Consider the following 57,671-nt stretch of genomic DNA (forward strand, 5'->3'; position numbering starts at 1 on the left):
CGACCTCTATTACGGCGGCGGTCATCAGCACATCTCGGTCGGCCCGAAGCTGATCGATCCGCCCGGCGAGTGCCGTTCCAATCACGAGGTGATGCAGGGGCTCGGCCGCCGGCTCAACGCCGTGCATCCCGGCTTCGACATGACGCCGCGCCAGCTGATCGATGCGACGCTGAAGAAGAGCGGGCACGGCACGATCGAGGCCCTGGAGGCCGACATCTGGCGCGACCTGCAACCTGATTTCCGCACCTCGCATTATCTTGACGGCTTTGCCCATGCCGACAAGAAGTTCCATTTCAAGGTCGATTGGGGCAAGGTGCCCGTCGGCACCGGCGGGCTGATGGGGGCGTGGGACAAGATGCCCTCGCTGCCCGACCACTGGACCATCATCGAGGAGGCGGACGCACAGCATCCGTTCCGGCTCGCGACGTCACCCTCGCGCAGCTTCCTGAACACCAGCTTCAACGAAACGCCGTCGTCGCAAGCCCGCGAGGGCGCGCCGACCGTGATGATTCATCCCGACGATGCGGCGACGCTCTTGATCGCCGATGGCGACGCGGTGACGCTCGGCAACATGCGCGGCGAGACCACATTGACCGCAAAACTGTTCGATGGCGTTCGCCGCGGCGTGCTGATCGCCGAGTCGATCCATCCGAACAAGTCCCATATCGGCGGGCGCGGCATCAACATGCTGACTGGGGCGGAGGCCGTCGCGCCGCTCGGGGGCGCCGCGTTCCACGACAACAAGGTCTGGATCCGGAAGGTATCGATGGCCGCATAAATCCTGCTTGCAGTCGGCGCCGATCCCGCCGCAAATGTCGGCTGACCACGGCACATTGGCCAAGAAAACAGGCAGGAAACATGACCGACAACAGCGTTCTTCTCGAGAAGCGCGGGCAGGCGTTCTGGATCACCATCAACCGCCCGGACAAGCGCAACGCGCTCAATGCCGGTGTGATCGCCGGCATCGCAAAGGGTTATCGCGAGGCGCATGACGACAAGGACGTCCGCGTCATCGTGCTGACGGGGGCGGGCGACAAGGCGTTCTGCGCCGGTGCCGATCTGCAGAACAGCGGCGCGGCCTTCTCGATGGATTTCTCGCGTCCCAATGTCGATTACGCCGATTTGTTGCGGCTGTCGCAGAATGCGACCAAGCCCGCGATCGCGCGGGTCGGTGGCGTCTGCATGGCCGGCGGCATGGGACTGTTGTGCATGACCGACATGGCGGTCGCCGGCGATGGCGTGATCTTCGGCCTGCCCGAGGTGAAGGTCGGCGTGTTTCCGATGCAGGTGCTGAGCCTGCTGCAGTCGATCGCGCCCGCCCGCCTCGTCAACGAATGGGCGCTGACCGGCGAGCCGTTCGACGCCGCGACGGCCAAGGCTGCGGGTCTTCTCAACTACGTCGTGCCGGCAGCCGAGCTCGATGCCAAGGTCGATTGGCTGATCGGCCGCATCGTCGACAAGTCGCCGACGGCGATCCGTCGCGGCAAATACGCGATGCGGGCGATCGCCTCGATGTCATTCGATGAAAGCATCGCCTACACCGAAAGCCAGATCGCGCTGCTCGCGATGACCGAGGACGCCAAGGAAGGCCTCAAGGCCTTCGGCGAGAAGCGCAAGCCGACATGGACCGGGCGTTAGGTGGAAACCTAAATCCTGGTCTTCCGCCCGGTATCTCGCGCCGGCGTGAATTATGAAAATCAAGCGTGTCGATTGCTCGAAACGATTGAAGAATGAGGAGCGAGCACGCCTTCTGACAAGAGGGTCGTCCTGGCTCGCTCCTCGCGGCGCTTCTTGGCGGCCACGATCAATTGCTTCCGCGTGCGTTTGGCGTAGGTGGGTAGTTGTAGTCTCGAGCGATGGCGGCCGGCGGCACGCAGTTCAGCGTCCGTAAGATCGCTGTCTGCGCCTTCGGTGAAGCCGCCGTGGCGAAAGGACGTAAATGAGAGCTCGTTCCGAAGTCCCGCTGCTATGATTATCTTTTTAACGACATGCCGAAGGTAGCGCAGATCCTTGCGCTCGGTGATCCACGGCAGAGGAGTAGGCGACCTGCGATGAGCATGATCGCGGCGAAACGCCAGTCCTGAAGCGACTGAGTCTTTGAGAGCATCAAGCTCCGCCATCAACTCGGGGAAGAGCAGCACACTGTTCTCATCGACCAAAGGCCACCAGGCTTCTTCGCCATTCTTGGGGTGCATAATCCTCACGCTGTTGGGGCGTTCTTTCGGTCGATAGTGCTCGATTTCGAAGACTCCGAATATATGTTCCTCGCGCTGCAGCCACTCCCAGGTCAGCAATGCAGCGGTTGCGATCGAGTGGTACCCCAGTCTCTTGGCGGCTTGCCTGAAGGCGACAAGCTCTTCCCAGGTCGCGGTAGGCGTCTCTCGCACGGCCTGACCAGGGGCCCGCGATTTTAAGCCCATCCGCGAGAATGGGTTGATGGCTGGCACTTTCGTTTCCTGGGCGCGCTGACCAACGAACCAGGCGCGCCTGCATGCGGTCATGGCAGCGTTTGCGAAACGCCGACGTTCGCGCTTGACGATGTTTCCATCCGCGTCCTTGTATTGAACGACGAGCAGATTTGCATAAACCGCATCGACAAATGCTTTGGAAAAATCAGCAATCTGTTTCGAGCCCGCGCGGCTACCGTCGTTCAATTCGTGGTTGGCGAATAGCGCCAGGCCTTGGTCGTATAAGCGTTGGGTCTTGAAATCGATTTCACGCCATCGGTGGTTGGCTTTGAAAACGCCAACAAGCCAATCAAAAGTGCCAGGCACGGGAGACGCCGGGACCATGTCGGTCAATCCGCCCGAACGCCAGCTGTCGAAGGCAGGTAGCAGAATATTCTTGGTTCTGTTGAGAGCGGTTGCATAGTCTTCTCCCAGTGCTTCAGCTGTGACAGGGCAGTCTTCATTGCGAGCCCACGTTGGCGGCTCGAAGAAATATCCGCGTCGACCATTCTTCAATGACTTTAGCCTGCAGTAGCGCGGAAGCTTCATTGCAGCGCGACCTTAACGTCTTGCCAGGGAGGCCAAATCCTCGCCTTCTGATCTGCCCAAATTGGTAGTTCTACGGAGCGCGGCAAAATCATCAATCGCGGCCCTTGACCAGACCGGTTGCCGCGCCCGCCCAATTCCACGATAGCCGATTGGAGGCGGCGCCTCGCCGCGGCCTACGGCTCGCGCGAGTTCATGGCTATTTGCGAAATCCAAATAGGCGGCGGCCATGTCGGCACGCATGAGTGCAGGCCAGGCGCCGATGAGTGGATAACGAGCAGGAAGAGCGGAGCGGGATGTCATGGGCGTTAGCTCGCGCGTCAATGCTGCAATGATCTCGGCGCCGAATTCAGTAGAATGGTGTCATCATCCCTGGATGAGGGTCCTTATTCGTGCAACGCCTCGGAAAGCACGAAACCGGATATTCAAAGTCAAATTCGCCGCTACCTTGTGGCTTTCTGGTTTGCTGCCCTCCAGTCACATGGATGCTCTCTCGGAGCACGAGAAGGCTGCGAGGAAAAGAGCCATCAACAATTGGTGCGGTAAACAACGCCGCTACTCCTCACGGAATATGTGAGAGGTATCGAACCCAAGGCAGACTTCATCGTTGCGGGAGGGACGGACTTTCTGCGTGTCGATCCGGAGTACGATCACGGGATCACGGGGGCGCTGCGCGTAGCCCGTCTCGGCGAAGCGTTTGGCCTCGATGTCGAAATACATGCATGTGGCCCAGCACACCGCCACCTGATGTCGGCGATGCGCAACAGCAACTATTATGAGCTCGCCCTCGTCGGACCGGAATGCCCCAACGTGATCGCTCCGGTCTTTACCTGCGGCTATAGCGATCAGCTCGATTGCGTGGGCCAGGACGGATGCGTGCCGGTACCGACCGGACCGGGCCTCGGCGTATCCTACGACTGGGATTTCATCAGGAAGAACGCCGTGGCGAACCGGGTGTTCGCATAAAAGAGTTGGTCGCTCAACCCGGCGATCGCTGTCGTGTAGTCGAAGTCCGGAGAGACGTGCGCGTTCTGACGCCTGGAACGCCACCGCTCGAGAGATGGAAGGAGGAAGACCGTGTCACACAAGCCGTCCGAATCGGCGCCACAAGCGTCTGTGACCAAAGGCGATCGTCGAACCGACTCATGCGGTGGAGGCGGGCAAGCGACGTTCGCCCCAAATCCGACGATGGCTGTCGAGGTGATCGCCTACAATCGAGCTTCTCGCGCGCTGCGGAAGGAATTTGACTTGCTGCAGTGTCGCGTCTACGCGGAACCGGAGCAGGACGCAGATCCAGCGCCTCTTCACGATCCGGCTCTCGATGCACTCTCGTTCTACATCTGCGCGGACGACGGCAGGGTCATCAGCTATGCGGCCGTGGTCAGCAAGACAATCCGGCATGGTGTGCACACATTCAGCATCACCGGCTTGAGCCACGTGATGACAGACCCCGCCTATCGGGGGCGACATCTGGGTTTGCGCACCGTTGCTGCAGCAACCCGATGTATTGAGCGAAGCAGTGCAGATATCGGCCTCTTCACATGCGATCCACCATTGGCGCAGTTCTACGAACGGGCGGGCGCCTGGCCCGTCGTTCCGGATGTCGTGTTGATTGGTAGCCGGGATGAGGAAGCACTCTCCAGCGCGACCTTGAAAAAAGTTGTCCTCATGCGGCTCCTTTCGACGAAGGCCCGCGGTCTAGGGTCGATTTTCACGAATGCGACCATCGATCTCGATCTACCCGTCGGTCAATTTCTATGAGGCTCCCGTGATTGAAGGATGAAGCAACCGTTTGCTGCTGTCTTTACTGGGCATGATGCAACTGGGCTGAAGCGGGTGTCCAACTCTCCCGGTTGCGGTATTCCGCGCTTGGGCTCATGGCTTTGGACGCATATCGAGCCCCGCGAAGCTGGCGCGCGCGGCGCCGTTGCAGGTTGCAGGCGGTGCCCACGCAATCCTGCAGGAACGGCGCTCGGCCGCGCGGCCCTTGTCGGTACGGGTCCACACTGCGCGCTCAACTCTGCGCCACATACGAGCCGCAAACCATGAGGCGGATAGAGCATTGGTTTCAGGAGTTCGTCGACGCCATCCAGATGGCCAATGGCGCGGCCGACTTCGAGCGTGTCGCGAGGCGGATCACGGAGCGGCTGGGCTTCGAATGGTTCGCCTATCTGCGCTTGACCGACAATGTACCGACGCTGATCTCCTCTTATCCGAAATCCTGGACCGGGCGGTATTTCGATCTTCGTTATCAGGATCTGGATCCGGTGGTGCGGCGGGCGCGCCGCGAGCATGATGTCTTTAACTGGGGAGGCGGGAGCCCGCAGGCAATGGGTACGCCCGAGCAGCGCCGGTTCTTCGATGAAGCCATGACGTTTGGCATCAACTCTGGCGTCACGGTGCCGATCAGAGGCGGCTTCGGACGAATGGCCGCATTTACGCTCGCAACCGGCGAATCGGCTGCCCAAAGCGAGCAATTGATTGCGGAAGTCCGGGACGTCATTCAGCTCGTCGGGCTCTATTTCGATACCCACGTGACGGCGAAGCTCACTGTTGGCGCCGAGGCACCGCTCATCAAGACGGTTTTGACGCTGCGCGAGCGGCAGTGTCTCGCATGGGCGTCGCGGGGAAAGACCGTCGCCGACATAGCGTTGCTGGTCGGGACGGCGCCGCGCACCGTGGTCTTCCATCTCGAAAACGCGCGCCGCAAACTTGACGCAGCATCGATCGCGCAATGCGTGGCGGAAGCGCTGCGCCGGGGCCTGTTGCCCTGATCGAGCTCGCCGGCTACCACCGCTCGGTGGTAACCGAGGTTATTGATGTACCTGTTCGCAGTCAGGACCCATGTTTGCTGGCCGTTGCACCCATGCTCCGGTTCGCCGCGACATCATTTCCATGGCCTCGACCCGCAAAATTCGACAGGCGAAGCCGCTGCGACGCTTTGATTTGGTGACCGCTCCCGTCAAGCAGGAGGTCACCCATGTACGTTATTGCGCTAAGTTGTTCCCGGTTTGGCCAGCATCTCGATCTTCTGAAGGCGATGTTCCGGTTGCGTCGGCGTGTGTTCAAAGATCGCCTTGATTGGAATGTCTCCGTGTCAGGCGAGTTTGAGCTCGATATTTACGATGTGCTCAAGCCCGTCTATCTGCTGTGCATATCGGAAGAACGTAACGTTGTGGGAAGTGTTCGCCTGCTTCCGACCACCGGCCCGACAATGCTCGCCGACACGTTTCCAAGTCTGCTCGGTGGTCGGCCGGCGCCGCGCAACGAGAAGGTGCTGGAGAGCTCTCGGTATTGCGTTGACGCCAATCAGGCGGGCGAGCTTGCGCGGAACGGTCTCAATCGTGCGACCCTCATGCTGTTCGCCGCGATGATCGAGTACCTGCAAATCGCGAATGCCGAGGCTATTGTAACCGTCACGGACACCAGGCTGGAGCGTATCTTGCGGCGTGCCGGATGGCCACTTGAGCGCATCGCGGCTCCGCATCCGCTGGGGAGCAGCATGGCGCTTGCAGGCTTCTTGCATCGTTGCGACGAGGCGCTGGCCGCGATGCGTCGGAGCGCTGGTGTCGAGGGGCCGGTTCTGGTAGACCCGGATTGGCTGGGGCGCGTGCGGTGACCCGCAGCCGCTCCCCCAATTTCTGCCACTGAGCTAATTCGGCTGTAACGATTTTCCGTCGACGGAACCGGTGCCGAAATCCTTGTGGCTGCACATGCGGGTGTTCAGCCTATCATCTTGCTAGCCGTGGGCGTTAATGCCCGAAAGGTGGTTAGCGGAAGGGGCGGATCCCGAAGAGAAATCATGGGTGAGGCAAACCTCAGTGGGCGGACGTTTGCGGAGATGCTGGCCAACAGACAGGGCCGCATCTACCGCGCCGGTCAGAATGCGACCACGAGCATGCAAGCAGCGACATTCCCTTAAGATTGCGGGCCGACGCAAAGAGCGCGCTGAGTGTTAACCCGGCGATCAGGGAATCACCACGCTCGGTCGGGGCGGCGGCGACACCGCGGCCGTTGCGATGGCGGCGGCACTGAAAGCCGAGCGCTGCGAAATCATCAAAGAGGTCGACGGCATTTGCTCGGCCGATCCGCGTATCGTGCCGGATGCAAAGCCATTGCGGCGAGCGGCACGAAACGCTTGCCCGGGATCATTGGTGAGGCCGAGGCGGTCGAGACGATTCTTCTGAGGTTGACCGTGACGGGACCGCGTGCCCACGAAATCGGGACCGTGCATGAAGTCGTCGTCGACCCGCTCGCTCGCGCCGAGGAGATTGGTGCTGAGCTATCGCTGTCAGCTTGAGCAAACCTACGGCATGCGGCGTCCGACGATGACTGATACGAGGTCCTCGAGGGGTGCTTACGTTTGCTCTTGAGTTCGGACGGCCAATGCTCGGCCTAAAAAACGGTATTGTCGATATTCAATCGACCGGCCCTCTGCCAATCGCTTCTCTTTCTACGCCAATCTACGACCGACATCGGCGTCTCGTTGCAATCAGTAAAATTCTGCTCTCTCTAATCATCCCCATCGAAGGGCATTCCTTGCCCTTTTCAGTGAGGATGGCGATGAGTTCTATTCACTTAGCTTGGAAGCGATCTCGCGCGGCGCGCGGACGATGTGTCGCGCGCTCAATCCTGCGATTTCTCTCAATCGCGCACGCGTCAATCGCCGAGGCGACGCTCAGACTGAATGGTCGATCGCCGGATCGATCAAATGCGCTGCGGTTCGACGGATAACCCCAAACGTTTCGCAGTTGCTTATGGCGCACGAGCTGCTTGGCGAACTGCCCATCACATGAGCGGTCAAGGCCGCGCCGCGCTGTAGAGCGCGAGCGCTCGGCGACGTGACTTCGCGGCCATGTGCGCCGAGCTCAGCCGCATTTGTAATTCTTCACGCGAAAGGAGATCGTGACATGTTGAGACCGGTATTGGGATCCGCCCTGTTCCTGTCGGGGGTGGCTATTTGGCTTTCTGCACCGGCAATGGCGCAGGTCCAACACGGCGTGGTAACACCGGCAGTGCAGAAATTTCGGCCGCCCGGCGGCTGCACAGACCAGCTCAGGCAGCAGTGGAAGGCGATGGGCGGCGAACTGGACTGCGCCGAACAGAAGCCGGTGCCGGTGCCGGCCCCACCCGCGACTGCACAACCGGTCCCGGCCCCGCAGCCGGTGTCGACGCCGCAGCCGGTGATCCAACCTCCAAGCCCGAAGGACATTGTCATGTCCAATAATGATAATCTCGGCAGATCGACAGCTTCGACCTTCGGAGGAGGGGCCATCTTTGACCCCACGACCGGGCAGGTTACTCACTTTTCGACACTCGTGAACGGAATGCCCTCCACCAATGTCGGCGGCGCGCTCGAAGCGATCGAGCAGCAGATTGCCACGATGAGCTCCTCCATGATCAACGACATCGGAAGCGGCGCGGTCGGGCTGGTCCGGCAGACGGACCCAACAGCGGCCGTGACCATAGCTGCCAAGACGGGTGGCAAGCTCGTCGATCTGAGCGGCAGCGACGGCCGTCGGACCTTGACGGGCATCACAAATGGCATTGTCTCAGCGCAATCGTCTGATGCGCTCACGGGGCAGCAGCTGTACCGGTCGGCCGATTCGGTCGCGACCTGGCTTGGCGGGGGATCGCACGTCAATTCCGACGGAACCGTGTCGCAGCCCTCGTATACGATCCTCGGGAGCACCTATCATGACGTCGCCTCTGCCTTGAATGCTGCGTCTGTGAACAGCATTCGATATGACGTCGCAGCAGACGGTCATCGCCTGAATTCGGTAACTTTGCAGGGCGGCTCTCCCGGCGCTGTAGCACTGCACAATGTGGCCGCGGGTACTGCGGCGAACGATGCGACCAACCTGAAGCAACTGAATGATGGTCTCGCCGCGCTGGGCACTGAAGACCGGATGTATACGGATCGAAAGGTGGCCGCGGTGGACCGGCGCGCGCGAGCGGCTGGTTCGGCAGCGATGGCAGCGGCGGGACTTGCGTTCTCGGATGAGGCCAAAGGCGACCGCTCCGTAGCAATCGCGGTCGGCGCTTTCCGGGACTCAGTCTCATTGGCGGGAGGTCTTGCCTACCGCGCGAGTGATGCGGTGCGCCTCAAGGCAAGTGTGTCCTACACGCCGGACACGGGCGACGTTGGAGCTTCCGGCTCAATCGGCGTCAGATTCTGACCTCCTCGGCGCAGCACCATTGTCGCTCGAATCCGCCGCCATCAATCCGGAAACAAGCCATGCGCAGATCACGCTTGCCTCGTGTTGCTGCTTGGCTCTTGCCATTGGCCTTGGCCGGCTTGTCGGCGGCGATCGCGTCCGACCCTGCACCCCGGCCTTCGAGCCTGACTGGAGCGGCCCCTGCCAGCATTGTATCCGAGCCGACAAAGGCAACTTCGCTTGGATTCGAGTGGGCGAGCGTCTTCGCGCCAGGAAAATCGGCCGCGGCGGGCGACTACACCCGCACGATCAGGCCTTTCCTCGATTGGATCCAGGTTTGCGATGAGGTCCGCAACGCGCGGCGCATCTGTTATCTGGAAACGATCTCGCACGGTGATGCCGCGCGATTGAACTGGCGTATCGCGCTCACCAAGGATGGACGATCGATGGCGCTGATCATGCTGCCACGCGACAGCAGTGTGGAGGTCGGTGTCACGGTCTCCTTTGGCGGCTTCACGCGCGTCGTCAAGCCGCTGATCTGCGACCAGGCGCTATGTGCCGCAACGTTTCCTGCGGACGCCGCTTTGATCTCGTTGCTGGGACGTGAGGACCGCGCCACGATCGTGTTCGAGCGAGTTGGCAAGCCCATCACGATAATGGCGAGCTTGCGGGGCCTTATGTTGGCACTGACGGATCTTTCGCAGGCGGTGGCGCCTGCCACCCCGGCACGCCCTCCAGCGAAGCCCGTTGCGCGCCGGACATCGACCGAAGCCGTTGCTGCCACCCCAGGCGCCGGCGGCCCCTGGAAGGGCATCCGATAGCGCTTCGCCTGATAACTCCCACATGGTCAACGTTCGGGCTGGAGCGTTTTCTTTGAGCTCGAAAGCGCCCTATGCCCTCGCCGAAAAGCGGTCGAATGCGGTGAGTGTCTGGATCCGCACCTCAATTTCCCTTTGATAGATCGTGCTCTGCAGATATTCGATCTCGGCTGTCTGATTGGGCTCATCGACGTCAATGTACCAGGACCGCGGCCGGCCATCGGCGCCGTCGCTCCAGCGATAGCCGCGGCGCTTGAGCTCGTCCTTGAGCTCGAACGGCGACTGCTCAGCCCAGATCCGGATCGTCTTACGGCGGGCTCGCTCGAGCAGCACGGAGAGCACGGTGCGATCGAGCTGGGGCAGGGTCATGGCGAGGATTTCGAGCAGCGCCAGGCAATCGTCGACCGCCCGGTGCGCCTCGTGAAACAGCCCGGCTTTCATCAGGAGATAGGACAGGCGCGATCCCTCGAAGCCAAGGCCGCGCCATTCGACCTCGCTCACCGAGCAGGCCCAGGCCTTGTGCGTGAACAGGGGTGCATAGCGCTCCATGAACTTGCGGTCGAAGCCGGCATTATGGGCGATGACCACGACCGCATCGGAGACGAAGGCGCTGATGCGCTCCTTATCGAGGCCGTGGTCCTTGACCATCTCGTCGGTGATACCGGTCAGCGCCGTGATCTCGATGGGAATTGCGATCGACGGCTGATTGAAGCAACTGAAAGTATCGATGACCCGGCCGATCCTTCCGTCGGAAAGATAGGTGAACTTGACCATCCCGAGCTCGATGATCTCGTCTTTGGCCGTATCTAGTCCGGTGGTTTCGACATCGAGCAGGATTGCGATCTTGGTCGATTGCCCGTCGCTTGGAGCAAATTCGGAGCGGGGAACGAGCCGCCGCAGCACCCGGTAATCGGGTGATTGCTCCAGCATGCCGGCGATCTCGGCAAGAGTCGGTTGAACGGTCATATTGGGCCGTCTGAGAAGATTGAGCTTGTTTGGTAGCTCGCAAGTCTATCCGATCGGATTCGGGCCCGGCATCGCAGCCCCTGTGGATAGGTCATTGGCGCGCGGAGATTTCCCGGCGGCAGGGAGGGCTTCTCCCGTGGAACCGGATTGACGATCCGGTCGGACATCGTCCTAAAATTGAAGCTGTATTTGTTTGAACCGAGCGGCGAGACCAAACAGTTGTTGTCATCCGATGTTGGCCTTCAGGCCGGCAGCTTCGATGCCGGCCACGGCGCAGATCTCGTCGTTGTCCGAGGTGTCGCCGCTGACGCCGACGGCGCCGAGCAGGGAAGAGCCGTCTATGATCAGCACGCCGCCGGGGACCGGGACCATCCGGCCCTGCGCCAACGTGTTCACGGCGTCGACGAAATAGGCCTGCTCCTGGGCGCGCTGAAACAGCGCCCGCGATCCCATCCCGAGCGCCAGCGCGCCATAGGCCTTGCCATGGGCGATCTCGGCCCGCATCAGGCTGGTGCCGTCCTGTGCCGCCGTCACCTTCACCGCGCCGCGCGCGTCGAGGATGGTGACGACCAGCGGCTTGAACTTCTTCTCGACCCCCTTGGCCAGCGCGGCATCCAGAATCTTGCGGGCAGTTTCGAGAGTGAGCTCAGCCATGGGCCTTTTCCTTTGTCGGCAATGATTGATCGGATTGCGATTTCGCACGTTTCAGGCTCATCGCCAATACGCTGGCGACATGCAGCGGCGTGCGCCCGCTGCCGTCCTTGATCTGGTGCCGACAGGAGGTGCCGTCGGCCACGATCAGGGTGTCCGGATCGGCGCTGCGAACCATTGGCAGTAGCGACAGCTCGGCCATCTCGATCGAGGCCTGAAAGGTGTCTGCGCCGTAGCCGAACGCGCCGGCCATGCCGCAGCAGCTCGACTCGATGGTCTTGACGTCGAGGCCCGGTACCAGGCGCAGCACCTTCTCCACCGGCTTGAACGCGCCGAAGGATTTTTGGTGGCAATGACCGTGCACCACGGCCTTGCCGGCGACCGCGCCGAGCGGCAAAGCGAGCCGCCCGGCCTCGGCCTCGCGCACCAGAAATTCCTCGAACAGCAGCGCGTGCGCGCTGACGGTCTTGGCGGCCTCATCCGAACGCAGCGACAGCAGCTCGTCGCGCAGGGTCAGCAGGCAGCTTGGCTCGAGACCAATGATCGGCACGCCGCGGGCCGCGAACGGGACATAGGTCGCAACCAGCCGGTCAAGCTCGGCGCGAGCCTGCTCAACCAGTCCGGCCGACAGGAACGTCCGCCCGCAGCACGGCGGCCGCCCGCCGTCCGATGGCCTCGGCAGATGCACGCGATAGCCGCCGGCGACCAGGACTTCGATCGCGGCGTCGAGATTTTCCCGCTCATAGCCGCGGTTGAACGTATCGGCGAACAGCACCACTTCGCGGCCGTCGGCTGGACCCAGCACCTCGGCGTCCGGCCGGAAGGTGTCGCGGCGAAACGCCGGCAGCGCGCGCTTGGCGCTGATCCCGGCGAGCCTCTCGAACAGGCTGCGCAACAGTGGGCTGCGGTTGCGCCAGTTCGCGATCGGCGCAAAGCGCGAGGCGAGATCGACGTAGCGCGGCAGATAGCCGACCAGCCGGTCGCGCAGCGTTAGACCATGGGTCGCCGCGCGCGCCGCCAGCACCTCGATCTTCATCTTGGCCATGTCGACGCCGGTCGGGCATTCATGGCGGCACGCCTTGCAGGAAACGCAGAGTTTCAGCGTCTCCATCATCTCGTCGGAGGCGAGCGCGTCCGCACCCAGCTGGCCTGAGATCGCGAGCCGCAACGTATTGGCGCGGCCGCGGGTGACGTCCTTCTCATTGCGCGTGGCCCGATAGGACGGGCACATGACGCCGCCTTCGAGCTTCCGGCAGGCGCCGTTGTTGTTGCACATCTCGACGGCACCCTGGAAGCCGCCGCCGGCGCCGGGATAGGCCGACCAGTCCAGCACCGTCTTCAATTCGCCGACGCGATAATCCGGCGAAAAACGAAACAGCGAACGGTCGTCCATCCTGGGCGGATCGACGATCTTGCCCGGGTTGAGCGTGTTGGTCGGATCGAAGCGCTGCTTGACCTCGCGGAAATCGGCCACGATGCGCTGCCCGAACATCGCCTCGTGGAATTCCGAGCGCACCAGTCCGTCGCCGTGCTCGCCGGAATGCGAGCCCTTGTATTCGCGCACCATCGCGAAGGCCTCTTCGGCAATGGCGCGCATGGCCTTGACGTCCTTCTCGAGCTTGAGATTGAGCACCGGGCGCACATGCAGGCAGCCTTCGGAGGCATGCGCATACATCGTGCCGCGGGTGCCGTGCCTGGCGAACACTGCATTGAGCCGCTCGGTGTAGTCTGCGAGATGCGGCAGCGGCACCGCGCAATCCTCGACGAACGAGACCGGCTTGCCCTCCTGCTTCATCGACATCATGACGTTGAGGCCGGCGGCACGGAAATCGGCGATGCCGGTCTGCAGCGCGGGCTCGACGATCTCGACCACGCCGCCCCATTTGCGCTGCGGCTTGTCCCAGCCGAAGCCGAGGTCGGCCATCAGCTCGCCGAGCTGCCTGAGGCGGGCGAGATTGTCGGCCTGCTCTCCCTCGGCGAACTCGACCACCAGGATGGCGTCCGGATCGCCGCGCACCGCAGCCGAGATGATCGGCTGGAACATCGCGATCTCGCGGCCGAGCGCTATCATGGTGCGATCGACCAGCTCCACGGCAATGGGCCGCAGCTTGACCAGATGCTGGGCCGCGTCCATCGCCTCGTAAAAGCTGCCGAAATGGCAGACGCCGAGCGCCTTGTTGCGGATCACAGGCCACAGCTTGAGTTCGACCTGCGTCGTGAAGGCGAGGGTGCCCTCCGAGCCGACCAGAAGATGCGCCATGTTGTTCGGCGCATTGCGCGGCACCAGCGCGTCGAGGTTATAGCCGCCGACCCGGCGCTGCACCTTGGGGAATTTGTCCGCGATCTCGAGCGCTTCGCGCTCGCCGAGATCGAGCATGTCGCGAAACAGCTTCAGTCCGCTGTCGGACGAATTGACCCGCGTCAGGTCGCGCGGCACCTCGCCGAAATGCAGCAGCGTGCCGTCGGCCAGCGCGGCATCCATCGACAGCGTGTTGTCGCGCATCGTGCCGTAGCGCAGCGAGCGGCCGCCGCAGGAATTGTTGCCGGCCATGCCGCCGATCGTGGCGCGCGATGCGGTCGAGACGTCGACCGGAAACCACAGCCCGTGCTTCCTGAGCTGGCGGTTGAGATCGTCGAGCACGATGCCGGGCTCGACCACGCAGGTCCGATGCTCGACGTCGAGCGAGAGGACCCGATTCAGGTGCTTGGACAGGTCGACCACGATGCCGTCATTGACGGTCTGGCCGCATTGCGAGGTGCCGCCGCCGCGCGGGGTGACGATCCGCCCGGCGTCGCGGACGATCGCAAGCGCCCGCAATGCCTCGTCGACGGTTCGCGGCACCACCACGCCGGCCGGCATGATCTGGTAGAACGAGGCGTCGGTCGCGTAGCGGCCGCGGTTGAAGGCGTCGAAAAAGACGTCGCCGGCCAGTTCGGACCGCAGGCGCTGTTCGAGCGAGGAGGCGTTCTTCATCCCAGATCCGATGTGATCCATGACGCAACAAAAGGGTTTGCTCATGAATTATGCATTCTCTCGACGTGAGAATTACATTATGAATTCATAATGGGCAAGGATGGCTGCCCTCCAACCATCCTTGAGCTGGCCCCTTTAGTCGTTCTGGGGCGTCGTCTCCAGGCCGCTGTCCGTCCCCTCCGCGAGGTGATCGATGGCGGCGGCCCGCTTGTTGCGCAGGTGCTGGAACAGGATGTCGCTGAGTTCGCTTGCCGCGCGCCGGCGCAGCGCATCGAGGATCGCCTCGTGCTCGCGCATCGCCTCGGCCCAGCGCTGCCGTTTGCGGGCGAAATTGGCGGAATAGCGCACGCGGCGGATCCGGCCGGCGAAGTTGGCGTAGGTCGCCTTCAGCGTCTCGTTGCGTGCGGCCGCAACGATGCTCTCGTGGATTTGCTGGTTGGTCTGGAAATAGCCGTGCATGTCGCGGTGCAGGTAATGGCCGTACATCTCGTAATGCAGCCGCTCGATCGCGACGATTTCTTCGTCGGTGATGATCTCGCATGCCAGCCGTCCGGCGAGGCTCTCGAGCCCGGCCATGACGTCGAACAGTTCCTCGAGGTCGCGCGGGCTGAGCCGGCGCACCCGCGCGCCGCGGTTGGGCAAGAGCTCGATCAGGCCCTCGGCAGCCAGCACCTTGAGCGCTTCGCGCAGCGGCGTCCTTGAGATCCCCAGCATCTCGCAGAGCTGCCGCTCTGGAACGCGGGCGCCCTCGGGAATGTTGCCTTCCACCACATAGTCGCGGAGCCGCAGCAGGATCTCGCCGTGAAGCGAGGCCTCCTGGCGGTCGCTGCCATTGCCGGCGGCTGGCGGGGTGATTGGAACCCCGGCTTCGGGAATCGCGGATTTCATATTCTGAACAATAATTTGCCGGCGCGGTCGCGTCGATGCTCTCGATCGAATACCAAAATTGGATTGAAAAGACAAAAAATGAATGCAAAATAGCTCTCCGAGGAGCCGAAATCCGGCGATTGGGAGGTTCTCATGCATCAAGGGCGCCATTTTCTGCAGATTCCAGGGCCAAGCCCGGTCCCGGATCGCATTCTTCGGGCGATGGACATGCCGGTCATCGACCACCGCAGCGCCGAATTCGCCGCGCTCGGCCGTGCGGTCCTCGAGGGCAGCCAGAAGGTGTTTCAGACCAGGGGGCCGGTGGTGATCTTCCCGTCGTCCGGGACCGGCGCCTGGGAGGCCGCGATCGTCAACACCCTGTCGCCGGGCGACACGGTCCTGATGGTCGAGACCGGCCACTTCGCCACACTGTGGCGGCAGATGGCCGGCCGCTTCGGCATCGAGGTGGATTTCATACCCGGCGACTGGCGCCGCGGCGCGGACCCCGCCCAGATCGAAGCCAGGCTTGCCGCCGACACCGCGCACAGCATCAAGGCGGTGATGGTCGTCCACAACGAGACCTCGACCGGTGCGACCAGCCGGATCGCGGACATCCGTACTGCCATCGACCGCACCGCGCATCCGGCGCTCCTGATGGTCGACACCATTTCCTCACTCGGCTCGGTCGATTACCGGCACGACGAGTGGAAGGTCGACGTCAGCGTCAGCTGCTCGCAGAAGGGCTTCATGCTGCCGCCCGGCCTTGGCTTCAACGCCATCTCGGAGAAGGCGCGCGCCGCGTCGCGCACCAATAAGATGCCGCGCTCTTATTTCGACTGGGAGGAAATGCTGAAGCCGAACGCCAAGGGCTTCTTCCCCTATACGCCGGCGACGAATCTGCTCTACGGGCTGCACGAGGCGATCGCGATGTTGCTGGAGGAGGGGCTCGACAACGTGTTCGCCCGCCATCTGCGGCTGGCCGCCGCCACGCGCGCCGCCGTCAATCAGTGGGGGCTCGAGGTGCTGTGCCAGGAGCCCTCGGAATTCTCGCCGGTGCTGACCGCGGTGATGATGCCGCCCGGACATGATGCCGATCAGTTCCGCAAGGTCGTGCTCGACAATTTCAACATGTCGCTCGGTGCCGGCCTGTCGAAGGTCGCAGGCAAGGTGTTCCGCATCGGTCATCTCGGCGAGTGCAACGAGCTGACGCTGCTTGGCGCGCTGACCGGAGTCGAGATGGGATTGTCGGTCGCCGGTGTGCCGCACCGCCCGGGCGGCGTCGAGGCGGCGATGAAGCTTCTCGAACAGCGCGACCAGCGCAATACACCGCCGCATCTGAAAGTCGTCGGCACCTAGCCGCCAGCGCCTCAACAAACTCAAAAAATCGCGGGGAGGGGATATGAGGCTTCGGTTCAAGGCCACCCATGTCGTGTTGGCCATGCTCTGCGTGATGTATTTCATCACCTATGTGGACCGGGTGAACATCGGCACCGCGGCCGGCGAGATCCAGAAGGAGCTCGGCCTGTCCAACACCGAACTCGGCCTGGTGTTCTCGGCCTTTGCCTATCCATACCTGCTGTTCCAGGTGATCGGCGGCTGGGTCGGCGATCGCTTCGGGCCGCGCCAGACCTTGTTCTGGTGCGGCATGATCTGGGCCGCGGCGACCATCATGACCGGCTTTGTCCATGGTCTTGCCGCGCTGTTCGTCGCGCGTTTCGCGCTGGGGTTCGGCGAAGGCGCGACGTTTCCGACCGCGACGCGCGCGATGCAGTACTGGACGCCGGCGAACCGCCGCGGTTTCGCGCAAGGCCTGACGCATTCATTCGCGCGGCTCGGCAATGCCATCACTCCGCCGGTGGTCGCGCTGCTGATCCTCTGGCTGACCTGGCGCGGCGCGTTCGTCGTGCTTGGCTTTGTCAGTCTGATCTGGGGCGTTGCGTGGGTCTGGTACTTCCGCAACGAGCCGCGGGACCATGGCTCGATCACCGCGGCCGAGCTTGCGACCTTGCCGCCGCGGCCGAAAGGCGAGCGGCCGAAGGTGCCGTGGGGACCGCTGCTGCAGCGGATGTGGCCGGTGACGCTGACCTATTTCTGCTACGGCTGGTGCCTGTGGCTCTATCTCAACTGGCTGCCGCTGTTCTTCAAGAACAACTACAGCCTTGATCTGAAGAACTCGGCGCTGTTCGCATCCGGCGTGTTCTTTGCCGGCGTCGTCGGGGACAGCATCGGCGGCGTCATCTCCGATCGCATTCTCGAGCGCACCGGCAATGTACGGCTGGCGCGACTCAGCGTGACTGTCGTGGGCTTCGCCGGCGCGCTGCTGTCGCTGATGCCGATCCTGTTCGTCCACGACATCACGGTGGTGGCGCTCTGCCTGTCGGCCGGCTTCTTCTGCGCCGAACTCGTGATCGGGCCGATGTGGTCGATCCCGATGGACATCGCGGCGAAATATTCCGGCACCGCCGCCGGGATCATGAACACCGGCTCGGCTTTCGCGGCCATCGTCTCGCCGCTGGTCGCCGGCTTCGTCATCGACGCCACCGGAAACTGGTACCTGCCGTTCCTGATGTCGATGGGACTGCTGCTGGTCGGCGGCTTCTCGGCGTTTCTGATGCATCCCGAAAGGCCGTTCGAGGAGACGAACGAATCGGTGGTGCCGGGCAAGGTGGTAGCCGCCGAATGAGGCGCTGCCGGCCCGGCGGAGCGCCGTCAGATATGCATGACGGACCCCCGCCGGGCCTAGGACAAACCCGGCGAATAGTGATATGCGAGCGGCTCACCACGACCAAGACGAGACCGGGAAAGACGCTCATGACCGTGCATACTGGAAGGCATTTTCTGCAGATTCCGGGACCGACCAACGTGCCGGACCGGGTGCTGCGGGCCATGGATATGCCGACCATGGACCATCGCGGTCCCGAGTTTGCCGAGATCGGTTTCGCCGTGCTTTCTGCGATGCAGCGTGTGTTCCGCACCAAGCAGCCCGTGATCATCTATCCCTCGTCGGGGACCGGCGCCTGGGAGGCTGCGATCGTCAACACGCTGCAGCCCGGCGACAAGGTCCTGATGTGCGAGACCGGCCAGTTCGCGGTGCTGTGGCATGGCATTGCCGACAAGTTCAAGCTCGACGTCGATTTCATCTCGGGCGACTGGCGCCACGGCGCCGACCTCGAGCAGATCGAGGCCAGGCTGTCCGCCGACAAGGCGCACAAGATCAAGGCGGTCTGCGTGGTCCATAACGAGACCTCGACCGCCTGCGTCACCTATCCGCGCGACGTCCGCAAGATCCTCGACACGCTGAAGCATCCGGCACTCTTGATGGTCGACACCATCTCCGGCCTCGGCTCGCTGGAATATGAGCATGATGCCTGGGGCATCGATGTCTCCATCGCCGGCTCCCAGAAGGGCCTGATGCTGCCGCCCGGCCTCGGCTTCAACGCCGTGTCGGAGAAGGCGCTCGCCGTGGCCAAGGCCAATCCGGGCATGCGCTCCTATTGGGATTGGCAGGAAGTCATCAACATCAACAAGGCCGGCACCTGGCCCTATACGCCCGCCACCAACCTCCTGTTCGGCCTGCGCGAGGCCGTGAATATGCTGGAGGAAGAGGGCCTCGAGAACGTCTTCGCCCGCCACAAGCGCCACAGCGAGGCGACGCGCGCGGCGATCAAGGTCTGGGGCCTCGAGACACAGTGCCAGGAGCAGGGCGCACACTCGCCGGCGCTGACCGCGGTGCGGGTGCCTGACGGCCACGACGCCGACCACTTCCGCAAGGTCGTGCTGGAGAATTTTGACATGTCGCTCGGCACCGGCCTCAACAAGGTCAAGGGCAAGGTGTTCCGGATCGGCCATATCGGCCACTTCAACGATTTGATGCTGATGGGCACGCTGTCCGGCGTCGAGATGGGCCTTGATCTGGCCAAGGTGCCGCATCGCGGCGGCGGCGTGCTGGCGGCGATGGAGGTCCTGAAGGGCCACGACGCCGCGCAGTCGAAGGCTGTCGCTTAAAAAGGCTGTCGCCTGAAACCGAATCGCAAACAACAGAAAGAGCGAGACATGAACGCGCCCGTCACTTCGACCGAAGACCTGATCTACTCCGTCGAGGACGGGATCGCGCGCATCACGTTCAACCGGCCGCAGGCGCGCAATGCGCTGACCTTTGCGATGTACGAGCAGATGGCTGCGATCTGTGAGAACATCAATCAGGATCACTCCATCAAGGCGCTGATCATGACCGGCACGGGCGACAAGGCGTTCGCCTCGGGCACCGACATCTCGCAGTTCCGCGCGTTCAAGACGGCGCAGGATGCGCTCGACTATGAGGCGCGGATCGATCGCGTGCTGGGAACGCTCGAGCAGTGCCGTGTGCCTGTGATCGCGGCGATCGCCGGCGCCTGCACCGGCGGTGGCGCCGGTATCGCCGCCTGCTGCGATATCCGGATCGGCACTGAGGCGACGCGGATCGGCTTCCCGATCGCGCGCACGCTCGGCAACTGCCTCTCGATGTCCAACATCTCGCGGCTGGTGTCGCTGATCGGTCCGGCGCGGACCAAGGATCTGATCTTCAAGGCGCGCCTCGTCGAGGCGCCGGAAGCGCTGGCGCTCGGGCTGTTGAATGAAGTCGTCCCCGATGTGGAGACGTTGCAGCGCCGCGCCACCGAGACGGCGAAGCTCGTCGCGGGCCACGCGCCGATCACGCTCGAAGTGACCAAGGAAGCGGTGCGCCGCATCCGCCGCACGCTGTCGCGCGAGGAGGGCGAGGACCTGATCCTGCGCGCCTATATGAGCGAGGATTTCCGCGAGGGCATGGACGCCTTCCTCAACAAGCGCGCGCCCAACTTCAAGGGCAAGTAACGGTCGTCCTGGATTCCTGGCGGAAAGCGCGCTTTTCGCATTGATCCCCGTTGTCAGAAAGCATGGGCCCGAGACAGACTCCGCGCTGTTTTGCTTGTTGGTCCTGAGCGTCCCCACCTCATTCCAAAGTCATAGGCCATGCGGCAGTTCGCGGCTTGAACTCACGTTCATTCTCGGCACAATGACGCGAGCCCGGCACCTCGCAGGTTTTACCAAGCCGAACAAATAGATAGGGAAGAAACACGTGGGACAGATTGTAAAAACCACGGCTGCAATCGCGGCCCTCTTGCTGAGCACGCCGGCCTTTGCCGGCTGGGAGCCGAGCAAGCCGGTCGAAATCGTGGTCGCGGCCGGTGCCGGCGGCGCCTCAGACCAGATGGCGCGCATGATGCAGGCGGCGATCCAGAAGAACAATCTGATGAAGCAGCCGATGGTGGTGTCGCTGAAGGGCGGCGCGTCGGGTGCCGAAGCGCTGATGTACATGAAGTCCAGCGAGGGTGATCCCAACAAGGTGCTGATCGCCTATTCGCTGATCTACATGCTGCCGCTGTCGGCCAAGATTCCGTTCAACTGGCGCGACCTCACCCCGGTGTCGGTGATCGCGCTCGACCAGTTCGTGCTGTGGGACAACGCCTCCGGTCCGAAGACCGTGAAGGATTTCATCGCTGCCGCCAAGGCGGCCAGTGCGCCGTTCAAGATGGGCGGCACCGGCTCCAAGCGTGAGGATCACGTGCTGACCGTGTTCATGGAGCAGAAGACCGGCGCAAAATTCTCCTACCTGCCGTACAAGTCCGGCGGCGAGGCCGCGACCCAGCTGGTCGGCGGCCACACCGAGTCCAACGTCAACAATCCCAGCGAGAACCTCGAAGTCTGGCGCGCCGGACAGGTTCGCGCGCTCTGCGTGTTCGACAAGGAGCGGATCTCCTACAAGAGCAAGGTCACCGACACGCAATCCTGGAACGACATCCCGACCTGCAAGGAGGAGGGGCTCGACGTGCAGTACCTGATGCTGCGCGCGATGTTCCTGCCGGGCAAGGTCACGCAGGAGCAGCAGGCGTTCTATGTCGACCTGTTTCAGAAGGTGACGCAGACGGCTGAATACAAGGACTACATGGAGAAGCAGGCGCTGAAGCCGATCTTCCTCACCGGCAAGGACATGGTCGAGTTCCTCGAGGATGACGACAAGCAGAATGCCTCGCTGATGAATGCGGCAGGGTTCGTCGCAAAATAGCGGATTCGCCGTCATTCCGGGGCGATGCGAAGCAGCGAACCTCAGATGCGCAATTGCGCATCGAGGAATCTCGAGATTCCGGGTTCACCCTTCGGGTGCCTGGGCCGGCTGCTTTCCTGTTAGCTTGGAATTGCCTTGCAAGCGGCAGCCGTGCAGTGATTACTGCGCCGCAATATGGCCGAACGTCCGGCGAGCCCGATCGGGCTGGGTCACCCCTCCGGCGCCGTTGCGGGACCGTGAGGAGCGATCATGACCAAAGCCGTGTTAGGGATCATCGGTGGATCCGGCATCTACGATCTGCCGGGCCTGGAAAATGTCCGCGAGGAGGCGATCACAAGCCCTTGGGGCGAGCCGTCCGCGCCGCTCCGCCGCGGCGAGATGGCGGGACTCCCGATCGTGTTCCTGCCGCGCCACGGCCATGGACACGCGCTGTCGCCGTCCGACATCAACTATCGCGCCAATGTCGATGTGCTGAAGCGGGCAGGGGTCACCGACCTCGTCGCGCTGTCCGCGTGCGGCTCGTTCAAGGAAGAGCTGTCGCCGGGCACGTTTGTATTGGTCGACCAGTTCGTCGATCGCACCCACAAGCGCGAGAGCTCGTTCTTCGGCAAGGGCTGCGTCGCGCATGTCTCGATGGCGCATCCGGTGTCGCCGTTGCTGGCGAGGCATCTCGCCGCCGCTGCCGAGGCCGAAGACATCGCGTTCGCCCGCGGCGGCACCTACCTCTGCATGGAGGGGCCGCAGTTCTCCTCGCTCGCCGAAAGCCTGACCTACAAGGCGCAGGGCTATTCGGTGATCGGCATGACCAACATGCCGGAAGCCAAGCTCGCCCGTGAGGCCGAGATCTGCTACGCCAGCGTGGCGATGGTCACCGATTTCGATTGCTGGCATCCGGCGCATGATGCCGTGACGGTGCAGGATATCATCCGTGTGCTGAATTCGAACGCCGAGAAAGCAAAGGCGCTGGTCGCGCGGCTGGCGCGGAATTTCCCTCGCGAGCACGAGCCGTGTCCGGTCGGTTCGGATCGGGTGCTGGATACCGCGCTGATCACGGCGCCCGCGGCCCGCGATCCGCAGCTGCTGGCCAAGCTCGATGCCGTCGCCGGACGGGTGCTGCGGTCGTGAGCAAGTCCTCCAGCGAGCGCGCGACGCGAAGGGCGTAGGACATGAAAGTCGATGGACGACATTTTCGCAGCATCTGGCTCGAGCCCGACGGCTGGTCGGTCGGCGCGATCGATCAGCGCCGGTTGCCGCATGAATTCATCGTCGCCAAACTCACCACCGCGGACGAGGCCGGCGAGGCGATCCGCTCGATGCTGGTCCGCGGCGCGCCGCTGATCGGCGCAACCGCAGCCTATGGCATGGCGCTTGCGATGCGCGCCGATGCCTCCGACGCGGCGCTCGAGCGCGCCGGCAGGATGTTCCTGGCGACCCGGCCGACCGCGGTCAATCTGAAATGGGCTGTTGACGAGATGCAGCGCGCGCTGGCGCCGCTCGCGGCTTCGGCCCGTGCCGAGGCGGCCTATGCCCGCGCGCGCGAGATCGCCGATGAGGACGTCGAGATCAACCGCGAGATCGGCCGTCACGGGTTCGGCCTGATCGAGACGATCGCCGCGACCAAGAAGGCGGGCGAGGTGGTGAACGTCCTGACGCATTGCAACGCCGGCTGGCTTGCAACCGTGGATTGGGGAACGGCGACATCGCCGATCTACCAGGCGCACGATCGCGGCATTCCGGTCCATGTCTGGGTCGACGAGACGCGTCCGCGCAATCAGGGCGCTTCGCTCACCGCCTGGGAACTCGGGCACCACGGTGTGCCGCACACCGTGATCCCCGACAACACCGGCGGCCACCTGATGCAGCATCGCATGGTCGATCTCGCGATCGTCGGGACCGATCGCGTCGCCGCCAATGGCGACGTCTGCAACAAGATCGGCACCTATCTGAAAGCGCTCGCGGCCCGCGACAACAGCGTGCCGTTCTATGTTGCGCTGCCGTCACCGACCATCGACTTTAGTATCGATGACGGTGTCAGGCAGATTCCGATCGAGCAGCGCGCGGCCGACGAGGTGACGCACCTCACGGGACGCACGGCGGATGGCCGGATCGAGACCGTGCGCGTGGTTCCGGACGGCTCGTCGGTCGCCAATTTCGGCTTCGACGTCACGCCGGCGCGGCTGGTGACCGGATTGATCACCGAGCGCGGCGTTCTCAAGCCGGAGCGTGCTGCACTTGCGAGCGCCTTTCCCGAACGTTCCACCGTTTAACTGAAGGCTGCATTGACGGTGGTTGCATCTGCACGCTATCCCAATCGTTGCCCTCGCAACCCAGACCGTCTCATCCATGTCCAATACCGAACTTGAGATCGTCGTCGACGATCCGACCGCACCTGAAGATAACTCGCCGGCGGTCGTCAGCACCGGCGTCGTCGACGTCGTCGTGTCGCTGCTTCTGCTTGCGCTCGCCGTGGTGCTCGGCTGGGACAATTGGCGCACCGGTGCGTCGTGGGACTCGACCGGGCCGCAGCCGGGCTATTTTCCGTTCTACCTCTCGGTCATCCTCGGCGGTGCCAGCCTCTATGGTCTCGGCGCGGCCTTCCTCTCGCGCCGGGAAGCCGCCGAGACCTTTGTCACCCGGGCCCAGCTTCGCCGGGTGATGGCGGTGTTCGTGCCGACATTGCTGTTCTGCCTCGCCACCCAATATCTCGGCCTCTATGTCGCGAGCTTTCTCTTGATCGCTGGCTTCATGCGCCTCGTCGGCAAGATCGCGCTGTGGAAGTCGCTGCTGACCGCCTTCGTCTTCACCGCCGCGATGTTCATAACGTTCGACGTCGCGTTCGACGTCATCATGCCGAAGGGGCCGCTCGAGGCGGCTCTCGGCCGCTAGCGAACCGGGTCGAACCATGGAAGCCTTCGGTCTCCTGCTGCACGGCTTTGCCGTCCTTTTGACGTGGAAGACGCTGCTGTTGATGATGGTCGGACTGGTGCTCGGCATCTTCGTCGGCGTGCTGCCCGGGCTTGGCGGCCCCAACGGCGTCGCGATCCTGCTGCCGCTCACCTTCACGATGGATCCGACGTCCGCCATCGTGATGCTGTCGTGCATCTACTGGGGTGCGCTGTTCGGCGGCGCCATCACCTCGATCCTGTTCAACATCCCGGGCGAAGCCTGGTCGGTCGCGACCACCTTCGACGGCTATCCGATGGCGCAGCAGGGCAGGGCGGCCGAAGCGCTCACCGCGGCGTTCACCTCCTCCTTCGTCGGTTCGCTGGTCGCGGTGCTGCTGATCACCTTCCTGGCGCCGATGATCTCGTCGTTTGCGCTGAGGTTCGGCCCGCCGGAATTCTTCGCCGTCTATCTCCTGACCTTCTGTTCCTTCGTCGGCCTCGGCCGCGAGGCCAAGCACAAGACTGTCATCTCGATGTCGCTCGGGCTGCTGCTCGCCGGCGTCGGCATGGATACGGTGTCCGGGCAGCTGCGCATGACGTTCGGCTCCGCCGAGCTCTTGCGCGGCATCAACTTCCTCGTCGCGGTCATCGGCCTGTTCGGCATCAGCGAGATCCTGCTCACGATGGAGGAGCGCCTCGCGCTGCGCGGACACGCCGCCGGCATCAGCCTGCGCGTCGTGCTCTCGGTGTGGAAGGACCTGCCGAAATACTGGGTGACGCTGCTGCGCTCGTCGGTGATCGGCTGCTGGCTCGGCATCACGCCGGGCGGCGCGATCGCGGCCTCCTTCATGGGCTATAACCTCGCCAAGCGCTTCGCCAAGGATCAGGAGAGCTTTGGCAAGGGCCGTATCGAGGGCGTGTTCGCGCCCGAGACCGCCGCTCATGCCTCGGGCACCTCGGCGCTGTTGCCGATGCTGGCGCTCGGCATTCCCGGCTCGGGGACCGCTGCGATCCTGCTCGGCGGCTTGATGGTGTGGGGCCTCAACCCGGGGCCGCTGCTGTTCGTCGAGCACAAGGATTTCGTCTGGGGCCTGATCGCCTCGATGTATCTCGGCAATGTCGTCGGCCTGGTGCTGGTGCTGACCACGGTGCCGATCTTCGCCTCGATCCTGCGCGTGCCGTTCGCGGCCGTAGCCCCGATGATCGTGGTGTCCTGCGCGATCGGCGCCTATGCGATCCAGAACGCGATGTTCGATATCTGGCTGATGCTGGGCTTCGGCGTCGTCGGCTATGTCTTCAAGAAGATCGGGATCCCGCTCGCGCCTTTCACCCTCGCATTGGTGCTCGGCAACCGCGCCGAGGATGCGTTCCGCCTCTCGATGATCGGCTCCGGCGGCGACATGAAGGTGTTCTGGTCGAACGGACTGGTCGGCTCGATCACGACGTTGGCAATCGTGCTGCTTTTTTGGCCCTTGATCGATGGTTTGGTCGGCCGCGTCAGTTGGAGGCAGCGGAGCAAAACGGAGACACCACGAGAACTGAATTAGATCAGTGTCCCAGTTCTCTTATGTCGCGATGGTCTTATCCAGGCGCGTCGTCTTGGTTCCAAATGTTGCCGCTGCGCGATGCCGGCCAGACAAGCTCTGGATGCGTGTAGTCCTTCCTGCTCAGATGGTTGGTGATGACGCAGCCTGGCCACTAAACCGAACCACCTTCTGCCCCATACGAAACATAGTTCATCTCCTGTATGAATTATTGGACAAGCTGGCGTGCGTTACCCCATGTGTGCGGATACGAGAGCGTCGGCGCATCACGAGCCAAACGACGAACTCAATCACGCCGTAAACCGAAACCAGCGCGGCGAACGTCACTGCAAAGCCGGACCGAACGCGATGAAAATCTCGGACAGCTCCGTTTAACGTCAACAGCGCCTGTATTAACCGCAATTTCAAATTCGAAAATGTGTACGCGGAAGGTCCCCCGGGGCTCGGTACGCTTCCACAGAAGTTGCTCGACGTGTCCGACAACGTGACGCTAGGCTCGATCAAATCATTCAATGAAGTCGGAACGCCAGGCGCGTCAGGCTACGCCGCCTATCGGCGCTTACCCAACGGCGGTTTGCATATTTGGGGACTAACCACGGCCACGGGCGCCACCAATACAGCGGTAATCTTTCCGGCCGTCTTAACGGCAGTTACGACTATTACGACGTAAGCGCGATTTTCCGCGCACGTTGTCGGCCGCGATTTGACGGATGGCCTTCGTATCGGGGCGATGCTGAGCCGTTCAGGCAGTGGCCGCTTTGGGGAAGTTGAAGGGCAACAGGTCAGCGATATCGGCGTTGTCCACGCGCTGAGGCAACTCGGTGAGCACATGGCGCAGCCATGTTAACGGCTCGACACGTGAGGCGCGGCAGGTCAGCATTAGGCTGTAGACGACGGCGCTGGCCCTGGCTCCGTCGACGGTGTCGCTGAACAGCCAGCTTTTTCGGCCGGTGGCAAAAACCCTGATGTCGCGCTCCAGAAGATTGTTGTCGATCGGCATCCTGCCATCTTCGGTGTAACGCGTCAGATAGTCCCATTGGTTCCGGGTGTAAGATACGGCGTCGCCAAGCTTGCTGTCCGGCAGGACCTTCGGGGCGATTTGATCGAGCCATTCCTTGAGGGCGTTCAGGACAGGAATGCTGTGTTGCTGGCGGAAGCGACGGATGCATTGATCCGGCGTTTCGTCTCTGTCCGGTTTCTCGTCCCGCGCCTGCCTTTCAACCCGGTAGAGCTGCTCGAAGAACCGCAGCGCCTGCTCGGGCGGCCCGCCGCCCTTCTTTCTCGCTTTGAGGGCGTCGACAAAACGCCGCCGGGAGTGGGCCATGCATCCAATGTGGGTGGCCCCTTCCAGCGTGCGCCATGCGCTATAGCCGTCACTCATCACGATGCCACGGTAATCGCCGAGGAAGACCTGCGGGTGGATTTGGCCGCGGCCCGGCTGATAATCCAGAAGAACGATCGGCTCGTGACTATCCTTGCCGCTGCGATACGCCCACATGTACGATGTGCTGGTGGCCGCTTTGTCCTTCTCCTTGAGGACCTGAACCGTCGTCTCGTCGCCATGGATGAGAGGCTGCGATCTGAGCCGCAGCTTCAGGGCGTCATAAATGCGATGCAGATGCTTCTCGCTCGAGCCGATCACCCAGTGGCCCAAAGCGCCGCGGCTGACAGGAACGCCTGCGCGTTCGAAGGCCTGCGCCAAGCGGTAGAGCGGCGTGCCGTCGACATATTTGTGAACCAGCGCGAACGCCAGCGTCGAGGCCGTGGCAACGCTGCCCGGCAACGGCTGCGTCGGCATCGGCGCGGTCACGACAGGGGCGTTGATCCCGGTGCGATCGCAATGGCGGCAGGCATATTTGAAGCGCACATTCTGTAAAACCTTCGCCTTCACCTCGATATGAAGTTGCTCGGTGACAGCCTCGCCCATGCGATGCATCTGGCCACGGCAGCAAGGACACGCCTTCTGATCGTCGGGCAGGTCATACTCGACGCGCTCGCGCGGCAGGTTTGCCGGCAGCGGCCTGCGGCCGCGCTTCTTTCCCGTCGTGCTTTCGACCGATGGCAGACCCGTGTCCGGAAGTTCGGCGGTATCGTTCGTTTCGCTGCCGGCGTCATCCTCATCGGCGGCCTGCTCGGCTTCATTGAAGAGACGGTCGACGTGCTTTTCGCTGCGCGGCGCAAAACGATGCAGGCGTGCCAGCGCCAGTTCTTCCTCCAGCTTGACGACGCGCTCCGTGAGCTGACGATTCTCCGCCTCCAGCGCGGCAATGCGCGCCAACAGCACCTCGACACTCGGATTGCCGGTTCGATTCATCGGATTCTTGAATCTGAACCGTTCCGACGCGTCAACCGCTCAACTCAAGAGCTCAGCCGGCAACCTGATATTGCCGCACCGGATGACGGACCATCGCATCGATATCGATGCCGTCGAGGATCCAGTGCAACTGCTCGGTCGTAAGCCGGACGACCGCCTCCTGGCGGCGCGGCCATCGGAACTTGTCCTCGGTCAGCCGCTTCAGGACCAGCACAAAGCCGGACCGGTCGAAGAACAGCAACTTCATCCGGTCGCAACGGCGATTGCAGAACGCAAAAACCGCCGGCACAAACGGATCGAGCGCCATCGTCTCCTGAACCAGAACCGCAAGGCTGTTGATGCCAGCTCGGAAGTCGATCGGCTCACGGTGCAGATAGACCTGCAGGTCACCGCCCAGTCTGAACATGGCCCAGGGCTCCAATGATCGCCGTCAATGCATCCACATCCCCGCATTCCAGCGCGAGCTTCACGCCATTCGGCAGCGACGCGCTCACTTTGGCCGGAGAACAAAAAGCTGGAGACCCCTTGGATTCCGACCCACCCACTTCATCGCAGGTCGCCGGCAAATCCACCGCCTCCACACTGCCTTGCCGCGACAAACCCCGCTCGGCGGCCCCCTCAAGGTGAACCGGGATGAACGCCGAGGGTGACGACGACGGCGCCGACCTGGCCGCGGCGTCCTTCTTGATCCACTTCCGAAGCAGGTTCGCGTTGACCCCATGTTCGAGTGCAAGTCTCGAGACCGAAACGCCACGCTCAAGGCAGGCCGCCACAAGACGCTCCTTCGATGTCGTCTCAAAGCGCCGGCGACCGTTCCGACCAACAAGCCTGACACGCAGTTTCTGACCATCGTCGCTCATCATGAGGTGTCCACCTATTTAAGTGGACACCTCATGCATCAGAGCACTCAAAACCAAAAGGTGCGGGGAAATTCGCGCTTACATTACGACTATCGTATGCAGCAGCACCGCTGGCGGGACAACGAGTCCCGTGAACGCAGTTTCCGCTGCCACTTCAGGCTTCTCGATCAATAACCCGGGAACGACGGTCGTCGTTGCCTGGTCCGCAACGGGCTACATTTAGTTACTTGAAGGAGCGGCCGAAGCTTCCGCGCGAGCAGGCTTCTCCATCAGTGCGTTCGTCAGGCCGATGAGGTCTGCAAACTGGTGTCTCGTCTCCATCGATAGGTTTCGGCGAATGTGGCCACCATCGCGGTACAGAAATTCGCCATTCAGATAGCCCTTACAGCCGGCCTTATCGCAAAGCGCGTCGCGCGGTATGACAGCGGCCACGTCAGATCGAGACGCGGCGATCTGCTTGAGCAGCGTGTCCGAAGTCACTGTATAGGTCTTCATTTGCTGGATTTCTTTTGGATCGGGCGTGCACTCGCGGCGCCACAAGCCGTTAAGGTGCGCCATCGCGCACGGGATAGGATCAACTATGTGTTGCGGAACCGTTCCTACCAAGACGAATCGACGGCCGGGTCTCGCCGTCTTCGCCATGAGGTCCTCTATTCCGGCCTCTATCAGGCCAGATCCGCTCAATTCTCCAAGCGTCCCGTCTTGGAGCGCAATCGCTGGATAGTAAGCCCACGCAGAAGCGAGAACTATGAGGTCAATTGAAGGATCGCTGTTGATGAGCTCAATCGCTTTGCGGCGTTGTTCAGCGCACTGCGTCCGGTAGTTCGGAATACCGGTATACGTTCGGTAAATATGCTCGTTGAAGAACGCCGGGCATGTCTCGTAAAGGAGCCACCCCATATCTGGCTGCGCGGCTTCCATGATCGGGGCGAAGTGCCCAGCGTGGCTATCGCCCCACAAGAATGCTTTCGAGCCAGCCTTCTTCCATGACTGGCCGAAGGTGCAGAACGAAGCGCCTAAGGTCTTCTCTGGTTCGTACTTGCATGGCCATTCCCACATCGCATCAAGGCTGCGCATCGAATAGACGGCAGGTGCGATGCGTTCCGGAAGTCCGTCGGCGCTGTTTACATACATCCCGAGGCAAAAGACGGCCATTCCCGTCGCGAGTCCTGTCTGTACTGTCCGCGTCGGCAACCAGCGGCGTTGCCGGAAAGGTTTCTCGACGAAGCGAAACGACACCACTGCTAAGCCGATCGAGACGGCTGCGAGCACGACTGCCTCTAGGCGGCTTGGCTCGGCGTTATTGATGTAATGGCGGAACAGCACCCACACGGGCCAATGCCAGAGATACAGGCTGTAGGAAATCAGCCCGATCGGACGCAACTTGCCGAGCCAATGGCTGAACCTTGGTTCGTCCCGGCGCGGCCAGATTACGAGCGCAGCGCCGACGCATGGGTAGACCGCGGCCGCGCCTGGGAAAGCAGTGGCGCTGACAAAGATGAAGCCGGCGCCAATCAACGCGAGGCCGGTCGCGATTGCCACGGCGCCGAGGCGTTGCGAAAGAGGGGGCAGGAACACGAGCAACGCGCCTAGTGCGAGCTCCCACGCGCGCGGCAGCACCAGATAGAATGCGCCCTTGGGATCCGCGTCGAGCCAGAGCAGGCTCGCGCCGAAACCGATCACAACTGCGGTGCCGATGATGGCGGCGAGGTCGATCCGCTTTCGACCGGTAGCGACGAGGGCCAAGAGCAGCGGCCACGCCAGATAGAATTGCTCCTCGACACCAAGCGACCAAGTGTGAAGGAGTGGCATTAAATCGGAACTTTGGTCGAAATAGCCGGTGTTCGACAGGAAGAAGAAGTTCGAAGCGCCGAATGCCGCGTAGGCGGCGCTGGCGGCCATCGCCTTGTAGTCGCCGGGCAGCAAGAGGAACTTGCCGAGCAATAAGACGGTCAACAAAACTACAGCCAACGCGGGCACAATACGTCGAATGCGACGGTCGTAGAAGTTGAGGATAGAGAAGGTGCCGCTTGCGATCTCGCCAGCGAGTTGCTGCGTTATCAGGAACCCGCTGATTACGAAGAAAACATCGACGCCGGTAAAGCCGCCCGGCAGAGCTGCATTGTAATGGAAGGCCAACACAGACAGTACGGCGATGGCCCGCAAGCCATCGATGTCAGCGCGGTATTTCAAGATTAGTGCCCGCCCGTTCTTAACTGGGTGCGGCAACTTACTCGGCACAACCCGCCCGAGCAAGCGCTGACCGTGACCACTAAGACACACCAAGCCGTCTTTCGGGCGGCTTTTTCTTTGAAAGGTGTATCAATGACCGACCTCGCAGCTTGAAGGTGGCGAATGAGGCTCGCTGGGCCAAAGCCAAGCTGACCCGGAACTTTACCGGGAGCGCGCGAGCGCCTTCCTGAAAGCCGAGATGAAGAAAGCCGACGTGACCTACGCCGATTTGGTCAAGCGGCTGAAGAAGCACGGCCTCAAGGATGAGACCGAAGCCGGGATCACGATGAAGGTGAAACGTGGATCGTTTACGGCGATCTTCTTCCTTGCCTGCGTTGCAGCGCTAGAACTTGAACAGGTGGCGCTGGAAGAAATCTAGGCGCGGTCCTAGAGTTGCGGACATGTACCCGCGCTGGATGGAAATCGCTGGATACGTCTCTTGGATACGTCTCTATCGCCATTGTCGGGGTATTGATCTTTCTCGTCGCGGTTTTGGCCGAGGGATTATATGCCGCCATCGGCGAGATTGTCGGCTTGTTGTTGTTATTTGCCATTGCCCGCCTCAGTGCCTCAGTGGGCGCCCTTGGGAACAAAATGAGCACAGCAATCAAGGGCCGTTTGATCGGCTTAGCCGCGGTTGAGTTTGTAATAGGCGCTATGTGGCTGTTCGGTACTGTCAACCCGGCGGTTTTCGCCGTGCTGACGATTGGTCTGCCGGTACTGGCTCTGATGGTTGCTCTGCCATGTTGTTGATCCGGTCAAATCGCTCTTCTCAAAACAAGCCGACTTCAAATTTGAACTAGGCCAAGTGCTCCCGCCGGGGTGACACGCTTCTTTTGGCTTGTGGCGTTTGCGCCATAATACCGCGCTTCTAGCGGTGCCGTTAGTGCTTCGGTTCGATATTGATCTTCAAGAATGAAAATGGATCTTTTCTAGCAGCCAGAAGATCCAGGGCTTACGCGGAGGTATTCTAATCGACTGGAACGGGTCAACAGCTGCCGGTTCTACGGCGCGATATATGCGGCCGTTTGTGTTTGGATTACTGTTGTCGCTTGTCGAGAAATAGAGAAAAACCCAATCATCCTTCCGATAGGAAAACCGACCGTGCCCTATGTCTCCAATTTCGATGTCCGCGCAGTGGGCCGGCCCGAAGGGGACGGCCATCCTCGGTCAGTTCAAGTCGCGATTGATGGGGTGCTTCAGCGGTATCGGCTATTGCTCGCGAAACGGATGGCTGGTAGCGCCAAGCGTAGCCGCCATAGTACTCGAACGGCCCGTACATGATTGTTGGATCGGTGGGCGGTAGAGTGTCCAGATAGAGCCCGATCGGGATGTATATGACCAGCACCGCGGCGAGCGCGTGCCATTTGTTGATTTTCAGTATCCGCGTCGTCACGTCCTGAAGAGGAGGGGCCACAGGATTTCCAGAGTGGTCCGTAGACGAAAGGCTTTGAATCGTCGGATCAAGTGCCCAAAATGGTCTGCCCCGAAGTTCTTCAGGCGTGTTCATGATCCGTGTCGTCATCTGAATGCTATGCAAGCTGCGCGATAAGCCAAGTCAGGTACGTTGCGCCGACCGGCGGGAAGAGCATGGCAGAGCTTTTCAATACAACGCCGGCGCATGTGACCCCACTGCACATTTCCCAGTTAGAAAATAAAAATTGTCCTGCCGCAAATAATCCAACTCCGAAGGAAAGTGTCGCTCGCTCGTCCGTTCCTATGGTCGCGTCTGAAATGACGTCAATAGTCTCTCGGACACTATGCTCCAGGAACCACCAAGCCGGCCAAAAGAGTACGCACAAGGTCTGGCGTGCACCTAAGCGTCCTTCGTGCTTGCGGTAGAAGTGCCCCGCCGTGGCCAGTATGCCCAGCGCGTAGATAAGGGAAAATGGCGCGAGCAGCTTGAATGAAGGCATTGTTTTCCACCCCTTGAACAACAATAACTTTGGTCTATCAACACCTGCGCCGGTGGTCCCGTATCCGGCCCGGATTGCTCGTAGCACGATGCAACTTAGAGAAGCATCTCCGTGACGAGAACGGAAAAAAATGGCAATTTACTCGCCCCGGTCCCGTTGAGTGGATAGCAGGCGCGGCAGTGGCGCCATCCGGGGGCGCGGCGCTGCAGCTTCCCCGTCTTCCCAAGTCTTCTCCGATCGCTTGTGCTGGGCCGCGGCAATAGACCCTATCAGCACCAGCGCGAGGCCCGCGGCGATCATGAGAGCCGGAACCATCTTCTCCCAATCAAAAAGAAGGGCACTCACTTGATAGCTATTTGGCATCATTTACGGCTTGCGCCCTCGCTTGAAGGCCGAGCAATTGAGCTTGGATCATGCTAATGCGATTGTTGACCTCTGCAATCAATTTGTAGGTTCGGTCCAACTCAATGCTCTGCTGGGCTAGCCGCTGTTGCTCAATTCGACGCAGCTCGAGTGTGGCATCTATCGCTGTCGAGCCCAATTGCCTTCTCTGCACCTCAGACAAGCCAATCGAGATGATATTAATAACGACGGCAGCAGTAACGATAGCTCGCGTAGAAATTGTCATGAACAGTTTCCTTGCCCGAGGCAGAAGATGCGCAATGACGGCAATCGAAGGCAGCAAGCCGATCAGATAGACCACAGCGAACGGTGTGAGCCGGTCGACACCAGCGCTGTATGACATACCGTGTAATTTTAGAGAACGACACCTCAATCAGGATCTCGCCGTGGGGGAGCCTTATCGAGTGACCGCCGGGTACCTCCGTAGAGTTGAAACGACTCCGACAAACCCTGCTCGCGGCCCTCGCGAAAGGCAAATCGATATGTCGCCCGGACGCACAGTGCGAGGATCAAAATCGAAATTGCCGCGAGAATGAGCCAAGTTATCATGCAGGCCAGCCAATGGTAAGGCGTCGACCAACGTCGACGGCAGCTCGAACATAATAGCGGTGAAAGAGTTTTTTGAATATAAGGACTCCTATCCCTTGGCGGAGGCGGTCACTACCGTATTTTTACGGTGAATCGGTGAGCGGGAGTAAGAGTATGAGTGGGCGTGCGACTACTCGAAAAGAGTTTTATTATTGGGCATCGTTGTTGTTCAGTTTCTCTCCCCTCTGGATTCTTGTGGGACTTCTTATCTTTTTCAAATGGTGATTTCTATCTAGTCCGCAGACTCTCTGGTATGCGACCGGTGGTCTCGCTGTTGGGGAGCTCAAGTATTCGTCCGCGGTCAACCTTGGGATCCAAGTCTTCGGGGCGGATCTCGGCGGCACGACTCCGTTCGGCGCGTTCAGCTTTTCAATCGGTGCGGCGGTGAGTAGCACCGATACCCGAGTCGGTTCGATCGGGCGTCGAGCGCAAGTTCACCCGGAATTGGTCGGCGAAGCTCGAATACGCAGTCGACCGTTAAGAAGCCGGATTGAGCTGAGCTGGGCAGTTGAGCGTGTGCCAGAGCGAGACCAACAATAGGCGCAAAAGTTCTCTGAACCAGGCGAGGATGCGACGGAAGTTGTGGCCGACGGCTGAGAGGACGACGTTGGCGGCATCGCCGGCGCGGCCCTTGAGGTAGCACCGGCCGAGGTGTCCTTCAGCCTTGAGGTGTCCGATGATGGGCTCGATGGCGGAGCGGCGGCGCAGCTCGCGCTTGATGGCGCCGAAGACACCGCGCTTCTGGCCGGAGATGAAGACGCGGCGGGGATTTTGCGCGTCGTGGCCGCGGTAGCCCTTGTCGACATAGGCCCGCTCGATCGCGCAGCCGGTGAGTGTCTCGGTGCGGTCCATAACGTCCCGCAACGTGTGACCGTCGTAAGGGTTGTCGGGCAGCGACCTGGCATGCAGCACGAACAGGCCGCCGGGGGCGCGGCGATTGTTGGTAACGATGGAGGCCTTCACGCCGAACTCGTAAGGTGCGGCGGCCTTGCCCTTGCCGATGCATTCCACCTCCGGGGCATGGAAGGAATAGAGCTTGAAGCCGCGCTGGCGCTGCTGCTGCGATCGGATCTGCGTGGCCCGACCAAGCGGAAGGGCGAACGCCTCCTCCAGCGTCGCCTGGCCTTCGATCTTGCGACGAATGTCGCGGATGATCCGACCCAGCCGGCTGCGCAGGATACGCAGCTGCCGCTGCTGCCGGTTGAACTGTTTGGCGTGAGCGTAACGGCCCGCCATCATCGCCGCGCTTTTTGCCACGCGACAATAGGATTGCCGCAGCCTGACCCCGTGCTTCCTCGCCAGACGGTTCAGCCCCCGGATCGCTGCATGCAGCAGTTTGGCGTCGGTCGGGAAGCTGATGGCCTTCGGTTGCACTGTGGTGTCGATCGTGACCCGCTTGAGGTCCTGGCTGCGTAACGCACCGGCCTCGTGCGCCACCCGAAGGCTCTCGGCCAACAACCGCTCCAGCTTGTCGCCGAGCCGCTTGCGCCAATGGCTCAGGTCCGAGCGCTCGTGCGGGAAAACGTGCTGGAAAAACTCTTCGCCGGTGAAGAGCTGGAAGTACGGATCGTGGACCCAGCGTTCGCACACCCCCTCATCGGACAGCCCGTAAATGTGCTTGAGCAACAGCAGCCCGATCATGAAGCGGGTCTCGATCCCAGGCCTGCCGCTCTCGCTGTAGAGCGGCGCGATCTCGCCGTCGATCCAGTCCCAGTCGATCTTGCCGGCAAGCAGAACGAGCTCGTGCTTCATGTTGATGATCTGGTCCAGCCGTGCCCGGAACAGATCGTTCGATCCCGTCGTCTTGTGCTTCTTCGGCCGCATCGTCCCTCCGATGCACCACAGAAGCACGGTTCACAGCAGAGAGGAATCCACAAAACGAATTTGCAAGGTTTGCGGCCATCAAGCCTCAAATCCCTGCAATCTCAAACGCCATCAAATCCCAAAAACAGATTCCCCCTCAATCGCTTACAGGCTTGTTCACAGCCGACTACGCATTTCGGAAGTAAGACTTACTTCGTCGGAGCCGCTAACCAGGCGGACGTCAGCTTTCCACAATCATATTCTGCGTGTCGGCTTCAACTATGCGTTCACTCCAACACCGGTCGTTGCAAAATACTGAGCTGCGCAGCGCGAACTCCCTTCGATGCCCGACAATCTTGCCGGGCATTGTTGTTTCTGACCTGGCTCACACCACCTTGGCGTCCCTGAGCTTGGCAATCTCGTCGGAGCCGAAGCCGAACTCTTTCAGCACCTCGTCGGTCTGTTCGCCGAATTCCGGCGGCCGCACCACCATCTTGCTCGGCGTGCGCGACAGCGTCACGGGCTGGCCGACCAGGCGGATGTGGCGGTCTTCATCGTTCGGCACGTCTTGCGCGATGCCGAGATGCTTAACCTGCGCGTCCTCGAACATCTGGTCGATGGCATAGATCGGCCCGCAGGGCACGCCGGCCTCGTTGAGCTCGCGGACCCAGGTCTCGGTCGACTTCGTCACGGTGCACCTCTCGATCTCGGCGTTGAGCGCGTCGCGGTTTTTTGAGCGGGCAGAGGCCGTCGCGTAGTCGGGATGGCCAAAGAGCTCCGGCGCACCGATCGCCTGCGCGCAACGCTCCCAGATCCGCCCACCCGTGGTGGCGATGTTGATGTAGCCGTCCGAGGTCTTGAACACGCCGGTCGGGATGCTGGTCGGGTGGTTGTTGCCGGCCTGCTTGGCCACCTCTCTCTCCATCAGCCAGCGCGCGGCCTGGAAGTCGAGCATGAAGATCTGTGCCTGGAGCAGCGAGGTCTGCACCCACTGGCCCTTGCCGGAGACCTCGCGCTCGAGGAGCGCGGTGAGAATGCCCATGGCGCAGAACAGGCCCGCCGTGAGGTCGGCGACGGGAATGCCGACCCGCATCGGCCCTCCGCCCGGCGCGCCGGTGATCGACATCAGCCCGCCCATGCCCTGCGCGATCTGATCGAAGCCCGGCCGCTTGTGATAGGGGCCGTCCTGGCCGAAGCCGGAGATGCTGCCATAGACGATGCGCGGGTTGATCGCGGCGAGGCTCTCATAGTCGATGCCGAGCTTCCTCTTCACGTCGGGGCGGAAATTCTCGACCACGACGTCGGCCTTGGCGGCGAGGCGCTTGAAAACGGCGAGCCCGCGACCGTCTTTCAGGTTCAGCGTCATGGCCCGCTTGTTGCGGTGCAGATTCTGAAAGTCGGAACCCCGCCGGGGGCCGCCCGGCTGCTCGCCACCGGCATCCTCGGTCAGCGCGTCGATCTTGATGACATTGGCGCCCCAATCCGCGAGCTGCCGCACGCAGGTCGGCCCGGAGCGGACCCGGGTCAGGTCGAGCACGGTTAAACGCGACAGGGCTTCCGAGGCATGCGGAAAGGGCATTGTGAAAGGGCTCCGGGACAGATTGCGGGCCTACCATAGCGCCGAAAGACCCTGCGGCAAGCCTGGGCCAGCGCGGATGCCGCCTGTCGAAATGCAATGGCTGGCGCGGTTTGCTGCGCTGCGTGAAGGGATCAGCGCGACAGGCGCTTCAGTTCCGAGCGCGCCTTCTCGGCCAGCGGGTCATCGCCGTAGCGCGCAATGAAAAGCTCAAAGGCCTCCCGCGTTCCTTTCCGGCGGGCGGCTTCGTATTCCTCGGCCACCGCGGCAGCAGGATCGCGGGCCATTGGCATGGTGGGCAAGCGTCCCGCCTTGCCGCTGTCATCCGCATTGGCCTTCTCCACCATGACGGGCAGTCCTCCGAAGGGCGTGTGATTGTATCCGGCGAGCGCCGCAAGGGCGCCAAACAGGCCGGCCGCGAGTGAAGATCGTTTCATGAAACCCTGCAAATTACCGGCGCCGCGGGAACCGAGGTTCTTGCTTGCGCCTCGTATGAGTACGGGGTTTGATAGCTAACCGCGCATTATGGCAGAGGTCCGGGCGCTCTCGCCGCATTTAAACCAAACGTTCAACTCTCTAGCTAGAATCATCTGTTAACGCCTCGCATCGGATGGGCTTGCTGCTTCGGAGTTTCCCTTTGGCTACCGCTGTCACGGTCACCAAGACCAACGACGCCGACATAGACGGCCTGCTGTCGGGCTACAAATGGTCGGGCCCGATAACCTATAGTTTCCCGGATTCGCCCAGCGACTACGCCAATCCGTACGCTGGCGGCAGCAGCGAGCCGACCACGTCGGGCTTTGCCTCGGCGCCGACCCAAATGCAGGCTGCGATCAACTACGCCATTGGATTGATCAACGGCTACGCCAACGCCAACATCCAATACGCGGGCACGAACGGCGCCGACATCATGATCGCGCAATCGCCGTCGGCTAACCCGACTTCCTACGCCTACTACCCCGGCAATTATGCGTCCGGCGGCGACATCTGGTTCGGGACCCAATACAATTACTCGCTCGCCAAGCTTGGCAACTACTATTTCACGACCGCGCTCCACGAACTCGGCCATGCCGTTGGTCTCAAGCACAGCCAGGAGACCGGCGGAGTTGCCAACGTGGCCGTGCCGAGCGCACATGACGACAGCGAATACACCGTCATGAGCTATCGCAGCTATGTCGGGGCGTCCGCGACGAGCGGCTACACCAATGAGGCCTATGGATATCCGCAGACCTTTATGGCCAACGATATCCTCGCGCTCCAGACGATGTACGGCGCGAACTTCACGACCCAGAGCAGCAACACTGTCTACACCTGGAATCCGACCACGGGGCAGGAGTTCATCAACGGTGTCGGGCAGCTCGCGCCCGGCGGGGGCGTCGGCGGCTCGGCCAACCGGATCTACGAGACTGTGTGGGACGGCGGCGGCGTCGACACCTACGATCTGTCGAACTACACGACGAACCTGAGCATCAACCTCAACCCCGGTGCGTCGTCGGTATTCTCCTCCGTTCAACTGGCCTATCTCGGCGATGGCCATTACGCATCGGGCAACGTCTACAACGCCTATCTCTATAACGGCGACGCGCGTTCCTACATCGACAATGCCAACGGCGGGTCCGGCAACGACACGATCTTGGGCAACGCAATTGGCAACGTCCTGAACGGCGGCTCAGGCAACGATACGATCACCGGCGGCGGCGGCAACGACACCATCTTCGGCGGCTCCGGCACCGACACCGCTGTGTATTTGGGCAACAGGGCGAACTACACAGTTAGCTACAACGCAAGTTCGCAGACCTTCACGATAAGCGACCAGCGCGCCGGTTCACCGGAGGGCATTGATAACGTCACTGGCGTTGAGTATTTCCAGTTTGCCGATCGCACGATCGCGGGCTCCTCGGTGATCCCGCCGATCGTCATCGAAGCCGCCGGCTCGACCAAACTGGACCAGATCGGCAGCAACTATTTTCTTGATCCGGTCAGCGGCGGTACGGGCCCATCAGTCAAATATGCCGGGACGCCTTTTGATGCATCCACTCAGGTCGGAGCCTGGACGCCGATCGGGGCGGAGCAGACGGCAAACGGATATCAGATTGCGTGGAAGGTGATCGGTTCGGATCAGTACTTGGTCTGGAACGCCGACAGCAACGGCAACTATGTCTCCTCTGCGACCGCGGTTGTCTCAGGAAGCAGTACAATCCTTGAAGCATTTGAGAGCAGCTTCCATCAGGACCTCAACGCCGACGGCGTGAGCGGCATACCTGCGGCGAGCGTAACCGTGGTCGAAGCCGCCGGCTCGACCAAACTGGACCAGATCGGCAGCTACTATTTTCTCGATGCGGTCAGCGGCGGTACGGGCCCATCAGTCAAATATGCCGGGACGCCTTTTGATGCATCCACTCAGGTCGGAGCCTGGACGCCGATCGGGGCGGAGCAGACGGCAAACGGATATCAGATTGCGTGGAAGGTGATCGGTTCGGATCAGTACTTGGTCTGGAACGCCGACAGCAACGGCAACTATGTCTCCTCTGCGACCGCGGTTGTCTCAGGAAGCAGTACAATCCTTGAAGCATTTGAGAGCAGCTTCCATCAGGACCTCAACGCCGACGGCGTGAGCGGCATACCTGCGGCGAGCGTAACCGTGGTCGAAGCCGCCGGCTCGACCAAACTGGACCAGATCGGCAGCTACTATTTTCTCGATGCGGTCAGCGGCGGTACGGGCCCATCAGTCAAATATGCCGGGACGCCTTTTGATGCATCCACTCAGGTCGGAGCCTGGACGCCGATCGGGGCGGAGCAGACGGCAAACGGATATCAGATTGCGTGGAAGGTGATCGGTTCGGATCAGTACTTGGTCTGGAACGCCGACAGCAACGGCAACTATGTCTCCTCTGCGACCGCGGTTGTCTCAGGAAGCAGTACAATCCTTGAAGCATTTGAGAGCAGCTTCCATCAGGACCTCAACGCCGACGGCGTGAGCGGCATACCTGCGGCGAGCGTAACCGTGGTCGAAGCCGCCGGCTCGACCAAACTGGACCAGATCGGCAGCAACTATTTTCTTGATCCGGTCAGCGGCGGTACGGGCCCATCAGTCAAATATGCCGGGACGCCTTTTGATGCATCCACTCAGGTCGGAGCCTGGACGCCGATCGGGGCGGAGCAGACGGCAAACGGATATCAGATTGCGTGGAAGGTGATCGGTTCGGATCAGTACTTGGTCTGGAACGCCGACAGCAACGGCAACTATGTCTCCTCTGCGACCGCGGTTGTCTCAGGAAGCAGTACAATCCTTGAAGCATTTGAGAGCAGCTTCCATCAGGACCTCAACGCCGACGGCGTGAGCGGCATACCTGCGGCGAGCGTAACCGTGGTCGAAGCCGCCGGCTCGACCAAACTGGACCAGATCGGCAGCTACTATTTTCTCGATGCCGTCAGCGGCGGTACGGGCCCATCAGTCAAATATGCCGGGACGCCTTTTGCTGCATCCACTCAGGTCGGAGCCTGGACGCCGATCGGGGCGGAGCAGACGGCAAACGGATATGAAATTGCTTGGAAAGTTTCGGGCGCCGATCGGCATACCGTTTGGAACACGGACAGCAGCGGCAACGCCATCTCGGATACTATTGGTGTGGTGTCCGGAAGTAGCGCCGCGCTGGAACACTTGGAGCCAAATGTCCAACAGCACTTGGATGGCAACGGAGTGATTGGCATTTCCACGCTTATGATTGCTGTAACCGGCCAGACATCGGTGACTCCATGTCCTGCATCGCAAGGGGCCTGGATCGCAGCTAGCAATGATAGTTTCGTATTTCACCGGGACATCGATGGGGGCGGTGTAGTGAATGCCGGAAGCGCGGAAATTGTCGCACCTGATGGATTTTCTTTGGTCACTACCTGTAAACAGCTGATGGAGCTCTTGCATGAAACGCCGAGCGATCAATCCCACGCCATGTCCGAGTTAGGGAGCGATTTTCATGATGCCGTCATGGGGCGGGATACAACCAACGTACGTATGGCCGACCTGAACACGGGCTACTTCATTGTCCATTAGGCCGTGTGGACAGTTGCCTTAGCCAGAGCGGAGCGGTAGCGATCGTTAAGATGGCGAAGTAATTTCGGGCGGTTTTTCGTAGCGCGTTGCGACGCGCCTGAACCGCTGCAGTTTTGAGAAGCAGCGTTCGATCACGTGACGCTCGGCATGGAGAGGCTTGTTGAACGGATGTTTGATTGCCCATGAGGGGGCGCGATGGCTTGTGTGCCTTTTGCGCCGATGGCGGATCGCAACGCATCCGAATCGTAGGTCGCATCGCCGTCAGCACATTGGCTGAGAGCCCCTCGATGAGCGGTTGGGCTTGAGGCGCTTCGCCAGCTTGACCTGCCGTTAGGCCGATGGCCGTTCTGCTGCGCGCGCTCGCGTCAGCGCGCGGCTACGACAATTGGCGTACAGGCGCGTCCTGGGATGCGACCGGGCTCGAACCCGGTCACTTCTCGTTCTATCTCTGCATCATCCGGCAGCCTCTACGGCCTCACGGCGGTCCTTGCGCGGCGGCCGAGAGACCTTCGCCACGCGCGCAGGCCCGCCGTGTGATGACGGTGCTCGAGCTGGCGCACGCAGTGAGCCCGGAACCTGCCTGGGTCAGATCGAGCATGCCGAAGCCCGACAGGGCTCGGGATGTGGCGGAAAGGGCATTTAGATACCTCTTGTTTGAACGGGCGGCTTTGGGTCTGTGCTTATCTGCTTTAGAATTTAGACAGGCCTTTCCAATTGTTGCTTGAACGACAAGCCAGGCCGCAAGCAACCAGCCATGGTTCCGTGGAGATCGGCTCGTGCCTTTGCTGCGGCCCTGGCCTGGTCCCACGGCTCCCCGCCGTCTGCCAACCCTCGACAATCACCGCGCCGGCTGCTAGCCCGTCGTCATGCCGAATGGGTTTTGCCCTTACGGAAGAGGCACTTGAGGCGTATCGGAGCGATGGACCGAAAGCGGGCATGGCGGTGAAAAAGGGTCCATCCAATCTGCTCGGTAACTCGGCATGGAACGCGACCGCCTTCGCGGTTGCGGTGCTGCTGAACCTCGCGATCCTGCCGTTCGTGATTTTCCGGCTCGGTCTCGCCGCGTTCGGCGTTGCGGGTCTGGTGACGGCCTGTGTCGCGCCGGCGCTGATGTTCAGCAATGCGCTCGGCCTTTCGACGGCGCGGGAACTCGCGCAAAGGCTGGAACCGCCCGACCACGACCAGGCGCGGCGATTTTTCGCGACCGCTCTCGCGCTTGCCATCGTCCTTGGCGGCCTGATCGCGGCGTTGCTTGCCTTTGCCGGCGCGCCGCTCGCGCGGCTGGGATTCCACCTCGGCGGCCCGGCCGCCGACGACCTCGGGCTCGCCTTCGCATTGGCGGGCGCCGGTTGGCTGTTCCAGTGCCTGTTCGCCGTCTTCCTCTCGCTGTTCACGGCGCGTCAGGACTATCGGCGGATCGCGTCGATCAGCATCACGGGCACGGTGGTGACGACGATGTCGATGCTGCTGCTGATCCCGCACGCACCGCGCGCCTCGACCTTCATCGGCTGTCAGGCCTTGGGCTTCGCAACCAATCTCCTGATGGTCGTCGCCTGGTCGCGACGCGCAATCAGTGACTGGCTGGCACGGCCGGCGCTCGATCGCGGCGCGTTGCGTGCACTGGTGAAGCTTGGCGGCTGGCAGGTCGCGGCGCAAAGCGGCGCGCTGTTCGCAGGCCAGGCGGACCGTTATCTGCTCGGCGCGCTGCTGCAACCGCAATTCGTCGGCTTCTACAGCGTCGCGCAGCGGCTGGAGGAGGCTGTCTATATCGGTGTGCTGAAGATCGGCGAGATCTTGTTCCCGTTCTTCAGCACCCTGCAGAGAGAGGATGACGATCGCAAGGTCGACCTCCTGCTTCGCTCGTCCTGGATTCTCAATGTGCTTGCCGCGAGCGCGCTGGGTGGCCTGATCCCGGTCGCAGGCGCATTGCTGCATCGATGGACCGGCGCCGAGGTCGCCGCCGAGGCCCAGCTGGTGCTGGTGGTGCTTGCGATCAGCGGAATATTGGGGTCCAGCGCCAATGTGTTTGCGTTCTATCTGCTGTCGCAGGGGCGCTCCAGTTCCAACGCGCTGATCTCGCTCGTCACGGGCATCTTCACGCTGGCGACCAGCGCCGTCGCGTTGCCGTATTTCGGCTGGCAGGCGGCCGGTTGGAGCTCCTGTGTCGGGATGGTTGCGCAGATGGTGATCACGGTGCTGCTGTTGCGGCGTACCTTCAGGCTTTCGGGGATGTGGTCACGGATGCTGCATTTCGTCCTGATCCCGCTCGGGACGGGGATCGCCGTTGCGCTGGCGCTGCGCTCGCAGCTCGGCCATGTGTCATTCGACCAGGCGCCGTCATGGTGGTATGTGGTGTCGCTGTACGGTATGTCGGCGGCGGCGATCTTTGTTGCCGCCGTTGCCGTGTCGCAACTGGGTCCCTACCGCGCCGTCTGCTGGCGCGATCTCCACGTCATCATCACTCGCTTCTTGCCCTTCAAGGCCGTCTAGACATGTGCGGTATCGCAGGCATCGTCAATCTGCGCGGCGCTCCCGTGAAGCCGGCTGACATCTCGCGGCTCACCAATTTGATCGCGCATCGCGGTCCGTTCGGCGAGGGCACCTGGTTCAATGCCAAGCGAAACGTCGCCTTCGGCCATCGCCGGCTCGCCATCATCGATCCAGGCGAGGGTGGCTATCAGCCGATGGCATCAGGCGACGGCCGCCATGTGATCGTCTACAATGGCGAGATCTACAACTTCCTCGAATTGCGCCGCGAACTCGAGGCGAAGGGCGCAGCCTTTCGCAGCCAGTCCGATACCGAAGTGATCCTTGCCGCCTGGCAGGCTTGGGGCGAGGACATGCTGCTGCGCTTCAACGGCATGTGGGCGCTGGCGATCTACGACACGGCCACGGATGATCTGTTCCTGGCGCGCGATCGCTTCGGCATCAAGCCGATGCTGTATGCGCTGTCATCCGAGCGGTTCGTGTTCGCGTCCGAGCAGCGGGCGCTGGCGCGGAGCGGGCTGGTTGAGACGTCGCTCGATATTGACGTGGCGCGGCGGCTGTTGCTTGATCCGTTCGGGATCGAAGGCAGCGAGCGGACGCTGTTCGCGCAACTGCGCCGCCTGCAGGGCGGCCACTGCATGTGGTTGCGCCAGGGGCGTGTGCAGGTGCGTCGCTGGTGGCGGACCGTGGACCATCTGCCGGCGATTCCGGATACCGAGGCCGAACGGGTCGGACGCTTTCGCGACCTGTTTCAGGATTCCGTCGCGCTGCGGATGCGCAGCGACGTTCCGATCGGGACCTGCCTGTCCGGCGGCTTCGATTCGTCCGCGGTGATCTGCGCCATGGCGACCCATGAGAAAGCCGGCATGGGGCCGCGTGACTCGACCGCCTGGCGGCACGCCTTTGTCGCGACCTTTCCCGGCGCCAGCAATGACGAGCGGCCGATGGCGGAGGAAGCGGCCGCGTGGGCCGAGGTGGCACCGAGCTTCCTCGAGATCGGGCGCTCCGACGCGCTCACCGACCTTGACCGCATCCTCGACGACAATGACGACGTCTATATCGGACTGCCGAGCGCGCCGTGGTTGATCTATCGCGAACTCCGGCGCCAGAACGTCACCGTGTCACTCGACGGCCACGGCGCGGACGAATTGATGGGCGCCTACCTGCAGGAGGGACAGTCGGCCGCATTCCGGATCCGGAACGCAGCAGCCGCGCTCACCTCACGATCGCAGCTGGCGCAACGCGGCATCGACTTCCTGCGCGCGCAGATGATCAGGCGCGAGGGGCACTACTTCCTGCGCGGAGGCGCTACGGCCGCGCCCGCGCCGCTGCTGCTGGTCGCCGAGGATGACGAATTGCCTGATACATGGGGTGCGTTGAACCGGCGCCTCTACCGCATGTTCCATTCGACCACGCTGCCCACCATCCTGCGCAATTTCGACCGGCTCTCGATGGCGCACGGGATCGAGGTCCGCATGCCGTTCATGGACTGGCGGCTGGTCACCTACACGATGGCGCTGCCGGAAACGAGCAAGTCGGCAGACGGCCTGACCAAGGTGGTGGCGCGGCAGGCGATGGCGAACCTGATGCCCGAAAGCATCCGCACCGCGCGCCGCAAGGTAGGCTTCAACTCGCCGATGCCGGAATGGCTGAACGGGCCATTGGCGGGCTGGACGGCAGAGCTGCTCGAGCGGAATGTTCCGGCATTTGCCGAGTTCGTCGACGAAACGCCCCTTCGAAAGGCGGTCGGCCGCTTGACGGCGTCGCAGAGCTGGGATTGGAAGAGTGTCGGCCGGATCTGGCCTTATCTGAACATGAAATGGATGTTGGCAAGGTCCGCGTAACCGATGCGTCTGTTCCAGAATAGCGGTCTCTATCCGTCCTATTTGCCGAGGCTGAACCAGCTCGCGGCAAAGGCGTCAAGTTTCAACGCGCGCCGCGACGTGTTTCTGCACGATCGGTTTGGCGCCGCGCATTTTCTCAAGCCCGTGCTCGACGGCGCAGCTGAAGCCTTCTTCACGAATGGCGACGATGAAGTGCTGCAGCGCCAGTGGGCGCGTGAGCAGGGCATGAAGGAATCGCCGACGCTCGAGGCCATTCTGCTCGCGCAGATCGAGCATCATAGAACCGAGGTGTTCTACAATCTCGATCCGGTGCGCTATCCGAGTGCGTTTGTCGTCAAGCTTCCCGGCTGCGTGAAGAAGACGCTGTGCTGGCGCGCCGCGCCTTCCGGAAATGCTGATCTCACCGCCTATGGCGCGGTGCTTGGAAACTTCCCCTCGATCCTCGAGGCGTGGCGCAGCAAGGGGTGCCGGGCGGAGCTCTTCTTTCCCGCGATCGACCCCGTCATGGAGCAGTACGGCCACGGCGAACGGCCGATCGACGTGGCGTTTGTCGGGGGATATTCGCGGCATCATAGCGCGCGGGGCAGGACCCTCGAACAGGTCGCCGCCCTGGCGACCAATCGCAACATCGTGTTCTGCCTCGATGCCTCGCGGCTGACACGGCTTGCCGAGAGCGCGGTCGGGCGATTGCTGCCGCTGGGGAAGCACCGCCGCCCCGACGTCATCGCGCGAATCGCAAGGATGCCGCTGTTCGGCCGGGACCTCTACGAGCTGTTCGGATCGGCGAAGATCGTGCTCAACGGTGCAATCGACATGGCCGGCAACGATCGCGGCAACATGCGCTGCTTCGAGGCGATGGGGTGCGGGTCGCTGCTGGTGTCGGATGCCGGTAATTATCCGGAGGCGATGCGGGACGGGGTCACGATGCGTACCTACGACGCGCCGGAAAAGGCCGCCGCCACGATTTCAAGCAGCCTGCAGGATTGGCCGCAATGGGCCGGGATCGCTGGTTCCGGCCGGCGCCGCGTGCAGGAGACCTACAGCAAGGCCTCGCAATGGGCCCAGTTTATCGATCTCGTCGCGCGGATTGAGCCGTGCTAGACGGTGCAGGGTGGCCGACCGGCTTGCCCTGCCGCATTGTACAGGTTACGCGGCGGTGGGAGGCGATGTTTCCGATGCAAGTCCGTTTGACCCGCACGCGGGCGTTCGACGAGAGAGCAAACCATGCTGACGCCTTTGCGTAGATCGAGCTGAGCAAATGAATCTCGACTATTGCCTGCAGCGGCTGGTGGGGCGTGCGACGTGCCGGCTTGGAGCGGGCGCGAAATTGATGCGGACTGCGCGCATCCGCAACACTCGTCGCGACAGCGATCGGATTGTCATTGGCGAAAATAGCATCATCCGCGGGGAGTTGATGACCTTCGCGCACGGTGGCGAGCTGAGAATCGGCGAGTGGTGCTACGTCGGAGAGGGAACCCGGATCTGGTCTGCTGCCTCGATCGAGATCGGCAACCGCGTTTTGATCTCGCATTCGGCGAATGTCTTCGACAATCTCACGCATCCGCTGCGCGCGGCGGAGCGGCACCGGCAGGTCCAGCAGATTTTCACGCGTGGGCATCCGAGCGATATCTCGCTTAACGAGAGCCCGGTTAGAATTGGAGATGACGCTTGGATCGGCGCGGGTGCGATGGTGTTGCGCGGAGTGACGGTCGGGCAGGGCGCTATCGTCGCGGCCGGCGCGGTCGTGACGAAGGACGTCGCAGCGTTTTCGATCGTGGCGGGCAATCCGGCCGTGCAGGTAAGGGAGCTTGGCCCCGATGAGCGGTGAGCGCAAGTTTGCCACCTGGGAGGAAGCGGTCGTCTGGCTGCGCAATCAGCCCGACCAGGGCCAGCTTGTGCTCGACGCATTTTACGACGATCCCCTGGCTGGCGCTGCTGAACGCTATTTCCTGAGCTCCGAGTGGCAGGCGGTCGCCGCGCTGCTGGCTGGCCGGACTGGCACCGCACTCGACGTCGGCGCCGGCCGTGGCATTGCAAGCTACGCGCTTGCCCGAAGCGGCTTTGCCGTGACGGCGCTCGAGCCGGATCCCAGCGCAATCGTGGGGGCTGCGGCGATCCGGGGGCTGGCGCAACAGGCGCAATTGCCGATCCAGGTGGTTGAGGAGTTTTCCGAGCGGTTGCCGTTCGCCGATGCGACGTTCGATCTCGTCTTTGCCCGGGCCGTGCTGCATCACACGCGCGATCTCGAGGGCGCGTGCCGGGAGATGTTTCGCGTGCTGCGCCCCGGCGGCATGATGATCGCGGCGCGCGAGCACGTCATCAGCAAGGAGGCCGATCTTCCGCAGTTCCTTGCACAGCATCCGTTGCACCACCTTTACGGCGGCGAGCATGCCTTCCTGCTCGATCGCTACACCGGCGCGCTGGCCACCGCAGGATTTTCCTCGGTCGACACACTGGCGCCGCTCCAAAGCCCGATCAACCTGTTTCCCTATACGCTGGAGAGCCTGAGGACGGCGATCGTGACGAAGCTGACGCAGAAGATTCCAGTGGCGCCGCTGTGGCGAACCGCGCTCGGGTCACGCTCGATCTTTATCTCGCTGCTATCGATGGCCGAACGTTTCGACAATCGGCCGGGCCGGCTCTACTCCTTTGTCTGTCGCAAGGCCTGAGGATGATCGTCTGGGTTACAGGCGCGAAAGGATTCATCGGCCGCTATCTCGCGCACGCGTTGGCGGGGGCGGACCGTGCGGTGCATGGCGTCGGACACGGGGCGCTTGACGCAGCGGAAGCCCGGCGGCTTGGCTTGGCGAGCTGGACCAATGGTGAAATCGACGCGGCCAATCTTAACGCGCTTGCGGCTGCGCACGGGCTGCCGACGCACGTCTTTCATCTGGCCGGCGCATCGTCCGTCGGCGTCTCGATCGAACGCCCATTCGAGGATTTCTCGCGGACTGTCGTGAGCACGGCGCGGCTGCTCGAATGGCTACGCGGATCCGCGCCGAACTGCGCAGTGATCGCGGCGTCGAGTGCGGCCGTTTATGGCGCCGACCATTTTGGCCCAATCCCTGAAAGTGTCATCCCGACTCCGATGTCGCCCTATGGGCAGCACAAGTTCATGATGGAGCAATTGTGCCGGAGCTACGCGCAGTCGTTTGGCATCCGCTGCACCATCGTGCGGCTGTTCTCGGTCTATGGCCCCAATTTGCGCAAACAATTGCTCTGGGACATCTGCTCACGGCTGGAAGCGAGGGAGCAGGTGCTCACGCTCGGCGGGACGGGCAACGAAATCCGCGACTGGACCGACGTGCGCGATGTCGCGAGGCTGCTTGCGAGCGTCGCGGACCCGTCGCAAGAGAGCTTCCGGGTCATCAATGGCGGTTCAGGCCGAGGGACCAGCGTTGCCGATATCGCCGCCGGCCTTATCCGGCAGTGGGGCAGCAACACCGTTGTGCGGCACTCCGGAGTGAGCCGGCCCGGTGATCCCGTGAGCCTGTTGGCCGACGATGCAATGCTGCGTCAGGTCGGGTTCGATTGGCGCGTTTCGCTCGATCAGGGCCTTGCCGATTACGTGGCGTGGTTCAAGGGCCAAGCTTCGTGACGCCGCGCCCATTGCGGTTCGCGTTCAGTCACATTTCGCGACGGCTATGGGCCGGCGGCTACAATTATCAGCGCAATCTGTTTGCGGCGCTTGCCAGGTTTCTGCCCGGCGAATTTGTTCCGATCGTCTTTGCCGGGAACAGGGCCGAGGAGAATGAGCTCGCGGAGCTTGCCGCAATACCGGGTGTCGAGGTCGTTCGATCGGAGGCATTCGATGGACAGCCAGGGTTGGCCGCGGCACTCGGGATCGGTCTGGATCGGGGAGCCGCGGCGGCGTTTCGAGGCGCCGGGATTGATGTCGTCGTCGAATCGGCACGTTTCTTTGGTTGGCGGCTCGCGCATCCGGCAGTGGCGTGGATTCCGGATCTGCAGCACCGCTCGCTGCCGCAACTGTTTCCAACGACGGCACGCTGGCGCCGCGAGCTTGGCTTTCGCATGCAAATCGCCTCGGGCCGAACCATCATGCTGAGCAGCGAGAGCGCGCTGCGTGATTTCAAGGCCTACTATCCAGGCGCAAGAAACAAGGTCTGCGTCGTTCGCTTCGCGACCCAGCCACCGGCCGCGTTCCTGAACACCGACCCGTCGGACGTAATCGCGGAATATAATCTGCCGGCGAACTATTTCTACCTGCCCAATCAGTTTTATCGCCACAAGAACCACCAGCTCGTCGTCGACGCCTTGACGATCCTGAAGGGGCGGGCGATCGACGTGGTGATCTGTGCATCCGGCAGCAAGGAAGACCGGCGCGAGCCGGGCTACTATGATCTGGTAAACTCCGAGATCCAAAAACGCGGCCTTGAAGCGCAGTTCCGCCACCTTGGCGTTATCCCGCTGCCGCATGTCTACGCGCTGCTGCGCGCTTCAACAGCCCTGATCAACCCATCGCGCTTCGAGGGCTGGAGCACGACCGTCGAGGAGGCGAAGTCGTTTGGCGTTCCAGTGATCCTGTCGGATATCGACGTGCACCGCGAGCAGACCTCAGGTGCCGCCCGCTATTTCGGCGTCGATGACCCGGTCGCGCTGGCGGATCATCTGATGCAGATTTCGGAGATGAATAGCCCTCCGACGGTACGAAACATTGTCCCGCATCAGGACGACAATGTCCGTGCGTTCGCGCGAAGCTTTTCGGACGCTATCCGGCAAACCGCCGTGAGTTGAAGGCCAGCTTCCTGGGGGCGGCAAGACGTGACCCCACGCTACCTCATAAGCGACCACCATGATCGCCGAGCCGGCCATCGACGCTGCTGAGCTTCGCAATTCAGGAAGATAGCTTGCCCTTCATCGATTGATATTTGAGTTGCGCTCGGCAGCAATCCTTGCTGCCTGCTAGCCCTCCACGATTTTCCAGGCGCGCCGGCAGTGTCACCAAGCGCTCCGTCACCTGGTTAGCCAATGTGGTTCTTGGGTTTCAGATTGCACCAGTGTTTCTGTAGGTTTCTGGCGGGCCAAATCTGCACGGTGAATAGCTCAATTGAGCTATTCACGCTCTCACCGTTTGAAAATAATGTGTTCAAGCACAAGAAGCGTCTTGCGTCTCATGCGGGTGCAGTACGGAGCTTAAGAGCGCCCTCAACAATGAGCGTCGCCGCCGATGAACTGGCTGAGGACCCTGCCGAGGCTCAGAAGGCCGACCCTGCTGCGGACCGTCGTCGCAATCTTGCTGGTGGCCGTCTCTGCTTCGCAGCTTCTGCCTATGCAATCGCGAGGCAGGCAAGTTGGTGTACCCGGATACGACTATGTGAGCGGGCGCACATAGCGGGATTCCGGACGCCGAACTCATCCGACGTCCTTCTGAGACCGACGATGTCGCCTACGCGAACCGGATCGCGCTCGCGGTGCACTACACCAGCTACAACTGCGAACCGGGCGACTTCTCGTTGACACCGATTGAGCGTGTTCTTTCTGCAACTCTTGCTCAGTTAGCACTAATCGACGCGAGCCTAATTTGGAGCGAGGGCCTTCTTCAGAAACGTACGCTGATATGCGGCTTCTGTGGCCAGCGCGCAGTGATCACTTCCGAGAATCTTCGCAAAAATGGAATTCAAGCGTGGGCGTTCGATGTCGGTGGCCGTGTGCTCGTAAAGTTTGCTGCCGGTGGGCACGACTACCTGGTTGATCCAGACTATGGGATTCCGGCTTACAGGTACGACGTGCGGCGCGGCGTCTTGCGAGCGGAGATAGTCGCGAAGTACACAAAAGCAGGTTGGGCGAACGCCAACGAGATCTACCGCTACGTATCGAGTCGATCCGACAATGAGGACTATTTGAATCCCGAGTACGTTTTGCACATTGAGAACATGCAGGACGTCGTTTTCCACTATGCCAATGCAATCGCAATAGGATTGATCTTGCTGGCTCCGTGCGCTGCTTTTTGGTGTCCGGTCAAAGATCGCTCGATCCGCTTCTTGGTCACCTCGTGTTCTGACCGCTCGTGAATATCTGCTTCCAGATGCAAAACGCGCAAGCTGGAGGGGCGAGAGGTTCAGTGATCGAACCTCGATGGGAATAGCCGGCTCAACAAACTTGGACGATGAGGAATTCGGAGCGAAACGAAGGGGTCCTTCGCGTCTGGATCAATGACTCGGTAGGCTCGCCCGTTTGTATTCGGGTCGCTGTTGTCGCTCGTCGAGAAAATCAAGGACGACTGCCAATGAGAGTATCGTCCGTTTCCTTTCTCGGCGATATCGACGTGCGTCGTATGAGCTGGTCCGAGAGCGTGACGGTCTTCTGTCACTTCAAGCCGAGACCGACTGGGTGCCTCATTGCTGTCCGAGACGGCGCCTGGGATAAGTGTCAGATATTGCCAAGCGTTGCCGCCAAAATGTTTGAATGGCGGGCGGATGAGGCCCGGGTCCGGCTCACGCCAAGGCGGAAGCGTATCGAGGTAGAGCCCGAGCGGAATGTATAAGATCGCTCCAAAAATAGTCGCGAGAACGAGCCTCCGCTGAAATCGCTTCGACATGTCGTGTCCAGTTTGCAGATCAGGATGCGGCGTGGATCAGGGCAAAATGCAGTGTTGGCTCGCACCAAATGCGATCGCTAACCAACATCGACCGCTTGATGGTCATGCGAGGTGCTCTTCAAGCTTCCTCTCGACGGCGACAGACCCACTCCGCGATGCAAAGACTGAGCGCGGCGTCAGATACCATAGCAGAAAAAGTACGGCGGCGCCGTGAGAGAGGAGGGTTGTCGTGAATGGCACGTTCAAGAGGATCTGAGGAAGGATCGCACCAGATACAAGGACGAAGCGAGGAGGAAGGCCCGAGGAAAATCGATTGACGAGAGCGACTACAAGTCCGCATGCCAAAACCGGGATCGGCGCCAGGAGAACGCCGACCGAAGCGATCCCTTCGGTCGCGAAAAGGGAGGCATTGAAATTACCGAGCCGGTAGGCCTGCTGCATCACTTCTCCCAACTGAACCGGATAGGGACAAGAGACGAGGGTTTTGACAAATGTAATCTGGCAGAAGGATGTGAGAGGGTGGTTGAAGAAGAAGTCGTTGTAGATATCCATCGCATTTGAAGGCGTAGCAATCATTCGAAGATTGACGATATCGAGATAGCGCGTGTCGCTGATGCCGAGGATGGCGTACAAGACGACGCCGATAATCAGCGGTACGAATAGCGAGAGCACAACTGCAATTCGGCAATCGAGCAGGCGCGTCAGTACAGCCATGGCCAGAAGCCACATTGGTGTGAAGAACGCGATCTTGTTGAGCGTGATTGGGTAGACAAGCAGCAATAGGACAAGCGTCAGTCCAGCTCGCCAGTAATTCCGCCGCTCCACAAAGCAGGCAAAGGTGAAGGGCAACAGGGCGTTCGAAACGACGCCAATGCAGTAGACGAGCGGGGAGGGCATGTTGATCTTGTCGCGGAAGTCGTACATCTGCCCGAGCGAGACCATTTTGAAGCTATAGCTTGCGGCTATCAGGATCGTGGCCACGCCGACTGCCAAGATAATTGTCAATGCGCGGTAGAAGGTTGTTTCGCTAATCGTGAACACTCGTCGGATCGGAGATGTCACGAGGAGTGATGGCGCCATGAATGCTATCATGGACGCGACGGCAGAGGCTCCGCTGAGCCAGTGATTGTACTCGAAGCGGGAGAAACAATTTAGCCAGAGGTATCCAAGGATCATGGTGTAAAAATAAAAGCTGAGAAAATAACCAAAGCTGAATGGAACGAGGAGGAAAAGGTAGGAGAGAGCAGCAAACGCGGCGATCGTTGCGATCGCCCCGTTGAGCAGTTCGGCATCATAAAAAATATGGAAGTTGCCGTAGCTGCGGCTGAGATAGCCGAGCGAGATGCAGCAGGCGACGATATGGAAGCTGATCAATACGCCCAAGCTCACGCGCGTTGAAATCTTGCCCGCTACCGCGATCTCGTTCGTATTCATGCTGCCAGTCCCGTTGCAGGTCATACGCGGCCGGTGAGTGTGGCTGGCGGCCTGCGGATTCGAAGATTCGAGAACTTAACCTGCTTGGTGCCAAGAGTAAGCCTCTGTTATCTCAGCGAAGCAACAATTGCCAACAATTGCCGTGATGACGTTCGTCATCTTTCGCGGATGCGGAGCCTTACGAACATGGCGCAGCGTATCTTGAGTTCGGCCGGCGCCGCTGCGCGGCTGGGCCGGATCAACGAACCGCGCCGCAATTCCACGGCGACGCCGTGCTTGCTTCGTTCGCTTGGGCTCTCCCGGTCATCACAGGTATGGCTGGTCCCGGGACCGAAGGTACCCAAGATTTCGAGTGAGCCGAGTTGCTTCCATGAGCGGAACTCTCTGGTCGTGCTTGACGATTGCGTTGTCCTGTAAACACCAGGAAGCAGGTTGACAAGTCGCCAATTTCGAACGAGCAGCAAAGCAATTCAGCCAGCCTCCGCTTGCGCGGGCGTTTCTGTGGGCGAGTCCCATGGAGGAGTTCATGAGATTTCCTTGGCAACTGCCGCATTCACAGGCCCGGCCGCCGGCGCAGGAGCCCGGAGAATAATGGTGATATCAAGCACGGCACGACACGTTGGCCGCAGCCTGTGAGGGACATCGCTTTGACGCCGGCTGCGTCAGTTCGCTTGTTCAGTGGGCCGCGATCGGCGAGGTCGCGGTTATCGATCGGTTCGGGCGTTCGAAGCAGTCAGTGGTGTCTCATTGCGCGCCAATATGTCACCGTAGAGCTGAGTGATCGTGTAGCCGATAATCCTTGCAGAGAATCGCTCCGACACGCGTCGTCTCGCCGCAGCACCGAACCTCGCCCGCAACTCAGGCGCTTCAGCAAGCCGCAGAATTGCGCTTGCCAGGGCTATTGGGTCCTCGAGTGGTACCAAGAGGCCGGTTTGATCAGCAAGCACAATCTCGCGGCAGCCAGGCGTGTCCGTCGCAATCAGGGGCCTGCCGCAGGCGGCTGCTTCCATCAACGCTCCCGGAAGCCCTTCACGATACGAAGGCAATGCCGCGATGTGTGAAGCGCGCCACAGCGAGGCGATGTTGTCGATGTGCCCGAGCCACGTGATGCCCGGTCGTGCGATCCAGGCTTCGATCTCTTCGTGTGACACGGACGATGGATTCGCCGGGTCAGGATTTCCTGCGATGATAAGGTTGATATCGTGTCCTTGATCGCGCAGTAGACCGTGGGCGTGAACCAGAGTGCGGATGCCTTTGTCGACCAGCAGCCGCCCCGCGAATCCGATCGTGATCGGGCCTGCCGGCTCAGGTAGCGGCTGCAGTGATTCATCATCAACGCCAGATCCCGGAATCAACGTCATGCGGTCGGGCTTGGCACCGAGCGCCATCAGGGCCTCGCGGTCGTCGGGATTTTGCACGATTGTGTAGCTGCGATTTCGATTGAGCAGCCAAGGCAGCAGTCTGGTCAGGACGCGCTTCAGCAGACGTGACTGCGAACTCGATGACGTGAAGATATAGCCGAGCCCGGTGATCGCATTGACGACGGGGAATCTCCGGTCGAGCGCAGCCAGCGAACCAAAGACGCAGCATTGCACCCCGGAATGGTGCACGATGCTTGGCTTGATCGCGCGCTCCACCTCCCGGATAGCTTTCAGCGCCGCAGCAGCCGTGAGCATCGCCCGTTGACCACGTTGGAAGGGGATCTGGTGAAGTACAAAGTCCTCCGCCTTGATAGAGGCGGCGCCGCTGCTCACATTGGTCGCCACATGAACCTCAAGGCCGGCGTCACGCGCTGCCCGCGCCATTGGCAGGCGATTGAGCAAGAACGCCCAGTCCTCGTTAGCGATGTAGAGGATGCGACCCTTCAGCTTGATTTCTAGGGGATTCATTGATCAGTCGAAGCAGGATTGTCGGAAGCCCGGATGTCATGGGTAATCGGGAGCATGAAAAATCTGTGTCGTCTCGAAGGGAGCAGCAGGACCGCAAGTAGGCCATCAGCATCGTCGCCAACGTCACGAAGGGCCGCAATCATACCACGGGATGACGCACGTCCACCAGCAGTGCGGCGGCCTGCCGCATGGTTCGGGTGCGACATCATCAGATTTGGTGGGTACGAAGTTCGAGCGATGCGCTGCTTGTGCCGCCTGGGTCTATCACAGCGCCGGCTGCTGCTGCGCGGACGCTTCGACGCGGTTGCTGTTGATTTGCGCCAGCTCTAACCGCCCAGTACAGGCGCTTATCGGATGTGGTGACCGCTCATTCCGAGGCGTCGTTGTTCGTCGACATTGCGGTCAGCGCACTCTGGAATGTTATTCATCGAACGCAACTACTGGGGGCAGGGGTATGGTCAGTCCATTTGGCGGCGTTCGAACGCGGCCGGTGGCAGCGCCGAGCGAATACTATCGGTACGCCGTAGTGAGTGGGCGTTTGCATCCAGGCTAAGAAAAGGCGCCCGTCCGAACATGCCAATTTGCTGGCTCAATTAGCTAGCCATAAAATTCTACAACAAATTCAATTGATTGAATTGTTCACATCGTGAACGTTCGACTTGACGTTCACGGCATGAACGGACTATCTGTCGCCGACGGAGGGGGAGTCTCAATGGACCACACGTTGCCGGATTCTAGCGGGGAGGATGAACGGATCGTCCTTAATTTGCTGAATTCCGTCGATGATGGCGCGCAATCGCAGCGCCGCATCGCGGAGGAGCTTGGCATCGCGCTTGGCCTCGTTAACGCCTACCTCAAGCGATGCATCAAGAAGGGCCTTGTCAAAGTCAGCCAGGCGCCGGCGCGTCGCTACGCCTATTACCTGACGCCAAAGGGCTTCGCTGAGAAATCGCGCCTGACCGTGGAATATCTGTCGTCCTCTTTCTCGTTTTTTCGTCAGGCCAAGGCCGATTGTGCGCAGGTCCTTCAATTGGCGAAGGCGCAGCATTTCCAGAATCTGGTGCTCTGTGGAAGGTCGGACTTGGCCGAGATTGCCATGCTGTCGGCTGTCGATTGCGGAGTCTCGATCGTCGCCATTGTTGATGAAAATGCAGGCGACGCGCGTTTCGTCGGGGTCCAGGTCGTTGCTGGCTACGATCGTGTTGCCATTCCATTTGATGCTGTGATGATCACCGATGTAGCCAATCCCAGTCGGGCTTTCGATGAAGCGGTACGCCTCTACGGACCAGGCCGTGTACTGGCTCCAAGCTTGCTGGGGTTGAATCACCAGGAGCATCAGAATGCAGCGCAATGATTGCGTCAAATACACGTTCCTTGCTGCTCTGCTTTTTTCAGTGATCTGAACAGTGTCTACGGCCAGGGGGAGAGGGGCGCAGTAATGTGCGGCATTGCGGGTTTCATGCGACTTCGGCCAGGCGGCCGCGGGCCTCTATCGCAGCGGGTCCTCGACGAAATGACCGATAGCCTCGCATATCGTGGGCCGGATTCGCGCGGCACTTGGCTCGACAGCGAACGAGGTGTGGGCTTCGGTCACCGACGTCTGGCGATCCGTGATTTGACCCCCACGGGCGCTCAACCGATGACGTCGGGATGTGGGCGGTTCGTCATCGTCTACAATGGTGAGGTTTACTCCCATAACGAGATTGCGGCCGATCTCGAGCGGACCAATCGTCGGCTCAAAGGTCACTCGGATACTGAAGTTATCCTCGAGGCCTGCG

Annotated in this window: 47 protein-coding genes and 1 pseudogene (2 of these 48 cut by a window edge); 32 read left to right on the forward strand and 16 right to left on the reverse strand. The window is 61.5% G+C overall.

Annotation, left to right across the window (positions count from 1 at the left end; genetic code table 11):
- On the forward strand, positions 1–778 hold the 3' end of the coding sequence (locus tag ACVWZM_RS33905) for a molybdopterin oxidoreductase family protein (RefSeq protein WP_253607766.1). It extends 1,322 nt beyond the left edge of the window; only the last 778 of its 2,100 coding nucleotides appear in the window; the start codon falls outside the window, past its left edge; the stop codon is at positions 776–778.
- Positions 779–858: 80 nt separating this feature from the next.
- The gene (locus ACVWZM_RS33910) at positions 859–1,638 is read left to right on the forward strand and encodes an enoyl-CoA hydratase/isomerase family protein (protein ID WP_456855669.1); all 780 of its coding nucleotides are present in this window, start codon (positions 859–861) and stop codon (positions 1,636–1,638) included.
- Positions 1,639–1,697: 59 nt separating this feature from the next.
- Here the strand turns inward: ACVWZM_RS33910 and ACVWZM_RS33915 are convergent, their stop codons facing one another.
- Positions 1,698–2,996 (reverse strand): hypothetical protein, encoded by a 1,299-nt coding sequence (locus ACVWZM_RS33915; RefSeq protein WP_310885767.1) that lies wholly within the window; start codon positions 2,994–2,996, stop codon positions 1,698–1,700.
- Positions 2,997–3,566: 570 nt separating this feature from the next.
- On the opposite strand from ACVWZM_RS33915, the gene ACVWZM_RS33920 reads away from it, so the two are divergent.
- From ACVWZM_RS33920 to ACVWZM_RS33950, 7 genes are all read left to right on the forward strand, one after another.
- The gene (locus tag ACVWZM_RS33920; RefSeq protein ID WP_456855670.1) at positions 3,567–3,959 is read left to right on the forward strand and encodes an enolase C-terminal domain-like protein; all 393 of its coding nucleotides are present in this window, start codon (positions 3,567–3,569) and stop codon (positions 3,957–3,959) included.
- 222 nt (positions 3,960–4,181) lie between these two features.
- On the forward strand, positions 4,182–4,754 hold the full coding sequence (locus ACVWZM_RS33925; RefSeq protein ID WP_253639368.1) for a GNAT family N-acetyltransferase: 573 nt from the start codon (positions 4,182–4,184) through the stop codon (positions 4,752–4,754).
- A gap of 284 nt (positions 4,755–5,038) precedes the next feature.
- A complete protein-coding gene (locus ACVWZM_RS33930; protein WP_456855671.1) occupies positions 5,039–5,767 on the forward strand; it encodes an autoinducer binding domain-containing protein in 729 nt (242 codons plus the stop codon).
- Positions 5,768–5,973: 206 nt separating this feature from the next.
- A complete protein-coding gene (locus tag ACVWZM_RS33935) occupies positions 5,974–6,612 on the forward strand; it encodes an acyl-homoserine-lactone synthase (protein ID WP_456855672.1) in 639 nt (212 codons plus the stop codon).
- Positions 6,613–7,012: 400 nt separating this feature from the next.
- Positions 7,013–7,180, forward strand: a complete 168-nt coding sequence (locus ACVWZM_RS33940; RefSeq protein ID WP_456855673.1) for an amino acid kinase family protein — start codon at positions 7,013–7,015, stop codon at positions 7,178–7,180.
- A 723-nt stretch (positions 7,181–7,903) separates the two neighbouring features.
- Positions 7,904–9,172: a YadA-like family protein gene (locus ACVWZM_RS33945; protein WP_456855674.1), complete on the forward strand. Its 1,269-nt coding sequence runs from the start codon at positions 7,904–7,906 to the stop codon at positions 9,170–9,172.
- Positions 9,173–9,276: 104 nt separating this feature from the next.
- Positions 9,277–9,972: an invasion associated locus B family protein gene (locus ACVWZM_RS33950; RefSeq protein WP_456855675.1), complete on the forward strand. Its 696-nt coding sequence runs from the start codon at positions 9,277–9,279 to the stop codon at positions 9,970–9,972.
- Between the two features lie 69 nt (positions 9,973–10,041).
- Here ACVWZM_RS33950 and ACVWZM_RS33955 read toward each other — a convergent pair whose 3' ends face one another.
- The 4 genes from ACVWZM_RS33955 to ACVWZM_RS33970 all read right to left on the reverse strand — a co-directional run bounded on the left by ACVWZM_RS33955 (position 10,042) and on the right by ACVWZM_RS33970 (position 15,448).
- Positions 10,042–10,935 carry a 3'-5' exonuclease gene (locus tag ACVWZM_RS33955; protein WP_456855676.1) on the reverse strand — a complete coding sequence of 298 codons (894 nt, stop codon included), beginning with the start codon at positions 10,933–10,935 and terminating at the stop codon, positions 10,042–10,044.
- A 225-nt stretch (positions 10,936–11,160) separates the two neighbouring features.
- Complete coding sequence (locus ACVWZM_RS33960) at positions 11,161–11,589, reverse strand: GlcG/HbpS family heme-binding protein (protein ID WP_456855677.1); 429 nt, start codon at positions 11,587–11,589, stop codon at positions 11,161–11,163.
- On the reverse strand, positions 11,582–14,560 hold the full coding sequence (locus ACVWZM_RS33965; RefSeq protein WP_456855678.1) for an FAD-binding and (Fe-S)-binding domain-containing protein: 2,979 nt from the start codon (positions 14,558–14,560) through the stop codon (positions 11,582–11,584). Before ACVWZM_RS33965 ends, ACVWZM_RS33960 begins: the two co-directional genes overlap by 8 nt.
- A 135-nt stretch (positions 14,561–14,695) precedes the next feature.
- Positions 14,696–15,448 carry a GntR family transcriptional regulator gene (locus tag ACVWZM_RS33970; RefSeq protein WP_456855679.1) on the reverse strand — a complete coding sequence of 251 codons (753 nt, stop codon included), beginning with the start codon at positions 15,446–15,448 and terminating at the stop codon, positions 14,696–14,698.
- 132 nt (positions 15,449–15,580) lie between these two features.
- Between ACVWZM_RS33970 and ACVWZM_RS33975 the strand changes: the two genes are divergently transcribed.
- From ACVWZM_RS33975 to ACVWZM_RS34015, 9 genes are all read left to right on the forward strand, one after another.
- Entirely contained in the window at positions 15,581–16,783 is a 1,203-nt protein-coding gene (locus ACVWZM_RS33975) for an alanine--glyoxylate aminotransferase family protein (RefSeq protein ID WP_253589775.1), read from the forward strand.
- 43 nt (positions 16,784–16,826) lie between these two features.
- Positions 16,827–18,110 carry an MFS transporter gene (locus ACVWZM_RS33980; RefSeq protein WP_168858736.1) on the forward strand — a complete coding sequence of 428 codons (1,284 nt, stop codon included), beginning with the start codon at positions 16,827–16,829 and terminating at the stop codon, positions 18,108–18,110.
- A 128-nt stretch (positions 18,111–18,238) separates the two neighbouring features.
- A complete protein-coding gene (locus ACVWZM_RS33985; protein ID WP_225647024.1) occupies positions 18,239–19,432 on the forward strand; it encodes a pyridoxal-phosphate-dependent aminotransferase family protein in 1,194 nt (397 codons plus the stop codon).
- Positions 19,433–19,480: 48 nt separating this feature from the next.
- Entirely contained in the window at positions 19,481–20,278 is a 798-nt protein-coding gene (locus ACVWZM_RS33990; RefSeq protein ID WP_168858734.1) for an enoyl-CoA hydratase/isomerase family protein, read from the forward strand.
- Between the two features lie 253 nt (positions 20,279–20,531).
- On the forward strand, positions 20,532–21,509 hold the full coding sequence (locus ACVWZM_RS33995; protein ID WP_375167140.1) for a Bug family tripartite tricarboxylate transporter substrate binding protein: 978 nt from the start codon (positions 20,532–20,534) through the stop codon (positions 21,507–21,509).
- 249 nt (positions 21,510–21,758) lie between these two features.
- Complete coding sequence (locus tag ACVWZM_RS34000) at positions 21,759–22,634, forward strand: S-methyl-5'-thioadenosine phosphorylase (protein ID WP_253589777.1); 876 nt, start codon at positions 21,759–21,761, stop codon at positions 22,632–22,634.
- Between the two features lie 41 nt (positions 22,635–22,675).
- Positions 22,676–23,776 (forward strand): S-methyl-5-thioribose-1-phosphate isomerase, encoded by a 1,101-nt coding sequence (gene mtnA / locus ACVWZM_RS34005; protein ID WP_253589778.1) that lies wholly within the window; start codon positions 22,676–22,678, stop codon positions 23,774–23,776.
- A 76-nt stretch (positions 23,777–23,852) separates the two neighbouring features.
- Positions 23,853–24,395 carry a tripartite tricarboxylate transporter TctB family protein gene (locus ACVWZM_RS34010; protein WP_229158109.1) on the forward strand — a complete coding sequence of 181 codons (543 nt, stop codon included), beginning with the start codon at positions 23,853–23,855 and terminating at the stop codon, positions 24,393–24,395.
- Positions 24,396–24,411: 16 nt separating this feature from the next.
- Positions 24,412–25,941: a tripartite tricarboxylate transporter permease gene (locus ACVWZM_RS34015; protein WP_253589779.1), complete on the forward strand. Its 1,530-nt coding sequence runs from the start codon at positions 24,412–24,414 to the stop codon at positions 25,939–25,941.
- A gap of 739 nt (positions 25,942–26,680) precedes the next feature.
- On the opposite strand, the gene tnpC is transcribed toward ACVWZM_RS34015, so the two are convergent.
- The 4 genes from tnpC to ACVWZM_RS34035 all read right to left on the reverse strand — a co-directional run bounded on the left by tnpC (position 26,681) and on the right by ACVWZM_RS34035 (position 31,305).
- On the reverse strand, positions 26,681–28,252 hold the full coding sequence (gene tnpC, locus ACVWZM_RS34020) for an IS66 family transposase (RefSeq protein WP_141343446.1): 1,572 nt from the start codon (positions 28,250–28,252) through the stop codon (positions 26,681–26,683).
- Between the two features lie 52 nt (positions 28,253–28,304).
- A complete protein-coding gene (gene tnpB, locus ACVWZM_RS34025) occupies positions 28,305–28,658 on the reverse strand; it encodes an IS66 family insertion sequence element accessory protein TnpB (protein ID WP_076834308.1) in 354 nt (117 codons plus the stop codon).
- Positions 28,639–29,112, reverse strand: a complete 474-nt coding sequence (tnpA, locus tag ACVWZM_RS34030; RefSeq protein ID WP_456856820.1) for an IS66-like element accessory protein TnpA — start codon at positions 29,110–29,112, stop codon at positions 28,639–28,641. Before tnpA ends, tnpB begins: the two co-directional genes overlap by 20 nt.
- 219 nt (positions 29,113–29,331) lie before the next feature.
- Positions 29,332–31,305, reverse strand: a complete 1,974-nt coding sequence (locus tag ACVWZM_RS34035) for an acyltransferase family protein (RefSeq protein ID WP_253589781.1) — start codon at positions 31,303–31,305, stop codon at positions 29,332–29,334.
- 172 nt (positions 31,306–31,477) lie between these two features.
- Between ACVWZM_RS34035 and ACVWZM_RS34040 the strand changes: the two genes are divergently transcribed.
- Positions 31,478–31,723 (forward strand): DUF6471 domain-containing protein, encoded by a 246-nt coding sequence (locus ACVWZM_RS34040; protein WP_225647050.1) that lies wholly within the window; start codon positions 31,478–31,480, stop codon positions 31,721–31,723.
- A gap of 92 nt (positions 31,724–31,815) precedes the next feature.
- The gene (locus tag ACVWZM_RS34045; protein ID WP_456855680.1) at positions 31,816–32,097 is read left to right on the forward strand and encodes a hypothetical protein; all 282 of its coding nucleotides are present in this window, start codon (positions 31,816–31,818) and stop codon (positions 32,095–32,097) included.
- 779 nt (positions 32,098–32,876) lie between these two features.
- On the opposite strand, the gene ACVWZM_RS34050 is transcribed toward ACVWZM_RS34045, so the two are convergent.
- The 5 genes from ACVWZM_RS34050 to ACVWZM_RS34070 form a co-directional block, all read right to left on the reverse strand.
- A complete protein-coding gene (locus tag ACVWZM_RS34050; RefSeq protein WP_225647031.1) occupies positions 32,877–33,260 on the reverse strand; it encodes a hypothetical protein in 384 nt (127 codons plus the stop codon).
- Positions 33,261–33,612: 352 nt separating this feature from the next.
- Positions 33,613–33,888, reverse strand: coding sequence for a hypothetical protein (locus tag ACVWZM_RS34055; protein WP_225647032.1), 276 nt, complete (start codon positions 33,886–33,888; stop codon positions 33,613–33,615).
- Between the two features lie 839 nt (positions 33,889–34,727).
- The gene (locus tag ACVWZM_RS34060; RefSeq protein WP_456854297.1) at positions 34,728–36,074 is read right to left on the reverse strand and encodes an IS5 family transposase; all 1,347 of its coding nucleotides are present in this window, start codon (positions 36,072–36,074) and stop codon (positions 34,728–34,730) included.
- A gap of 364 nt (positions 36,075–36,438) precedes the next feature.
- Positions 36,439–37,632, reverse strand: a complete 1,194-nt coding sequence (locus ACVWZM_RS34065) for a CaiB/BaiF CoA transferase family protein (RefSeq protein WP_225647033.1) — start codon at positions 37,630–37,632, stop codon at positions 36,439–36,441.
- A gap of 131 nt (positions 37,633–37,763) precedes the next feature.
- The gene (locus ACVWZM_RS34070; RefSeq protein WP_456855681.1) at positions 37,764–37,976 is read right to left on the reverse strand and encodes a hypothetical protein; all 213 of its coding nucleotides are present in this window, start codon (positions 37,974–37,976) and stop codon (positions 37,764–37,766) included.
- Positions 37,977–38,266: 290 nt separating this feature from the next.
- On the opposite strand from ACVWZM_RS34070, the gene ACVWZM_RS34075 reads away from it, so the two are divergent.
- The 10 genes and pseudogenes from ACVWZM_RS34075 to ACVWZM_RS34120 all read left to right on the forward strand — a co-directional run bounded on the left by ACVWZM_RS34075 (position 38,267) and on the right by ACVWZM_RS34120 (position 52,043).
- Positions 38,267–41,680 (forward strand): M10 family metallopeptidase C-terminal domain-containing protein, encoded by a 3,414-nt coding sequence (locus tag ACVWZM_RS34075; RefSeq protein WP_456855682.1) that lies wholly within the window; start codon positions 38,267–38,269, stop codon positions 41,678–41,680.
- Positions 41,681–42,057: 377 nt separating this feature from the next.
- Positions 42,058–42,138 (forward strand): annotated as a pseudogene (locus ACVWZM_RS34080) (tripartite tricarboxylate transporter TctB family protein); the annotation flags it as partial.
- 478 nt (positions 42,139–42,616) lie between these two features.
- Positions 42,617–44,170, forward strand: a complete 1,554-nt coding sequence (locus ACVWZM_RS34085) for an oligosaccharide flippase family protein (protein WP_253589786.1) — start codon at positions 42,617–42,619, stop codon at positions 44,168–44,170.
- A gap of 2 nt (positions 44,171–44,172) precedes the next feature.
- Positions 44,173–46,011 (forward strand): asparagine synthase (glutamine-hydrolyzing), encoded by a 1,839-nt coding sequence (gene asnB, locus ACVWZM_RS34090; RefSeq protein ID WP_253589787.1) that lies wholly within the window; start codon positions 44,173–44,175, stop codon positions 46,009–46,011.
- Between the two features lie 3 nt (positions 46,012–46,014).
- Positions 46,015–47,112 (forward strand): glycosyltransferase, encoded by a 1,098-nt coding sequence (locus ACVWZM_RS34095; protein ID WP_253589788.1) that lies wholly within the window; start codon positions 46,015–46,017, stop codon positions 47,110–47,112.
- Between the two features lie 157 nt (positions 47,113–47,269).
- Positions 47,270–47,839, forward strand: a complete 570-nt coding sequence (locus ACVWZM_RS34100; RefSeq protein WP_253589789.1) for an acyltransferase — start codon at positions 47,270–47,272, stop codon at positions 47,837–47,839.
- Complete coding sequence (locus ACVWZM_RS34105) at positions 47,829–48,680, forward strand: class I SAM-dependent methyltransferase (RefSeq protein ID WP_253589790.1); 852 nt, start codon at positions 47,829–47,831, stop codon at positions 48,678–48,680. The genes ACVWZM_RS34100 and ACVWZM_RS34105 overlap by 11 nt, the downstream gene beginning before the upstream one ends.
- Before the next feature lie 2 nt (positions 48,681–48,682).
- Positions 48,683–49,609 carry an NAD-dependent epimerase/dehydratase family protein gene (locus ACVWZM_RS34110; protein WP_253589791.1) on the forward strand — a complete coding sequence of 309 codons (927 nt, stop codon included), beginning with the start codon at positions 48,683–48,685 and terminating at the stop codon, positions 49,607–49,609.
- Positions 49,543–50,766 (forward strand): glycosyltransferase family 4 protein, encoded by a 1,224-nt coding sequence (locus tag ACVWZM_RS34115; RefSeq protein WP_253607789.1) that lies wholly within the window; start codon positions 49,543–49,545, stop codon positions 50,764–50,766. The genes ACVWZM_RS34110 and ACVWZM_RS34115 overlap by 67 nt, the downstream gene beginning before the upstream one ends.
- A 677-nt stretch (positions 50,767–51,443) precedes the next feature.
- On the forward strand, positions 51,444–52,043 hold the full coding sequence (locus ACVWZM_RS34120; protein WP_253589793.1) for a hypothetical protein: 600 nt from the start codon (positions 51,444–51,446) through the stop codon (positions 52,041–52,043).
- 629 nt (positions 52,044–52,672) lie between these two features.
- Here ACVWZM_RS34120 and ACVWZM_RS34125 read toward each other — a convergent pair.
- Both ACVWZM_RS34125 and ACVWZM_RS34130 read right to left on the reverse strand, forming a co-directional pair.
- Positions 52,673–54,004, reverse strand: coding sequence for a hypothetical protein (locus tag ACVWZM_RS34125; protein ID WP_253589794.1), 1,332 nt, complete (start codon positions 54,002–54,004; stop codon positions 52,673–52,675).
- Positions 54,005–54,708: 704 nt separating this feature from the next.
- Entirely contained in the window at positions 54,709–55,893 is a 1,185-nt protein-coding gene (locus ACVWZM_RS34130) for a glycosyltransferase family 4 protein (protein ID WP_225644412.1), read from the reverse strand.
- A gap of 712 nt (positions 55,894–56,605) precedes the next feature.
- Between ACVWZM_RS34130 and ACVWZM_RS34135 the strand changes: the two genes are divergently transcribed.
- Positions 56,606–57,247: a winged helix-turn-helix transcriptional regulator gene (locus ACVWZM_RS34135; protein ID WP_253589795.1), complete on the forward strand. Its 642-nt coding sequence runs from the start codon at positions 56,606–56,608 to the stop codon at positions 57,245–57,247.
- A gap of 84 nt (positions 57,248–57,331) precedes the next feature.
- Positions 57,332–57,671: the beginning of an asparagine synthase (glutamine-hydrolyzing) gene (asnB, locus tag ACVWZM_RS34140; protein ID WP_301322304.1), read on the forward strand. 1,604 nt of this gene lie beyond the right edge of the window; the window shows 340 of its 1,944 coding nt (coding positions 1–340); the start codon lies at positions 57,332–57,334; its stop codon lies beyond the right edge, outside the window.

This window comes from Bradyrhizobium sp. USDA 4501 (assembly GCF_054062115.1).

Coding starts and splice junctions, on each gene's coding strand:
- ACVWZM_RS33980 (WP_168858736.1), top strand. CDS start 16,827: ATGAGGCTTCGGTTCAAGGCCACCCATGTCGTGTTGGCCATGCTCTGC.
- ACVWZM_RS33940 (WP_456855673.1), top strand. CDS start 7,013: ATGGCGGCGGCACTGAAAGCCGAGCGCTGCGAAATCATCAAAGAGGTC.
- ACVWZM_RS34055 (WP_225647032.1), bottom strand. CDS start 33,888: ATGACAATTTCTACGCGAGCTATCGTTACTGCTGCCGTCGTTATTAAT.
- tnpA (WP_456856820.1), bottom strand. CDS start 29,112: ATGAGCGACGATGGTCAGAAACTGCGTGTCAGGCTTGTTGGTCGGAAC.
- ACVWZM_RS34070 (WP_456855681.1), bottom strand. CDS start 37,976: ATGGTGGAGAAGGCCAATGCGGATGACAGCGGCAAGGCGGGACGCTTG.
- ACVWZM_RS33910 (WP_456855669.1), top strand. CDS start 859: ATGACCGACAACAGCGTTCTTCTCGAGAAGCGCGGGCAGGCGTTCTGG.
- asnB (WP_253589787.1), top strand. CDS start 44,173: ATGTGCGGTATCGCAGGCATCGTCAATCTGCGCGGCGCTCCCGTGAAG.
- ACVWZM_RS33990 (WP_168858734.1), top strand. CDS start 19,481: ATGAACGCGCCCGTCACTTCGACCGAAGACCTGATCTACTCCGTCGAG.
- ACVWZM_RS34060 (WP_456854297.1), bottom strand. CDS start 36,074: ATGCGGCCGAAGAAGCACAAGACGACGGGATCGAACGATCTGTTCCGG.
- ACVWZM_RS34125 (WP_253589794.1), bottom strand. CDS start 54,004: ATGAATACGAACGAGATCGCGGTAGCGGGCAAGATTTCAACGCGCGTG.
- ACVWZM_RS34010 (WP_229158109.1), top strand. CDS start 23,853: ATGTCCAATACCGAACTTGAGATCGTCGTCGACGATCCGACCGCACCT.
- ACVWZM_RS33955 (WP_456855676.1), bottom strand. CDS start 10,935: ATGACCGTTCAACCGACTCTTGCCGAGATCGCCGGCATGCTGGAGCAA.
- ACVWZM_RS33970 (WP_456855679.1), bottom strand. CDS start 15,448: ATGAAATCCGCGATTCCCGAAGCCGGGGTTCCAATCACCCCGCCAGCC.
- ACVWZM_RS34000 (WP_253589777.1), top strand. CDS start 21,759: ATGACCAAAGCCGTGTTAGGGATCATCGGTGGATCCGGCATCTACGAT.
- ACVWZM_RS34105 (WP_253589790.1), top strand. CDS start 47,829: ATGAGCGGTGAGCGCAAGTTTGCCACCTGGGAGGAAGCGGTCGTCTGG.
- ACVWZM_RS33975 (WP_253589775.1), top strand. CDS start 15,581: ATGCATCAAGGGCGCCATTTTCTGCAGATTCCAGGGCCAAGCCCGGTC.
- ACVWZM_RS34130 (WP_225644412.1), bottom strand. CDS start 55,893: ATGAATCCCCTAGAAATCAAGCTGAAGGGTCGCATCCTCTACATCGCT.
- ACVWZM_RS33925 (WP_253639368.1), top strand. CDS start 4,182: ATGGCTGTCGAGGTGATCGCCTACAATCGAGCTTCTCGCGCGCTGCGG.
- ACVWZM_RS33965 (WP_456855678.1), bottom strand. CDS start 14,560: ATGAAGAACGCCTCCTCGCTCGAACAGCGCCTGCGGTCCGAACTGGCC.
- ACVWZM_RS33935 (WP_456855672.1), top strand. CDS start 5,974: ATGTACGTTATTGCGCTAAGTTGTTCCCGGTTTGGCCAGCATCTCGAT.
- ACVWZM_RS33960 (WP_456855677.1), bottom strand. CDS start 11,589: ATGGCTGAGCTCACTCTCGAAACTGCCCGCAAGATTCTGGATGCCGCG.
- ACVWZM_RS34110 (WP_253589791.1), top strand. CDS start 48,683: ATGATCGTCTGGGTTACAGGCGCGAAAGGATTCATCGGCCGCTATCTC.
- ACVWZM_RS34095 (WP_253589788.1), top strand. CDS start 46,015: ATGCGTCTGTTCCAGAATAGCGGTCTCTATCCGTCCTATTTGCCGAGG.
- ACVWZM_RS34135 (WP_253589795.1), top strand. CDS start 56,606: ATGGACCACACGTTGCCGGATTCTAGCGGGGAGGATGAACGGATCGTC.
- ACVWZM_RS34050 (WP_225647031.1), bottom strand. CDS start 33,260: ATGCCTTCATTCAAGCTGCTCGCGCCATTTTCCCTTATCTACGCGCTG.
- ACVWZM_RS34065 (WP_225647033.1), bottom strand. CDS start 37,632: ATGCCCTTTCCGCATGCCTCGGAAGCCCTGTCGCGTTTAACCGTGCTC.
- ACVWZM_RS34085 (WP_253589786.1), top strand. CDS start 42,617: ATGGCGGTGAAAAAGGGTCCATCCAATCTGCTCGGTAACTCGGCATGG.
- ACVWZM_RS33915 (WP_310885767.1), bottom strand. CDS start 2,996: ATGAAGCTTCCGCGCTACTGCAGGCTAAAGTCATTGAAGAATGGTCGA.
- tnpB (WP_076834308.1), bottom strand. CDS start 28,658: ATGTTCAGACTGGGCGGTGACCTGCAGGTCTATCTGCACCGTGAGCCG.
- ACVWZM_RS33985 (WP_225647024.1), top strand. CDS start 18,239: ATGACCGTGCATACTGGAAGGCATTTTCTGCAGATTCCGGGACCGACC.
- tnpC (WP_141343446.1), bottom strand. CDS start 28,252: ATGAATCGAACCGGCAATCCGAGTGTCGAGGTGCTGTTGGCGCGCATT.
- ACVWZM_RS34100 (WP_253589789.1), top strand. CDS start 47,270: ATGAATCTCGACTATTGCCTGCAGCGGCTGGTGGGGCGTGCGACGTGC.
- ACVWZM_RS34015 (WP_253589779.1), top strand. CDS start 24,412: ATGGAAGCCTTCGGTCTCCTGCTGCACGGCTTTGCCGTCCTTTTGACG.
- mtnA (WP_253589778.1), top strand. CDS start 22,676: ATGAAAGTCGATGGACGACATTTTCGCAGCATCTGGCTCGAGCCCGAC.
- ACVWZM_RS33930 (WP_456855671.1), top strand. CDS start 5,039: ATGAGGCGGATAGAGCATTGGTTTCAGGAGTTCGTCGACGCCATCCAG.
- ACVWZM_RS33945 (WP_456855674.1), top strand. CDS start 7,904: ATGTTGAGACCGGTATTGGGATCCGCCCTGTTCCTGTCGGGGGTGGCT.